This window comes from Streptomyces naganishii JCM 4654 (genome assembly GCF_014650575.1).
Taxonomy (GTDB): Bacteria; Actinomycetota; Actinomycetes; order Streptomycetales; family Streptomycetaceae; genus Streptomyces; species Streptomyces naganishii.
The window spans coordinates 1-57,671 of record NZ_BMVF01000006.1; the positions used below are offsets into that span (position 1 = coordinate 1).

Sequence of the window (57,671 nt, forward strand, 5' to 3'; positions counted from 1 at the left end):
CGCCGATGGTACTGCAGGGGGGACCCTGTGGGAGAGTAGGACACCGCCGAACAATCTTTGAAAGGGTTGGGCCCCGAACTTCGGTTCGCGGCCCAACCCTTTTCTTTTTGCCGTCACTTGACGTTCACGTCGCCCGGCCAGCATCCGCTCCATGGGTACTGCTGCCATGCTCAGGGCCGCCGGAGTCGGCGCCGGCGACGAGGTCGTCGTGCCGGCCTTCGGGAACGTCGAGCTCGCCGAGGCCGTCGTCCAGGTCGGCGCGATGCCGGTGTTCGCCGACATAGATCCCGTGACGTACTGTCTCGACGCCTCCTGCGTCGAAGCGGCCGTAACTCCCCGGACGGCCGCCGTCGTTGCCGTGCACCGGTTCGGCCGGACCGCCGATGTCGGCGCGCTGCGCGAGGCCGGGCAGCGGCACGGCCTGCTGGTGCTGGAACAGGGCGAGTCCGAGGCCCCGTAGGAGGAATCGGCCCAGCGCCGGGAGCGGGCGGCCTATCTGGACGGGAAGTTGAGGGGAGTGCGCACCCCGGACGGGGGCGACGGGCACACGTATCAGCAGTACGTGGTCCGGGTGCCCGGCAACGGCCGGCCGGACCGGGACGCCTTCGCACGGGCCTTGAGAGCCAAGGGAGTTGACTGCCGCGTGCCGGTGAAGACGCCCGTTCACCGGCTGCCGGAGTTCCGGCGGTGCCTGTCCCTCCCGGAGACCGAACGGGCCGCCGAGGAGACCCTGGCGCTGCCCGTGGACGCCTCGCTGACGCGGCGCGACATGCAGCGGATCGTCTCCGCGTGCAACGCGCTCGGTGGACCGATCGCGGTTGGGAGCACGACTGTGTTCGGGGTATGATCTGTTCCGTTGCCGAGGGGGGAACCCCGAAAAGGCGACAGGCCCCTATAGCTCAGTCGGCAGAGCGTCTCCATGGTAAGGAGAAGGTCAACGGTTCGATTCCGTTTGGGGGCTCAAGCAGAAAACCCCGCCCTTCCGGGCGGGGTTTTTCGTGTTTTCCGGGCCGGTGTCGGCGGTGTCACTGCTTCTGGATCTCCGGTACCCGCATCGCCAGGATCGCCATGTCGTCCGAGGGCGCGTCCGACGCGAAGCGCTCCACCGCGCGCATGATGCGTGCCGCCACCGCTCCCGCCGTCAGGCCGGTGCACGTGGTCAGGACGTCGGCGAGACCGTCGTCGCCGAGCATGCGGGTGCCCTCGCGGCGCTCGGTGACGCCGTCCGTGACGCACAGCAGCACGTCGCCCGGTTCCAGGGTGACCGTCTGCTCGTAGAGGTCGAGGTCCTCCATGACGCCGAGGAGCGGCTGGGGCTCGGCGGCGGGTTCGACCGTGCCGTCCTGGCGCAGGCGCAGCGGCAGCGGGTGGCCGGCGCACACCACCTTCAGGCGGGCGCTGCCGTCCTCCTGCGGCCACAACTCGCCGTACAGCAGGGTGAGGAAGCGGCTGCGGGCGCCCTCGTCGAGGATCGCGGAGTTGAGGCGCTCCAGCACGGCCGGGCCGCCGAAGCCCTCGCGGGCCAGCAGGCGCAGGGCGTGCCGGGCGAGGCCGGTGACGGCGGCGGCCTCGGGGCCGGTGCCGCAGACGTCGCCGATGGCGAAGCCGTAGGCTCCGTCGCGGATGGGGAAGAGGTCGTAGAAGTCGCCGCCGACCTCGTTGCCCTCGCCGGCCGCGCGGTAGATGACCTCGACCTCGACGCCGTCGATCTGGGGCAGCTCCGGCGGCAGCAGGCTGCGCTGGAGTGACTGGCTGATGGCCGTGCGCTCCGAGTAGAGGCGGGCGTTGTCCAGGGCGAGGGCGGCGCGGCGGCTCAGGTCCTCGGCGAGTTCCAGGATCTCCTGGCGGAAGTGCTCGTCGGTGGGCTTGCCGAGGGTCAGCATGCCGATCACGCGGTTGCGGGCGACCAGCGGCAGCACGACCGTCTCGCCGCCGACCGCGGCGGCCGTGGCGAGGGTCGGGCCGATGGTCGTACCGATCCGGTGGTGGGAGTCGCCCAGGCTGAGGCTGCGCATGGAGCTGCGCAGCGCCGCCTGGTGCGCGGCCTCGCCGGGGGCGGACCAGACGCGGGCGCCGGGGGTGGGCACCGGATCCGGCGGGGCGATCTTGGACAGGAGCGACTTGATGCCGTCGATCAGTTCCTCGTCCTCGTGCAGGACGTAGGAGAGGTAGGGCTCGGAGGCCTGGTCGGCGATGGTGTAGACGGCGCACCAGGTGGCCAGGGTCGGCACCGTCATCTGGGCCATCAGTGCCAGGGTCTGGTCGCGGTCGAGGGTGCCGGCCAGCAGGTCGGAGGCCTCGACGAGGAAACTGAGGGAGCCGCGGCGCAGCCGCTCCAGCTCGCCGAGGCGGGCGGACTCCACGGCGAGGGCGATGCGGTCGGCGGCGAACTGAAGGCGCAGCGCCTCTTCGTTGGAGTATCTGCCGGAGCCTTCCGCGGCGACGCCGAGGGAGCCGGTGAGGCGTCCTTCGACCTTGAGCGGGACGGTGACCACCGAGCGCATTCCGGTGCCGTTGAGCAGCGGCACCGCGCCGGGGGAGACGGTGAGGTCGTCGTGGACGGCGGGCATGCGGGCGGAGCCGTAGCGGCCGGGGCCGGCTTCGACGGGGACGCGGGCGAAGCGCTGGCGGGCGGAGGGCAGGCCGGTGGAGGCGCGGACCTCCAGTTCCGTCTCGTCGTCGGTGGCGAGGAGCAGGAAGGCGGCGTCGCCGTCGAGCATGTCGCGGGCGCGTTCGACGGTGCGCTGGAGCAGGCCGTCGAGGTCGTCGGGGGCCGGTGAGCCGATGAAGACCTCGAACGGGTCGGTGCTCGGGCCGTCGGAGGCGGTGCCCGCGTCGCCGCCGGCGGGGACGCGCAGGGGGCTCTGAAGAACGGCCCGTTCGTGGTCCCTCACGAGGAGGCAGACGGTTGACGGCTCGCCGCCGGTGTCGCGGACGCGCAGGTGGGAGGCGTAGACGGGGATGACGCGGCCGTGGGCGCCGCGGATGCCGTAGCTGCCCTCCCAGCGGGAGAGCCGGAGCGCCTCGGCGATGCCGGTGCCGGTGCCCGGGGTGTGCGGCCAGGCGGCGAGGTCGGTGAGGGGTTTGCCGGTGACCTGCTCGGCGGCGTAGCCGAACAGTTCCTCGGCGTCCTCGTTCCAGGCGGTGATGGCGCCGCCGTGGTCGATCTGGACGACGGCGACGCGGACCCGGCCGTCGGCGAGCGGGAGCAGGTCGGCGGGCAGGCAGGGGCCGGCGGCGCGGGTGCCGACGGGGCGTTCGGGCTGGTCGAGCTGGAACCAGACGTTCTTGTGGGTGGGCGTGTACTCCACGCCCCAGCGGGTGGCCAGGGCAGCGCACAACTGGAGGCCGCGGCCGCCCTCGCGGTCGGGGCTGCCCATGTTGACGGCGGCGCTCTGGACGGGGACCTCGCGCTCGGGGTAGCGGTCGGAGACCTCGATCCGCACCCCCTCGTCGCTGCGCAGGCACAGCACGTCCGCGGCCGTGCCGGCGTGCACGACGGCGTTGGTGACCAGTTCGCTGGTGAGGACCACGGCGTCGTCGACGATGTCGCCGAAGCCCCACCCCTGGAGGGTGTCGCGGACGAAGGAGCGGGCGGTCGCGACGGATCGCCCCAGGGGCTCGAAACTGGCGGCCGCGCGCGCGGTGATCACAGAACTCCTTGTCCGGTCGTCGACGTGGAAGCCCTCCTGGCCGGCCGGCTCGCGTCGCTGCTCCGGCAGGTGTGGGCCCTTCGGCCGTGGCTCCGGGGGCTGTCCCCCGGGGATCACTCCGGTGGTCATTGTGTGCGGCCGCCCTCCGATGCCCGCTCGTTCCCGTGCCACCGCCCAGGCCGGACGGACCGGCGTGGCTGGACAGCCGCATGCAAGGTTACTTACCTTCGCCGTCCGTGCGGATGCCGGTCAGCTTTGTTTCCGCCCGGAGGGTGTGCGGACGGTGTGCAAAGCTGCCGAACTGTTATGGCCTGGTTCGGCGGGGGTGAAACACTGGGCAAGCTTCTGGTGAAGGTCCGGGCAGGCTGAGTGTGTTCTTCGTACGCGGGGCAGCAACCCGTGGTGTGGCCTGATTGCATCGGGCCGCATGCGCAGCAACAGCCGGTACGTCGCACGAGTGGTACCGGAGCACAGCAGTAACGGTCGAGTCCTGCGGGAGGGACACAGTGGAGTCTGGCGCAGCGACGCGGGGCACGAAGACGCGCGCGAAGGGCGGACAGGCGCTGGACAGCCGGCGCAAACCGCGAGCCGGCGCCACCACCGCGGTGGACACGGCCGCCCTGAACCGGCTGCTGGCCGCTCTGGTGTCGATGCGCGACGGCAATTTCCGCAAGCGGCTCACGGTGTCCGGGGACGGCGTGATGTCGGAGATCGCGGCCGTGTTCAACGAGGTGGCGGACCGCAATCTGCACCTGACGGGCGAGTTGTCGCGCGTGCGGCGCATGGTGGGGCGTGAGGGGAAGCTCACCGAGCGGCTGGAGACGGGCGCCTGCGAGGGCTCCTGGGCGGCCGCGATCGACAACAGCAACGCGCTCGTCGACGATCTCGTACGGCCCGTCTCCGAGGTCGGGCGGGTACTGTCCGCGGTCGCCGAGGGCGATCTGTCGCCGCGCATGGAGCTGCGCACGCAGGTGGCCGAGGGGGCGGGGCATCCGCTGCGCGGTGAGTTCCTGAAGGTCGGGCGGACGGTGAACAACCTGGTCGACCAGTTGTCGACGTTCACCGACGAGGTCACGCGCGTGGCCAGCGAGGTGGGCACCCAGGGCAAGCTGGGCGGGCAGGCGCAGGTGCGCGGGATGTCGGGTTCGTGGAAGGACCTGACGGACTCGGTCAACACGATGGCGTACCGGCTGACCGCGCAGGTGCGGGACATCGCGCTGGTGACGACGGCGGTGGCCAAGGGCGATCTGTCGCGCAAGGTGACCGTGCACGTCGCGGGCGAGATGCTGGAGCTGAAGAACACCGTCAACACGATGGTCGACCAGCTCTCGGCGTTCTCCTCCGAGGTGACGCGGGTGGCTCGTGAGGTGGGCACGGACGGCATCCTGGGCGGCCAGGCGCATGTGCCGGGGGTGGACGGCACGTGGAAGGAGCTCACCGACTCGGTGAACCTGATGGCCGGCAACCTGACGGCCCAGGTACGCGGGATCGCGCAGGTGACGACCGCGGTGGCCAACGGTGATCTGTCGCAGAAGGTGACCGTGCCGGCGCGCGGCGAGGTCGCGCAGCTCGCCGAGACGATCAACCAGATGACCGAGACGCTGCGGATCTTCGCGGACGAGGTCACGCGCGTGGCCAACGAGGTCGGCGCGGAGGGGCGGCTCGGTGGGCAGGCGAACGTGCCGGGCGCGGCGGGCACGTGGAAGGACCTGACGGACTCCGTCAACACGGTGTTCCGCAATCTGACCACCCAGGTGAGGGACATCGCCGCGGTGACGACGGCGGTGGCCAGCGGTGATCTGTCGCAGAAGGTCACGGTGGACGTGGCCGGCGAGATGCTGGAGCTGAAGAACACCGTCAACGGCATGGTGGATCAGCTGTCGTCGTTCGGTGCCGAGGTGACGCGCGTGGCGCGGGAGATCGGCGTCGAGGGCGAGCTGGGCGGTCAGGCGCAGGTGGCGGGCGCGGCCGGTACGTGGAAGGACCTGACCGACTCGGTCAACACCGCGTTCCGCAACCTCACCGGTCAGGTGAGGAACATCGCACAGGTGACGACGGCGGTGGCCAACGGCGATCTGTCGCAGAAGGTCACGGTCGACGTCTCCGGCGAGATGCTCCAGCTGAAGAACACCGTGAACACGATGGTGGACCAGCTGTCGTCGTTCGCCGACCAGGTGACCCGGATGGCGCGGGACGTGGGCACGGAGGGCCGCCTGGGCGGTCAGGCGCGTGTGGACGGCGTGTCGGGCACGTGGAAGGAGCTGACGGACTCCGTCAACTTCATGGCGGGCAACCTCACCTCCCAGGTGCGGCAGATCGCCCAGGTGACGACGGCGGTGGCGCGCGGCGACCTGTCGCAGAAGATCGACGTGGACGCGCGCGGGGAGATCCTCGAGCTGAAGAACACCATCAACACGATGGTCGACCAGCTGTCCGCCTTCGCCGACCAGGTCACCAAGGTGGCGCGCGAGGTGGGCACGGAGGGGCGGCTGGGCGGTCAGGCGCAGGTGCCCGCGGTGGCCGGTGTGTGGCGAGACCTCACCGACTCGGTGAACGGCATGGCGGGCAACCTGACCTCGCAGGTGCGCAACATCGCGCAGGTGGCCACCGCGGTGGCGCGCGGCGACCTGTCGCAGAAGATCACCGTGGACGCGCGCGGGGAGATCCAGGAGCTCAAGAACACCCTGAACACGATGGTGGACCAGCTGTCGTCGTTCGCCCAGGAGGTCACGCGCGTGGCCCGAGAGGTGGGCACCGAGGGCATCCTGGGCGGCCAGGCCGAGGTGCAGGGGGTGGCGGGCACCTGGAAGGACCTCACCCAGTCGGTGAACTTCATGGCGAACAACCTGACCATCCAGGTGCGCAACATCGCCGAGGTCACCACGGCCGTCGCCAAGGGCGACCTGTCCAAGAAGATCACTGTTGACGCCAAGGGCGAGATCCTCGAGCTCGTCACGACGGTCAACACGATGGTTGACCAGCTGTCGTCGTTCGCGGAGCAGGTGACCCGCGTGGCCCGCGAGGTGGGCACGGAGGGCATCCTGGGCGGCCAGGCGCACGTTCCGGGCGTGGTCGGCATCTGGAAGGACCTCAGCGACAACGTCAACCTGATGGCCAACAACCTGACCATGCAGGTGCGCAACATCTCCCAGGTGGCCGCCGCGGTCGCCAACGGCGACCTGACGCGTACGGTGACGATCGAGGCGCGCGGCGAGGTCGCGCAGCTCGCGGACACCTTCAACACCATGGTCAAGACGCTGAGTTCGTTCGCGGACCAGGTCACCAAGGTGGCCCGTGAGGTGGGCACGGACGGGATCCTCGGCGGTCAGGCGTACGTCCCGGGCGTGGCCGGCACCTGGAAGGACCTCACCGAGTCGGTGAACCAGATGGCGTCCAACCTGACCGGCCAGGTGCGCAACATCGCCATGGTGACGACGGCCATCGCCAAGGGCGACTTGACGAAGAAGATCGACATTGACGCCCGCGGTGAGATCCTTGAACTCAAGACGACGATCAACACCATGGTCGACCAGCTGTCCAGCTTCGCCGAGGAGGTCACCCGCGTGGCCCGTGAGGTGGGCACCGAGGGGCAGCTCGGCGGGCAGGCGCGCGTGCGCGACGTCGACGGCACCTGGCGGGACCTGACCGAGTCGGTGAACGAGATGGCCGGGAACCTGACCCGGCAGGTGCGTGCCATCGCGCGCGTGGCGACCGCCGTGACCCGCGGCGACCTGAACCTGAAGATCGACGTCGACGCCTCCGGCGAGATCCAGGAACTCCAGGACTACATCAACAAGATGATCGCCAACCTGCGCGACACCACGATCGCCAACAAGGAGCAGGACTGGCTCAAGGGCAACCTCGCCCGCATCTCCGCCCTGATGCAGGGACGCCGGGACCTCCAGGACGTCGCCTCGCTGATCATGAGCGAGCTGACCCCGGTGGTCTCCGCGCAGCACGGCGCGTTCTTCGTGGCCCTTCAGCCGGTGGAGGGCCAGGAGCTCGGCGGGGAGAGCGAGGACGAGTACGAGCTGCGCATGCTGGGCTCGTACGGCTACTCGATGGGATCCATGCCGACGTCGTTCCGGCCCGGTGAGGCGCTGATCGGGACGGCCGCGCAGGAGAAGCGCACGATCCTGGTGGAGAACGCGCCCAGCGGCTACCTGAAGATCTCCTCCGGGCTCGGCGAGGCCCCGCCCGCGCAGGTGATCGTGCTGCCGGTGCTGTTCGAGGGCAAGGTGCTCGGCGTGATCGAGCTGGCGTCCTTCACGCCGTTCACGCAGATCCAGAAGGACTTCCTGAACCAGATCGCGGAGATGATCGCCACCAGCGTCAACACCATCTCCGTCAACACCAAGACCGAGCAGCTGCTGAAGCAGTCCCAGGAGCTGACCGAGCAACTCCGGCTCAGGTCGGAGGAGCTGGAGCAGCGGCAGAAGGCCCTTCAGGCGTCCAACGCCGAACTGGAGGAGAAGGCCGAGCTGCTGGCCCAGCAGAACCGGGACATCGAGGCGAAGAACTCCGAGATCGAGGAGGCCCGCCAGGTCCTGGAGGAGCGCGCCGAGCAGCTCGCGGTGTCCATGCGCTACCGCAGCGAGTTCCTGGCCAACATGTCGCACGAGCTGCGTACGCCGCTGAACTCCCTGCTGATCCTGGCCAAGTTGCTCGCCGACAACGCCGAGGGGAACCTCTCCCCGAAGCAGGTGGAGTTCGCCGAGACGATCCACGGCGCGGGCTCCGACCTGCTCCAGCTGATCAACGACATCCTGGACCTGTCGAAGGTCGAGGCGGGCAAGATGGACGTCTCCCCGACGCGCATCGCGCTCGTCCAGCTGATCGACTACGTGGAGGCGACCTTCCGGCCGCTGACCACCGAGAAGGGCCTGGACCTGTCGGTGCGGGTCTCGCCGGAGCTGCCGGCCACCCTGCACACCGACGAGCAGCGGCTGCTCCAGGTGCTGCGCAACCTGCTGTCCAACGCGGTGAAGTTCACCGACTCCGGATCGGTCGAGCTCGTCATCCGCCCTGCGCGGGACGACGTTCCCCAGGCGATCCGCGAGCAGTTGCTGGAGGCCGGCTCGCTGACCGACCCGGACGCGGACATGATCGCGTTCTCGGTCACCGACACCGGCATCGGCATCGCGGCCAGCAAGATGCGGGTGATCTTCGAGGCGTTCAAGCAGGCGGACGGCACCACCAGCCGCAAGTACGGCGGCACGGGGCTCGGGCTGTCCATCTCGCGGGAGATCGCGCAGTTGCTCGGCGGCGAGATCCACGCGCAGAGCGAGCCGGGGCGCGGCTCCACGTTCACGCTGTACCTGCCGCTGCACCCGGGCGAGCTGCCCCCGCAGGGCTACCAGCAGTCGGGTTCCGTCCTGGACGCCGACGAACTGGTCTCCTCCGAGCCGGACCTGCCGGAGCTGACCTCCGGCCGGATCGAGACACCGGCCGAGGTGAAGTCGTACCAGGAGACGCAGAACGGGGCCGCCGCGCTCTTCCGGCGCCGCCGCAGGGCCCTGCCGCCCGCGTCCTCCGCCTCCACCTCCACGTCCGCCTCCGCCGAGCAGCGGGCCGCGCAGCCGGGCCGGGCCGGGCAGGAGCAGTGGGCGCCCGACGAGGCGGACGTGCAGCAGGGGCACCGGGACGTCCGGTTCGGCGGCGAGAAGGTGCTCATCGTCGACGACGACATCCGCAACGTCTTCGCGCTGACCAGCGTCCTGGAGCAGCACGGCCTGTCGGTGCTGTACGCCGAGAACGGCCGGGAGGGCATCGAGGTCCTGGAGCAGCACGACGACGTGGCGGTGGTGCTGATGGACATCATGATGCCCGAGATGGACGGTTACGCGACGACGACGGCGATCCGGCGGATGCCCCAGTTCGCCGGACTGCCGATCATCGCGCTGACCGCGAAGGCGATGAAGGGCGACCGGGAGAAGGCGATCGAGTCGGGCGCCTCGGACTACGTGACCAAGCCGGTCGACCCCGATCACCTGCTGGGCGTGATGGAGCAGTGGATGCGGGAGCGGTGACGGCGGCCGCCTCCCGACGGTGGCGGGGCCGCCGTACTCCCGCCAGTGGCGAGGCCGCCGTACGGCGAAGGCGGACGGCCCCCGAAGCCGCTGACTCAGGGTGTGCGAAGCTGTGTAGAAGTGCGGGATTCGGGGAACCTTCTGGTCTCCCACCGCGTTTCTGCTACGTGCACAGTGACATCGCGGTGACAGGGTGTGGCGACGGGCGGGGTGCGGCTACGATGACCGGCACAAGGACGGACGGCGCCAGGGAGCCGTCCGCCGGGGCGGCACCCGCCGGTGCCCTCCCGGTTCCTGCGGACAGGGGTGGCCCCAAGCCGGGGCGAGGAGGGCGGGCCATGGTGCAGAAGGCCAAGATCCTCCTGGTCGATGACCGGCCGGAGAATCTGCTGGCGCTGGAGGCCATCCTCTCTGCGCTCGATCAGACGCTGGTGCGGGCATCGTCCGGGGAGGAAGCGCTCAAGGCGCTGCTCACGGACGACTTCGCGGTCATTCTGCTGGACGTCCAGATGCCGGGCATGGACGGGTTCGAGACAGCCGCGCACATCAAGCGGCGCGAGCGTACCCGCGACATCCCGATCATCTTCCTCACCGCGATCAACCACGGCCCGCACCACACCTTCCGGGGCTACGCGGCCGGCGCGGTGGACTACATCTCCAAGCCGTTCGACCCCTGGGTGCTGCGCGCCAAGGTCTCCGTCTTCGTCGATCTGTACATGAAGAACTGCCAGCTGAAGGAACAGGCGTCCCTGCTGCGGCTCCAGCTGGAGGGCGGCGGCAAGGGCGATGTGGCCGAGGGCAAGGAGTCGGTGGGTCTGCTCGCCGAGCTGTCCGCGCGCCTGGCGGCCGTCGAGGAGCAGGCCGAGGCCCTGTCCAAGCAGTTGGACGACGATTCGGCGGACGCGGCCGCGGTCGCCACCGCGGCCCACCTGGAGCGGAAGCTGACGGGTCTGCGGCGCGCGCTGGACGCGCTCGAGCCGGGCACCGGCAGCACCTCCTCCGTCTCTTCCCAGAGCTGAGCCAAGGGAGTTGACGCCCGGCGTGCCGGGCGCCGGGCACATGTGCGCGGTGACCGGCGGACGTCCGGCCCCTGGTGAGGAGGCGTCAGTTCACCGTGAACCGTGGCCACGACACGAACGGGTGAAGCCGTGGGCACACGTGTCCGCTGTCGTCTCCACCGGTAACCTCACACCTATGGCCTCACGTCCCTCCGCAGCCAAGAAGCAGCCCGCGAAGAAGGCGGCCGCTCCGGCGAGGAAGGCCGCTGCGAAAAAGGCACCCGCCAAGAAGGCGCCCGCCAGGAAGGCCGCGGCGAGCAAGCCCGCGCCCCGGCCCGCGCCCAACCCGACCGGGGGCGTGTACCGGCTCGTGCGCGCCCTCTGGCTCGGTCTCGCCCACGCCGTCGGCGCCGTGTTCCGCGGCATAGGACAGGGCGCCAGGAACCTCGACCCCGCCCACCGCAAGGACGGCGTCGCCCTGCTGCTGCTCGCCGTCGCCCTGATCGTCGCCGCCGGCACCTGGGCCGATCTGCGCGGCCCGGTCGGCGACCTCGTCGAGATCCTGGTGACCGGGGCCTTCGGCCGGCTGGACCTGCTCGTGCCGATCCTGCTCGCGGTCATCGCCGTGCGCTTCATCCGCCACCCGGAGAAGCCCGAGGCCAACGGACGCATCGTCATCGGCCTGTCCGCGCTCGTCGTCGGCGTGCTCGGCCAGGTCCACATCGCCTGCGGCTCGCCCGCCCGCAGCGAGGGCATGCAGGCCATAAGGGACGCCGGCGGCCTCATCGGCTGGGGCGCGGCGACCCCGCTGACGTACGCCATGGGTGAGGTCCTCGCCGTACCGCTGCTGGTGCTGCTGACGGTGTTCGGCCTGCTCGTCGTCACGGCCACCCCGGTCAACGCCATCCCGCAGCGGCTCAGACTGCTCGGCGTCAAGCTCGGCCTGCTGCCCGACCCGAAGGACGACGAGTTCGCCGAGTACACCGAGTACACCGAGGACGACGAGCGCTACGACGACCAGTGGCGCGAGGCGCTGCCCGCCCGCCCGCGCGGGCGCCGCGGCGGCAGCGGCCAGGACTACGACCCCGACGCCGCCGAGCAGGAGGCCCTCTCCAAGCGGCGCGGCCGGCCCCGGCGCTCCGCCGTGCCCCAGCCCGACATGGAGCGGCAGCCGGACGCCGTGGACGTCGCGGCCGCTGCCGCCGCCGCGCTCGACGGCGCGGTCCTGCACGGCATGCCCCCCTCGCCGATCGTCGCCGACCTCACCCAGGGCGTCGCCACCGGCGACCGCGAGCGCACCAGCCCGACGCCCGTACCGGCCGCCCGGCCCGGCCAGGACAGCGCCGCGGCGCAGCCCGGCGAGGACAGCCCCGCGGCAGGGACGAAGGCACAGGCGCCGGCCGGACGCCCCCGGGCGGAGCAGCCCGCCGGGGTCCCCGACCTCACCAAGACCCCGCCGCCCGAGACCCGCGACCTGCCGCCGCGCGCCGAACAGCTCCAGCTCTCCGGCGACATCACCTACGCCCTGCCCTCCCTCGACCTGCTCGAGCGGGGCGGCCCCGGCAAGGCGCGCAGCGCCGCCAACGACGCCATCGTCGACTCGCTCACCAACGTCTTCACCGAGTTCAAGGTCGACGCCCGGGTCACCGGCTTCACGCGCGGGCCGACGGTCACCCGCTACGAGGTCGAGCTCGGCCCCGCCGTCAAGGTCGAGCGGATCACCGCGCTGACCAAGAACATCGCCTACGCCGTGGCCAGCCCCGACGTGCGGATCATCAGCCCGATCCCCGGCAAGTCCGCGGTCGGCATCGAGATCCCCAACACCGACCGGGAGATGGTCAACCTCGGCGACGTGCTGCGCCTTGCGGACGCGGCCGAGGACGACCACCCGATGCTGGTCGCGCTCGGCAAGGACGTCGAGGGCGGCTACGTGATGGCCAACATCGCGAAGATGCCGCACGTCCTGGTCGCCGGCGCCACCGGCTCCGGCAAGTCGTCCTGCATCAACTGCCTGATCACCTCGATCATGATGCGGGCGACCCCGGAGGACGTGCGCATGGTGCTCGTCGACCCCAAGCGCGTGGAGCTGACCGCGTACGAGGGCATCCCGCACCTGATCACGCCGATCATCACCAACCCCAAGCGGGCCGCCGAGGCGCTGCAGTGGGTCGTGCGCGAGATGGACCTGCGCTACGACGACCTGGCCGCCTACGGCTTCCGCCACATCGACGACTTCAACGAGGCCGTCCGGAGCGGCAAGGTGAAGGCGCCCGAGGGCAGCGAGCGCGAGCTCCAGCCCTACCCCTACCTGCTGGTGATCGTGGACGAGCTCGCCGACCTGATGATGGTCGCGCCGCGCGACGTGGAGGACGCGATCGTGCGCATCACCCAGCTCGCCCGCGCGGCCGGCATCCACCTGGTGCTCGCCACGCAGCGGCCCTCGGTCGACGTCGTCACCGGCCTGATCAAGGCCAACGTGCCCTCCCGGCTGGCGTTCGCCACCTCCTCGCTCGCCGACAGCCGCGTCATCCTGGACCAGCCGGGCGCCGAGAAGCTGATCGGCAAGGGCGACGGGCTCTTCCTGCCGATGGGCGCGAGCAAGCCGACCCGTATGCAGGGCGCCTTCGTGACGGAGGCGGAGGTCGCGGCGGTCGTCCGGCACTGCAAGGACCAGATGACGCCGGTCTTCCGCGACGACGTCACCGTGGGCAGCAAGCAGAAGAAGGAGATCGACGAGGACATCGGCGACGACCTCGACCTGCTGTGCCAGGCGGCCGAGCTGGTCGTCTCCACGCAGTTCGGCTCGACGTCCATGCTCCAGCGCAAGTTGCGCGTGGGCTTCGCCAAGGCCGGCCGGCTCATGGACCTCATGGAGTCGCGCAACATCGTCGGGCCCAGCGAGGGCTCCAAGGCGCGCGACGTGCTGGTGAAACCCGACGAGCTGGACGGCGTGCTGGCCGTCATCCGGGGCGAGTCGGAGGGATAGCCGAATCCGGCAGGGATGCCCGCCGGGTGCGAGGGGTAGCAGCAACAGGACGTGGTGTCCGGGCGGAGGCGGTTGCCGCGGACGGGCGGGCGCACCGTGATCCACCCGTTAGCGAGCGGCGAGCAACCGTTTCCCTTGGGCATACGTCAAGTTGAGCGAGAGGAACGGTGCGCGTCCCGCCATGGGCCGCGCACCTGTCCCACCATCGGATTGTCCGGCCATTCCGATGGCGTACAAAGTCCCACCGCCGGGTCGCTCCACCCTCTGGCACCCCCCTAGACTGAACGTCCAGCACAGGCGGCAACACGCTCGAAAGGCGCCCCCGTGTCCATCGGCAACTCCCCTGAAGACGAGCGTCCGTTCGAAGACGTATCCGACGTATCCGAGGAAGTCCGCCCCTCCGTCGGCACCGCCCTGCGCCAAGCGCGGATCGCCGCCGGGCTGACCGTCGACGACGTCAGCACCGCCACCCGGGTCCGCATCGCCATCGTGCACGCCATCGAGGCCGACGACTTCGCCCCCTGCGGCGGTGACGTCTACGCCCGCGGGCACATCAGGACCCTCGCCAAGGCGGTCCACGTCGACCCCGCCCCGCTGCTCGCGCAGTACGACGCCGCGCACGGCGGCCGCCCCGCCCCCACCCCCGCCGCCCCCCTGTTCGAGGCCGAACGCATCCGCCCCGAGCGGCGCGGGCCCAACTGGACCGCGGCCATGGTCGCCGCGATCGTCGTGGTCGTCGGCTTCGTCGGCTTCACCGCCGTCAAGGGCGGCAGCGGCGACAGCGACGGCAAGACCCAGGTCGCCGAGGGCTCCACGGCCACCACCAGCGCCCCCGCCAAGCCCACGCCCAAGAGCAGCAAGCCCGCCGACCAGAAGCCCGCGCCCTCCGACAGCGCCATCGCCGCCGCGCCCCAGGACAAGGTGACGGTCCAGGTCAGCGCCGCGAACGGACGCAGCTGGATCTCCGCCAAGGACCACAACGGCCGGATGCTCTTCGACGGGCTGCTCAAGAAGGGCGAGTCCAAGACCTTCCAGGACAGCACCAAGATCAACCTCATCCTGGGTGACGCCGGGGCCATCCAGCTCTACGTCAACGGCAAGAAGATCGAGGACCAGTTCCAGCCGGGCGCCGTGGAACGCCTCACGTACACCAAGGGCGACCCGCAGGTCGGATAGGGCCCCGAGCAGGCACGCGACCAGGGGTTGGCCGGGAACCGGCCAACCCCTTCGACATGGGGTGTCACAGAGACAAAGTAGTCTTGAGCCCATGCCTGAACGCCGTACCGTCGCACTCGTCACTCTCGGCTGCGCCCGTAACGAGGTGGACTCGGAGGAGCTCGCAGGCCGTTTGGAGGCGGACGGCTGGCAGCTCGTGGAGGACGCCGCGGACGCGGACGTCGCCGTGGTCAACACCTGTGGCTTCGTGGAAGCCGCCAAGAAGGACTCCGTCGACGCCCTCCTAGAGGCCAACGACCTCAAGGACCACGGCAGAACCCAGGCCGTGGTCGCGGTCGGCTGCATGGCCGAGCGATACGGCAAGGAGCTCGCCGAGGCCCTCCCCGAGGCCGACGGCGTGCTCGGCTTCGACGACTACGCCGACATCTCCGACCGCCTCCAGACCATCCTGAGCGGCGGGGTCCACGCCTCGCACACCCCGCGCGACCGCCGCAAGCTGCTCCCGATCAGCCCGGCCCAGCGCCAGGACGCCGGCACGGAGGTCGCCATCCCCGGGCACGGCCCGGCCGACCTCCCCGAGGGCGTCGCCCCCGCCTCCGGGCCGCGCGCACCCCTGCGCCGCCGCCTGGACGGCTCCCCGGTCGCCTCGGTCAAGCTCGCCTCCGGCTGCGACCGGCGCTGCTCCTTCTGCGCCATCCCCTCCTTCCGCGGCTCCTTCATCTCCCGCCGCCCGAGCGACGTGCTGAACGAGACGCGCTGGCTGGCCGAGCAGGGCGTCAAGGAGATCATGCTGGTCTCCGAGAACAACACCTCCTACGGCAAGGACCTCGGCGACATCCGCCTGCTGGAGTCCCTGCTGCCGGAGCTCGCCGAGGTCGACGGCATCGAGCGGATCCGCGTCAGCTACCTCCAGCCGGCCGAGATGCGCCCCGGGCTCATCGACGTCCTCACCTCCACCCCCAAGGTCGCGCCCTACTTCGACCTCTCCTTCCAGCACTCCGCGCCCGGCGTGCTGCGCGCCATGCGCCGCTTCGGCGACACCGACCGCTTCCTGGAGCTGCTGGACACCATCCGCTCCAAGGCGCCCGAGGCCGGCGTGCGCTCCAACTTCATCGTCGGCTTCCCCGGCGAGTCCGAGTCCGACCTGGCCGAGCTGGAGCGCTTCCTGAACTCGGCCCGGCTGGACGCCATCGGCGTCTTCGGCTACTCCGACGAGGAGGGCACCGAAGCCGCGACGTACGACGGCAAGCTGGACGAGGACGTCGTCGCCGAGCGGCTCGCCCGGGTTTCCCGGCTCGCCGAGGAACTCGTCTCCCAGCGGGCCGAGGAGCGCGTCGGTCAGACCGTGCGCGTGCTGGTGGAGTCCATGGACGCCGAGGAGGGCGCCCTGGGCCGGGCCGCACACCAGGCGCCGGAGACGGACGGCCAGGTGCTGCTGACGAGCGGCGAGGGCCTGGCCCCGGGCCGTATCGTCGAGGCGAAGGTGGTCGGTACGGAGGGTGTCGACCTGGTGGCCGAGCCGCTGCCCGGCTCGCTCGCAGGGCATGAGGAGGCAGGCAGATGACCGGAGTCCCGGCATCCGCGGGCGGCTCCTCCGGCGCGCAGGGGGCGGCCGCGGGGCCGGCCTCGGGCCGCGGCGGCACGGGTGGGGCCCCGGGCGCCGAGGGCGATCCGGGCACTTCCGGTGCCGGCGGGGTTTCCGGCGCCGCAGGGGCTTCAGGTGTCGGCGGGGTTTCCGGCGTGGCAGGGGCTCCTGGTGCCGGCGGGGTTTCCGGCGTGGCAGGGGCTTCCGGTGGCGGCGGGGTTTCCGGCGGGGCGGGGGCTTCCGGTGGCGGCGGCGCTTCGGGCGGTTCCGGTGAGGGCGCGGTTTCCGGCGGTACCGGTGGTTCCGGTGCCGCGGGGCCGGCCCGGGGCGGGAAGATCGCGGCGGCGGCCGTCAACCAGGCCAGCGTGTGGAACGTCGCCAATCTGCTGACCATGCTCCGGCTGCTGCTGGTGCCCGGCTTCGTCGCCCTGATGCTGGCCGACGGCGGATACGACCCGGCGTGGCGCTCGCTCGCCTGGGCGGCCTTCGCCATCGCCATGATCACCGACCTGTTCGACGGCCACCTCGCGCGGACCTACAACCTCGTCACCGACTTCGGGAAGATCGCCGACCCCATCGCCGACAAGGCGATCATGGGCGCGGCGCTGATCTGTCTCTCCGGCCTGGGCGACCTCCCCTGGTGGGTGACCGCGGTGATCCTCGGCCGGGAACTGGGGATCACCCTCCTTCGTTTCCTGGTCATCCGCTACGGCGTGATCCCCGCGAGCCGGGGCGGCAAGCTCAAGACCCTCACCCAGGGCGTGGCCGTGGGGATGTACGTCCTCGCGCTGACGGGCTGGCTCGCCAGCCTGCGGTTCTGGGTGATGGGCGCGGCCGTCGTCCTGACGGTGGTGACCGGGCTCGACTACGTGAGGCAGGCCATCGTGCTGCGCAGGCGGGGAATCGCCGAGCGCCGCGCTGCGTTGGAGGAGTCGCAAGGGTGAGTTCACCGGGTTCGCCGAGCTCTTCGGCCGCCGAGGTCGTGGCGCTACTCACGGTGAGGGGCGAGACGGTCGCCGTGGCCGAGTCGCTGACCGGCGGCCTGGTCGCCGCGGAGATCACCTCGGTACCCGGGGCCTCCAAGGTCTTCCGGGGTTCGGTCACCGCCTACGCCACCGAGCTCAAGCACGAGCTGCTGGGTGTGGACGCCACCCTGCTGGCCGAGCGGGGAGCGGTGGATCCGCAGGTCGCGGCCGAGATGGCGGCCGGGGTGCGCAAGGCCCTGGGCGCCGACTGGGGCATCGCGACCACCGGGGTCGCCGGCCCCGACCCCCAGGACGGACAGCCCGTCGGCACGGTCTTCGTGGCCGTGGACGGGCCCCCCACGACAGAGCCCGGCGCCGCCCTTGGCGGGAAAACGGCCGCGCTGCGGTTGAACGGCGGCCGGGCGGAAATTCGTATGGAGAGTGTACGGAGCGTACTCGCACTGCTTCTGGAGCGGATTGCGGGCGAACAGACCGGGAATGAGCGGGCACAGGATACGGAACGGAACGGGGGGTTTTGATGTTTGCAGCCCAGAGTGAACACGACATCGCTCCCCGCACGGCCGCGGCGCGAGGCGGTACGGTGGGGCGTGAAGGATGCGGCTACGCGGTCCGAGGAGGGAGCCACCGATGATTCTGCTCCGTCGCCTGCTGGGTGACGTGCTGCGTCGGCAGCGCCAACGCCAGGGCCGTACTCTGCGCGAAGTCTCCTCGTCCGCCCGAGTCTCGCTCGGCTATCTATCCGAGGTGGAGCGGGGGCAGAAGGAGGCTTCCTCCGAGCTGCTCTCCGCGATCTGCGACGCGCTGGACGTACGGATGTCCGAGCTCATGCGGGAAGTGAGCGACGAGCTCGCCCTCGCCGAGCTGGCCCAGTCCGCTGCGGCCACCGATTCCGTCCCCACGCCGGTTCGCCCGATGCTGGGTTCCGTGTCGGTGACCGGAGTGCCACCGGAACGGGTGACCATCAAGGCGCCCGCCGAAGCTGTGGACGTGGTCGCCGCGTGACCTGTCACGCCTGCGCGTGAGCTGACGCATACGTCGAAAGGCCCCGGCCGGGGCTTCTTCCGGGAAACTGGAGGAGCCCGGCCGGGGCCTTCGTGCTGCCCCGCGTTTGCCGCGCCCGGGCGGGGCGGTGAAGGTGGAGGCCGGGTGCGCCGGTGCGTGCTCCGGTGCGCCCTCCGCGGGCAAGGACGGCCTTTGCGGCTTCGGGCTAGCTTTTCGGGCTGGAGGTGGGCGCGTGGGTACGACGGCGGGGCCTGCGGTGCGCTGGGGACTGGCTCTGGGACTGGCCGCGGTCTGGTGGTGGGCGGTGGTGCGGCTGGTGCTCTCGGACGACGCGGGGCTGCTGGAGGGGGCCGTCGCGGCCGGCGGCTGGGGGCTGAGCCTGCTGCCCGTGCACTGCGTGCCGGAGGCCGTCGCGAAGGAGGACCGGTCCGCGAAGAGGGCCTCGGCCGAACTGCCGGAGCCGGACTGGCGGGCCGAGCCGTCGGAGCCGACGCAGTCGTCCGAGCCGGCGCAGTCGTCCGAGCCGGCGGGGTCGTCCGGCCTGTCGGAGCCGGGTGCCCTGGACGAGGCCGGTGGGTGGCCCTACGGGGGCTCCGGTGGAGCGGGCGGGGCGCTGTCCCCGGAGTCCGGTGGCCGGCCGTTCGGGGCTACCAGGGCATCGCGACCCCGCCGTTCGGACGGAGGATCTGGCCCGTCGTGAAGGACGACGCGCCGGACGCGAGGTACAGCACGGCGTGGGCGACGTCGTCGGGCTCCCCGACCCGGCCGAGCGGTGCCATCCGCGCCATCAGCGCCTCGGTGTGCGCCTGGTCCCTGCCGTCGTGGCGGTCCGTCATGGGTGTGCGGATCCAGCCCGGCGCGACGGCGTTGACGCGGATGCCGTACGGCCCCATCTCGGTCGCCAGCGTCCTCGTCAGCTGCACGACCGCCGCCTTGGCCGCGCCGTAGCAGAGCAGCCCGGCCGCGCCGGTGTCCACGGCGCCCGAGGCCATGGTCACGATGCTGCCCCTCGTGCCGTGCGCGAGCATCAGCCGGGCCGCCTCCTGGCAGGCGTGCAGTACGCCCTTGAAGTTGACGTTCAGCACCCGGTCGAGATCCTCGTCGGTGGTCTCCAGGACGGGGCTGCTGTGCATGATCCCGGCGATCGCCGCCATCACGTCCAGTTGCCCGCACGACTCGACGGCGAGCCTGAGCCGCGCCCGGTCGGTCACGTCCAGGGGATGGGCGAGCGCGGTGCCGCCCCGCTTCTCGGCGAGGGCGGCCGTCTCGTGCAGGCCCTGCGCGTCGAGGTCGGCGCAGTGCACGGTGGCCCCCGCCTCGGCGAGCAGGAGGGCGGTGGCCCGGCCGATGCCCCCGGCGGCGCCGGTGACGAAAGCGGTGCGTCCGGTGAGGTCGTACGCCTTGACGGGCATACAGCGACCGTACGAGTGTTTCTGACGGATCGTCAATTAGGGGTACGGTAATAGCGCTCCCGCCACCTCTGCGGGGAGCCCGGCGCGGGCGCGGGGCCGGTCTGGCAGGTGGGGCACCAGTAGGTGGGGCGCTCCTGCGAGCCGTCGCCCTGGTCGGCCACGCGGACGGAGGTGCCGCAGCGCAGACAGGGGCGAGGCGCGCGGCCGTAGACGAAGAGGTCGTGGCCGCGCAGGCCGGTGGTCCGGCGCACCTGGCGGTCCCGGTTGGCCTCCAGGAGCCGCTTGGCTAGCCCGGGCAGCCTGGCGGCGCGGTCGGCGGGCAGCGCGCCCACGGGCAGCCATGGGGTCACACCGAGCAGGAAGCACAGCTCGCTCTTGTACACGTTGCCGATTCCGGCGAGGTTGCGCTGGTCGAGCAGGGCCTCGCCGAGCTCGCGGGCCGGGTCGGCGAGGAGGTTGGCCAGCGCCGGTTCGGGGTCCCAGTCGGGGCCGAGGAGATCGGGGCCGAGATGGCCGACGGCCCGGTCCTCGTGCGGGGTGCGGAGCAGTTCGAGCACGGGGAGGCGGTAGCCGACGGCGGAATGGTCCGCGTTGGCGAGTACGACCCGGATCTGGTGGGCGGGCCCGCCCCTCCAGCGTTCGCCGGTGCCGTAGACCTTCCAGGCGCCCTCCATGCGCAGGTGGGTGTGGAGCGTCAGGTCGCCCTCGACGCGGGTGAGCAGGTGCTTGCCGCGGGAGATCGTGTCGAGGACCCTGCGGCCGGAGAGGTCGACCGTGGCGTACTTCGGCACCCGGAAGTCGCTCCGGGTCAGCACCGTGCCCGCGAGGGCGGTGTGCAACCGCCTCGCGGCCTGCCAGACCGTGTCGCCTTCGGGCATGGGTCAAGGGTGACACGACCTCGCGGGCGCATGCCGTCGGGCGGCTGGTCAGGCCCGCAGGCGCAGCCCGCGCGGGGTCGCGACGAAACCCGCTCCTTCCAGAAGAGTGCCGATGGGGGAGGTCAGGGCTTGGGCGCCGTTGACGCGCTCCACCGTGACCGTGCCGAGGGAACCCGCTCGGGCTGCTTGGGCGAGCGCCTCGGCCGCGGCTCTCAGCCGGGGGTCGTCGGCGGCCGCGCCCTCGGGATCGGCGGGCCAGGCCAGCAATGTCTTGCCGCCGCGCTCCATGTAGAGCGTCAGCTCACCGTCCACGAGCACCACCAGGGAGCCCGCCTTCCGCCCCGGCTTGTGCCCGGCGCCGGTCGGCGGCTCGGGCCACGGCAGGGCCGCGCCGTAGGCGTTGGCGGGGTCGGCGGCGGCGAGCACCACCGCCCGGGAGTCGGCGGCAGGGGCGCGTCCACGGCGGTCGCCGAAGGCCTGACCGGCGCCCGTTCCGTACGGCAGCGCCTGCCTGCCTCCGCGGGGGCCGCCCTGGCCCGGCCCGGCGAGGTCGCGCGGGGAGACGTAGTCACCCGGGGCGGGAGGGGGCGGGCCGGCGTCGAGCCAGTCGAACTCACCACCGAGGTCGGGAAAGGCGAACTCGTCCGCCGGAGGCGGACCGCCGGGGGCCCCGAAACGGTCGGGACCGGCGCCCCTGGAACCGTCGGGCCCGGCGGCCCCGAAGGCGTGCGGGTCGGCACCGCCGAATCCCGCGCCGGGCAGCCCCTCGCCCCGCTCGCGCGCGTTCGCCACCGCTCGCAGGCGGTCGACCGCTCCGTCCATGGCGAACTGGGCCGCGCCCAGGCCCTCCACCACATAGCCCCGCCGGGCCTGGCCGCTGTCCTCGAAGGCGGACAGGATCCGGTAGACCGCGGAGAAACCGCCCTCGACCCCTTCCGCCGCCACCGCGCCCCTGGTGACCACGCCGTGCCGGTCGAGCAGGGTGCGGGCGAGCGCGTGGGCGCGCACGGTGGGGTCGCCCTCGCGGCCGGGCAGCAGGGACCAGCGTCCGGCGACGGTCGGCGGCCCGTTGCGGGAGGCGGTGCGTGCGGCGGCCGTCAGCGAACCGTAACGCCCGCGTGGGACCGCCCTCTTGGCCCGGTGGGCCGTGGACCCCGCAGTGCGGCCCGAGCCCAGCAGGGAACGCATCGGGGTCAGCGTGTCGTTGGTGAGCCTGCCGGACCAGGCCAGGTCCCAGATGGCGTCGGCCAGTTGGGGATCGGTGGCCTCCGGGTGCGTGGTCGCCCGCACCTGATCGGCGATCTGACGGAAGAACAGGCCGTAACCGCCGGACAGCGCGTCGAGGACCGACTGGTGCAGGGCCGTCAGCTCCAGCGGGTGCGGGGGCGGCAGCAGCACCGGGGCCGCGTCCGCCAGGTACAGGGAGACCCAGCCGTCCTTGCCGGGCAGGGCACCCGCGCCCGCCCACACGACCTCGCCGGCCGCGGTGAGTTCGTCCAGCATCGACGCGCCGTAGTCGGCCACGCGGGACGGCAGGACCAGCTTCTCCAGGGCCGACGCGGGCACGGACGCGCCCTGCAACTGCTCGACGGCGCGCAGCAGTCCGTCGACGCCGCGCAGGCCGTGCCCCTTGCCGATGTGCTGCCACTGGGGCAGGAACTGGGCGAGCGCGGGCGGCGGCACCGGCTCCAGCTCGTGCCGCAGCGCGGCCAGCGAGCGGCGGCGCAGCCGACGCAGCACCGTCGCGTCGCACCACTCCTGCCCGATGCCCGCCGGGTGGAACTCGCCCTGCACCACCCGCCCGCTCGCGGCGAGCCGTTGCAGCGCGCCGTCCGTGACCGCCACGCCCAGACCGAAGCGGGCCGCCGCCGTGGCCGAGGTGAACGGGCCGTGGGTGCGGGCGTAGCGGGCCAGGAGGTCGCCCAGCGGGTCCTTCACGGGCTCGGTGAAGGCCTCCGGGACGCCCACCGGCAGAGCGGTGCCCAGGGCGTCGCGCAGCCGGCCCGCGTCCTCGATCGCGGCCCAGTGGTCGGCGCCGGCGATGCGCACCCGGATGGCCCGGCGGGCCCGGGCCAGTTCCTCCGCCCAGCCGGCCTCCGCGCCCCGCTCCACCAGCTCGGCGTCGGTCAGCGGGCCGAGCAGGCGCAGCACGTCGGCGACGCCTTCGGCGTCCTTGACGCGGCGGTCCTCGGTCAGCCACTGCAACTCCCGCTCCAGCTCGAGCAGCACCTCGGCGTCCAGCAGTTCGCGCAGCTCCGCCTGGCCCAGCAGCTCGGCCAGCAGCCGCGAGTCCAGGGACAGGGCGGCGGCCCGCCGCTCGGCGAGGGGGGAGTCGCCCTCGTACAGGAACTGTGCGACGTATCCGAAGAGGAGCGAGCGCGCGAAGGGCGACGGCTCGGGTGTGGTCACCTCGACCAGGCGCACCTTGCGGGACTCGATGTCGCCCATCAGCTCGACCAGCCCGGGCACGTCGAAGACGTCCTGGAGGCACTCCCGGACCGCCTCGAGGACGATCGGGAACGAACCGAACTCGCTCGCCACCTGGAGCAGTTGGGCCGCGCGCTGGCGCTGCTGCCAGAGCGGGGTGCGCCTGCCGGGGTTGCGGCGGGGCAGCAGCAGCGCGCGGGCGGCGCACTCGCGGAAGCGGGAGGCGAACAGGGCCGAGCCGCCGACCTGGTCCGTGACCACCTGGTCGACCTCGCCCTTGTCGAAGGCGACGTCCGCCGCGCCCACCGGCGCCTGCTCGGCGTCGTACTCCGAGCCGGCCCGCGCGGGTTCCTGGTCGAGGAGGTCGAGGGCCATCAGGTCCGCGTCGGGCAGGCGGAGCACGATGCCGTCGTCGGCGTGCATCACCTGCGCGTCCATGCCGTACCGCTCGGACAGGCGGGCGCCGAGCGCCAGCGCCCACGGGGCGTGCACCTGGGCGCCGAAGGGGGAGTGCACCACCACCCGCCAGTCACCCAGTTCGTCGCGGAAGCGCTCCACGACGATCGTCCGGTCGTCGGGGATGTGACCGCAGGCCTCGCGCTGCTCCGCCAGGTACGACAGGACGTTGTCCGCGGCCCACGCGTCGAGGCCGGCCGCGAGGAGCCTGAGCCGGGCGTCGTCCGCGGGCAGGGAGCCCACCTCGCGCAGGAACGCGCCCACCGCGCGGCCCAGCTCCAGTGGGCGGCCCAGCTGGTCGCCCTTCCAGAACGGCAGTCGGCCCGGCACCCCCGGCGCGGGCGAGACCAGCACGCGGTCCCGCGTGATGTCCTCGATGCGCCAGGAGCTCGTGCCCAGCGTGAACACGTCGCCCACCCGGGACTCGTAGACCATCTCCTCGTCCAGCTCGCCCACCCGGCCGCCGCCCTTCTTGGGGTCGGAGCCGGCGAGGAAGACCCCGAACAGGCCGCGGTCGGGAATCGTGCCCCCGGAGGTGACGGCGAGGCGCTGCGCGCCCGGCCGGCCGGTGACCGTGCCCGTCACGCGGTCCCACACCACGCGCGGGCGCAGCTCCGCGAAGGCGTCGGAGGGGTAGCGGCCGGCGAGCATGTCGAGCACGGCCGTGAACGCCGACTCGGGCAGGGACGCGAACGGCGCGGCCCGCCGGACCGCCGCGAGCAGGTCGTCGACCTGCCAGGTGTCCATGGCCGTCATCGCCACGAGCTGCTGGGCGAGGACGTCCAGCGGGTTGGCGGGCACCTTCAGGGACTCGATGGCGCCCGAGCGCATCCGCTCGGTGACCACCGCCGCCTGGACGAGGTCGCCGCGGTACTTGGGGAAGACCACGCCGGTGGAGACCGCGCCGACCTGGTGTCCCGCACGGCCGACCCGCTGCAGGCCCGAGGCGACGGACGGCGGGGACTCCACCTGAACGACCAGGTCCACCGCCCCCATGTCGATGCCCAGCTCCAGGCTGGAGGTGGCGACCACCGCGGGCAGCCGGCCCGCCTTCAGGTCCTCCTCCACCAAAGCGCGCTGCTCCTTGGACACCGAGCCGTGGTGGGCGCGGGCGATCACCGCGGGCGCGCCGTGCGCCGCGCCGGAGCCGCCCATCAGCTCGGCCGGAGAGTGGTGCTCGTCCAGGGACTCGCCGGTCGCCCGCTCGTAGGCGATCTCGTTGAGCCGGTTGCACAGGCGCTCGGCCAGCCGGCGCGAGTTGGCGAACACGATCGTGGAGCGGTGCGCCTGCACCAGGTCGGTGATCCGCTCCTCGACGTGCGGCCAGATCGAGGGGCGCTCCGCGCCGTCGTTGCCCTCGGCGACCGGGGAACCGCCGAGCTCGCCCAGGTCCTCCACCGGCACGACCACCGACAGGTCGAACTCCTTGCCCGACTCCGGCTGGACGATCTCCACCTTGCGGCGCGGCGAGAGATAGCGAGCGATCTCGTCGACGGGGCGGACGGTCGCCGACAGCCCGATGCGGCGGGCGGGCCTGGGCAGCAGTTCGTCCAGCCGCTCCAGGGACAGCGCCAGATGCGCGCCGCGCTTGGTGCCCGCCACCGCGTGCACCTCGTCCAGGATCACCGTCTCCACACCGGTCAGCGCGTCGCGCGTGGCAGACGTCAGCATCAGGAACAGCGACTCGGGGGTGGTGATCAGGATGTCCGGCGGGCGGGTGGACAGGGCACGGCGCTCGGCGGCCGGGGTGTCGCCGGAGCGGATGCCCACCCTGACCTCCGGCTCGGGCAGGCCGAGGCGGACCGACTCCTGGCGGATGCCGGTGAGCGGGCTGCGCAAGTTTCGCTCCACGTCCACGGCGAGCGCCTTGAGCGGCGAGACGTACAGCACCCGGCAGCGCTTCCTGGGGTCGGCCGGGGGCGGGGCCGAGGCGAGCTGGTCGAGCGCGGCGAGGAAGGCGGCCAGCGTCTTGCCCGAGCCGGTGGGCGCCACCACCAGCACGTCGGAGCCCTCGCCGATGGCCCGCCACGCGCCCGCCTGGGCGGCGGTGGGCGCGGAGAAGGCCCCCGCGAACCAGCCGCGGGTGGCGGGGGAGAAGCCGTTGAGGGCTCCGTGTGCGTCGCTGACCATGCGTCCATCCTGCACCCGGGCACTGACAACCGCCGTGGCCTGCGCGTTTCGCGTCGGCGGCCGGTCGGTGCGTCATCGCGCCGCGGGTTCGGGCGGCAGAATTGAGCCATGGCGGGATCGGGCGTGGAGCGCGCACGGCACTGGCAGTACGAGGAACTGCCCGGTGTCGACCTGCTCCGTGCCCGGTACGTCCGCAAGGAGTTCGTGCGCCACACCCACGAGCACTTCGTGATCGCAGCCATCGCCGAGGGCGTCGAGGTCTTCCACCACAGCGGCGCCGACCAGTACGCGGGCCCCGGCGCGCTAGCCCTGGTCAACCCCGACACCCCGCACACCGGGCGGGCCGGTGTGCCCGAGGGCTGGCGGTACGGCGCGGTGTACCCGGCGCCGGAACTGGTGGCCGAGATCGCCGCGGAGACCACGGGCCTGCGCGGGACGCCGGGATTCGTCAGTCCGGTGCTGGACGACCCCTACGCCGCCCGTCTCGTGCACCAGGTGCTGCGGGCCGCCGACGAGGGCAACGCGCTGGCCGCCGACACGCTCCTGCGGGTCGCCGTGACCCGGCTGCTGCGGCTGAACGGCGGGCCGCTGCCGCAGCGCGAGGTGCGCACGGCGGGCAGCCGGATCGCGGCACGCGCGCGTGCCGTCCTGGAGGAGAGCATGGCCGGGCCGCCGTCCCTGGAGCGGCTCGCGGCCGACCTCGGGACGAGCCCGTTCGCGCTGCTGCGCGCCTTCCGGGACGCCTACGGAATGCCACCGCACGCCTGGCTGACCGACGCGCGGGTGCGGCGGGCCAGGCGGCTGCTGGACGCCGGCACCGTGCCCGCCGAGGCCGCCGTCGCCGTGGGGTTCACCGACCAGTCCCACCTGAGCCGGCACTTCTCCCGCATCGTGGGCGTGCCGCCGGGTGCCTACCGGCGCGAGCGCAAGAACGTACAAGACGACCGGTCCCGGCTCCTCCTACCGTCCGGGGTGTGGCAGAACAGACAGCGCACCCAGACACCGCCCGCGAGCCCGCTGGAGCGGCAGCCGACGGCGGGAAGCCGGACTCCGCCGTCGTCCGGGACGCACTAGGCGTCGGCGTCGCCGTAGGACTGTCGGGATTCGCCTTCGGGGTGACCTCGGCGGGCAGCGGCCTCACCCTGCTGCAGACCTGCGTGCTCAGCCTCCTGGTGTTCACGGGCGCCTCCCAGTTCGCGCTCGTCGGCGCGCTCGCGGCCGGAGGCAATCCGTTCACCGCGGCCGCGGGCGCCTTCTTCCTGGGCGTGCGCAACGCGTTCTACGGACTGCGCCTTTCGCAGGTACTGGCCCTCCCGCGCGGGATACGGCCGCTCGCCGCGCAGTGGGTCATCGACGAGACCACCGCGGTGACGCTCGCCCAGCCCACGCGCCGCAGCGCCCGCATCGGCTTCACCGTCACCGGGCTCACCCTCTACGTGCTGTGGAACCTCACCACACTCCTCGGCGCGCTGGGCGCCAAGGCGCTGGGGGACACCGGCGCGTGGGGCCTGGACGCGGCCGGGCCCGCCGTGTTCCTCGCGCTGCTGGCGCCCATGCTGAAGACCACCACCGAGCGGGCCGTCGCCGCCCTCGCCGTGCTCCTCGGGCTCGGCCTGCTGCCCCTGCTGCCCGCCGGTGTGCCGGTGCTGGCGGCCGCGCTGGCCGCCCCGGCCGTGCTCTGCCTGGAGGGCCGCCGCCGTGCGAACGACGCCCGTGAAGATGCCCGTGAAGATGCCCGTGACGATGCCCGTGACGTCGTACGAGACGACGTACGAGAGGAAGACCGTTGAACATCTGGATCGCCGTCGCGGTGACCGCCCTCGGCTGCTACGCCGTCAAGCTCGCCGGGCTGCTGGTGCCAGCGGGCGCACTGGAGCGGCCGCTGGTGAAGCGGCTGGCGGCGCTGCTGCCCGTCGCCCTGCTCGCCGCCCTCACCGCGCAGCAGACGTTCGCCGACGGTCACACGCTCGTCCTGGACGCCCGGGCGGCCGGCCTGGCGGCCGCCGCCGTGGCGCTGGTGCTGCGGGCGCCGTTCCTGCTCGTGGTCGCGGCCGCCGTGCTGGTGACGGCGGCCGTGCGGGCCATGGGCGGCTGAGCGCGGGGCGCACGCCGGCGCCCAGCCGGTACTCACGACGTGAGGTGGCCCGCGGTCAGCCGATGGCGCGGCCGTGGGCCCTGAGGGTGCGCAGCGCCTCGATCGTCACCATGGGGCGCGCCTCCAGCGCGGTGCCCGGGGCCCACTGGCGCCATGTGACCGGCCAGCCGCCGTCCCTCTGCTGCCGCCCCGCCAGGAAGTCCAGGGAGCGGTCCATCTCCTCCTGCGTGAACCACGCGCGCGCGAGGGACTCGGGCGTCCGCGCGTAGTCGTGCGGGAAGTGGTGCTCCCCAGGGGCGTAGCCGGGCGCGACCGGCCAGGACTCGAGGCCGCCGGGGTCCAGGACCGCCAGGCGCTGGGCGCGCACCAGGTGGCCGAGCCGCTCGGCGGCCGCCCGCGCGCGCGGGCGGTCGGGCGCGGAGTCCAGGAAGGCGACGGCGGCCTCGATCTCGTACGGGTGGGACGACTCCAGCGCCTCGATCCGCTGCCAGCAGTAGTCCGTCGCCCGGAACAGCCACGCGTGCCACACCTCGTTGCGGTGCAGCAGCCCGACCACCGGCCCGGTGGCCAGCAGGTCGCTCGGCGGGTCGTCCACGACAGGGATGAACGGGGCCGCCGGATAACCGCGCTGGCCGGGATGGACGGCCGGCAGCGCACCGTCCGGGGTGGACACCGAGGTCAGATAGCGGCACACGCGCTCCACCCGCTGCCCGGCGCAGCGCCCGACGGAGTCCAGGACGTGCAGCGCGCGTGCGGTGTGCAGCGGCTGGCTGACGGGGCCCCGCAGGTCGGGCTCCAGCGCGTGGCCGTACCCGCCGTCCTCGTTTCGGTAGGCGTCCAGCGCGGTCTCCACCGGGTCGGCGGAGCCGTTCAGGAAGTGGTGCGCGAACAGCCGCTGCTCCAGCACGCGCGCGGTGAGCCACACGAAGTGCTCGGCGCGGAAGAGCGGGGAGGACGCCTGCGGCGGCGGAGGAGGGAGTGCGGAAGCTCCTGTCTCGGGCATGCGTCAGACCGTAGGGCGCGAAGCAGTCCCGGCAGGCGGACCTGGTCAGGGGTCACCCGCAGGGGCGGGATACTGGGGTCATGCGGTTGACGGTCTTCTGGGAGCGGATGGCGGAGCACTTCGGCACGGGGTACGCCGACACCTTCGCGCGCGACCACGTGATGTCGGAGCTCGGCGGGCGCACGGTGCACGAGGCGCTGGCGGCCGGCTGGGAGGCCAAGGACGTGTGGCGCGTGGTCTGCCAGGTCATGAACGTCCCGGGGGAGAGGCGCTGACCGGCGGCGAGGCCCCTGGGCCGGTGCCCGGCTGTCGGTGGCGTGGGCGAGACTTGCACCGTGGCACCCACTGACGAGACCGGGCAGACGGCCCCGCAAGCACCCCCGTTCGATACGCCGCCGCCCCGGTCCCCGGCCGAGGGCCCGGCCGGGCCGGGCGCCCGCATGCCGCGCTGGCTGCCCCGGGCCATGGTGCTCGCGCTCGGCCTCGTCGCCTCCTTCCAGTTCGGCAGCTGGGCCTTCCACCAGCTGACCGGGCTGCTGATCAACGTCCTCATCGCGTTCTTCCTGGCCCTGGCCATCGAGCCCGCGGTCAGCCGCATGGCCGCGCGCGGGATGCGCCGGGGACTGGCCACCTTCCTGGTGTTCCTGGGCCTGACGATCGCCGTGGCCGGGTTCGTCACCCTGCTCGGCTCGATGCTCGCCGGGCAGATCATCAAGATGGTCGAGGGCTTCCCCGACTACCTCGACTCCGTCATCAACTGGATCAACACCACCTTCCACACCGAGCTCAGACGGGTGGACGTGCGGGAGGGCCTGCTCCACTCCGACTGGCTGCGCAGATACGCGCAGAACAGCGCGGCGGGCGTGCTCGACGTCTCCGCGCAGGTGCTCGGCGGGCTGTTCCAGATGCTGACGGTCGGGCTGTTCTCGTTCTACTTCGCCGCCGACGGGCCCCGGCTGCGCCGCACCGTCTGCTCCGTGCTGCCGCCGGCCCGCCAGACCGAGGTGCTGCGCGCGTGGGAGATCGCCGTCGACAAGACCGGCGGCTATCTGTACTCGCGCGGTCTGATGGCGCTTGTCTCCGGGGTCGCCCACTACGTCCTGCTGCAGGCCCTGGGCGTGCCGTACGCGCCCGTGCTGGGCGTCTGGGTGGGGCTGGTCTCGCAGTTCATCCCCACCATCGGCACCTACCTCGCGGGTGCGCTGCCGATGCTCATCGCGTTCACCGTCGACCCGTGGTACGCGCTCTGGGTGCTGGTCTTCGTCGTGATCTACCAGCAGTTCGAGAACTACATGCTCCAGCCCAAGCTGACGGCGAAGACCGTCGACATCCACCCCGCGGTCGCCTTCGGGTCGGTCATCGCGGGCACCGCCCTGCTCGGCGCGGTCGGCGCGCTGATCGCCATTCCCGCGGTCGCCACCCTCCAGGCGTTCCTCGGGGCGTACGTGAAGCGGTACGCGGTCACGGACGACCCCCGCGTCCACGGTCACCGTAGACGGGTCCCGGCCCCGGGCGGCCTGCTCTCCCGCGCGGGGCGGCTGTGGACGGCGCCGCGGCAGCGGACGGCGGCCGACGGGGCCGGGAACGAACCGGCGGCGGAGGACGGGTCCACGGGAGAACGGCCCGGCGTTTAGGGCGCGGTGCGCGGCTCAGTACATGAGGGCGGCCCACACGCCCGCGCCGGCGACGACGGCGGCGTAGGCGAGGACCGCGCCGGTGACGATCCGCCGCCGGACCGCCTCGCTCCAGGAGGTGCGGGAGAGCAGCCAGGCCAGCGCGGGCAGCACCAGCACCGCGTGCAGACTCACCCCGTGCAGCGGCTTGAGCGGGGCCGTCGAGTGGTACGCCGCCTGCTGGTGGCCCGTGCGGGTCAGCACCACACCGCGCGCGATCATCGCGGCGCCGGACGCCAGGGCGACGAGCAGGACGGCGAACCCGGCGCGCACCGCGAGCGCCATGCCCGCCGGCCCGGCCGGCCGGTGCCGGAAGGACGCGACCGCGAACACGGTCAGGACCACCACGAGCACCCCGCCGCCCGCCGCCAGCGTCATCGACACCGCCGTGTCGAAGGGCGTCTCCATGTCCAGGTGCGAGGGCACCCCGCGCCACGCCTGAAGCGTGATGCCGCCGACCTCGACCGCGCAGTCGGCGGCGAACACCCCGAGCAGCAGGGCGCGCGTCCGCTCCCCGAGCCGCACGTACGACGTGACCCAGGTGACCGCGACCAGCGTCACCCCGAAGGACAGCCCGAAGGTGACCGGCTTGCGCCAGGAGACGGGCCCGTACCACGGTCCGCCGTCCACAGCGAACACCACCAGGTGCGCGAGACCCGCAAGGACCAGCAGAAGGCCGGTCGCCAGGCACAGCCGTTCGACGGGGCGCAGGGCGAGGGCGCGCGCCGGCAGGGCCGGCGGGCGGCGCGCGGGCATCGTGGAGAGATCCATGGGGCAAGCCTCGCGAGGGTGGCCCGGCCGGTCGTCGTCCGGGCGGAGACAGCCGGCGTACCCCGGGCGGAGTAGGAGGACCGGGACCCGCCGGGCGCCGGCGGCTGATCCCTCCAGTGCCGCGTGGTGTGCTTGACACGGAAATCGAACATCTATTCTTATAGGAGCTCCGGCAGGGCTCAACCGCGGGGATTTCGCCCAGTTTTGATGGGGTAAGTCCCCGAGTTATCCACAGGCCGGACGGACGTCGAGGCGCATTGTCAGTGGCAGGCGTTAGCGTCTTTGGCGTGAAGCGATCGACTCAAGCAAACCGGGTGGAACCCATGGCAGGCACCGACCGCGAGAAGGCACTCGACGCCGCGCTCGCACAGATTGAACGGCAATTCGGCAAGGGCGCGGTCATGCGCATGGGCGAGCGCTCGAAGGAGCCCATCGAGGTCATCCCGACCGGGTCGACCGCGCTCGACGTCGCCCTCGGCGTCGGCGGCCTGCCGCGCGGCCGCGTCGTCGAGATCTACGGCCCGGAGTCCTCCGGCAAGACGACCCTGACCCTGCACGCCGTGGCGAACGCGCAGAAGGCCGGCGGCCAGGTGGCCTTCGTGGACGCGGAGCACGCCCTCGACCCCGAGTACGCGCGCAAGCTCGGCGTCGACATCGACAACCTGATCCTGTCCCAGCCGGACAACGGCGAGCAGGCGCTGGAGATCGTGGACATGCTGGTCCGCTCCGGCGCGCTCGACCTCATCGTGATCGACTCGGTCGCCGCGCTCGTCCCGCGCGCGGAGATCGAGGGCGAGATGGGCGACAGTCACGTGGGTCTGCAGGCCCGCCTGATGAGCCAGGCCCTCCGCAAGATCACCAGCGCGCTCAACCAGTCGAAGACCACCGCGATCTTCATCAACCAGCTGCGCGAGAAGATCGGCGTGATGTTCGGCTCCCCGGAGACCACGACCGGTGGCCGGGCCCTGAAGTTCTACGCCTCGGTGCGCATCGACATCCGCCGCATCGAGACCCTGAAGGACGGCACGGAGGCGGTCGGCAACCGCACCCGCTGCAAGGTCGTCAAGAACAAGGTCGCCCCGCCCTTCAAGCAGGCCGAGTTCGACATCCTCTACGGCCAGGGCATCAGCCGCGAGGGCGGCCTGATCGACATGGGCGTGGAGCACGGCTTCGTGCGCAAGGCCGGCGCCTGGTACACGTACGAGGGCGACCAGCTCGGCCAGGGCAAGGAGAACGCGCGCAACTTCCTCAAGGACAACCCCGACCTGGCCAACGAGATCGAGAAGAAGATCAAGGAGAAGCTGGGCGTCGGCGTGCGGCCCGCCGAGCCGGCCGCCGAGCCGGGTGCGGACGCCGCCGTCCCGGCCACCGCGGACGACGCCAAGGCGGCGCCGGCGGCTGTCAAGGCCACCAAGCCCAAGGCCGCCGCTGCCAAGAGCTGACCCGTGACGCGACGAACCGACTGGGCCGGATACGAGTACGGGGATGGGTACGCCGCCTCCGGTGCCCCACGGGGGAGGGGCACCGCGGGCGACCCCGCCACCGGACCGGTCGCGGGCGACGAGCACGCGTACGGGGACGGCGGGCGGCGCGGCCTTCGCGGGCGCGGCCCGGCCCGGCGGCCTCGCACGGCCGGCGGACCGAACGCTGAGGACGCTCCCTTCGCGGAAGACCCGTTCGCGGAGGGTCCCTTCGTGGAGGACCCGTTCACGGAGGATCCGTTCCGGGCCGACGCCTTGGCGGAGGAGGCCTTCGGGGGCGAGTCCTTCGCGGAGGGCGAGCCGTCCGGTGGGTACGACGGGGAACGGCCGGCCCGCGGGCGGGGGCGCGGTGCAGGCCGGCCGCGTGGCGCCGGCGGGGCGGATTCCGGTGGCGCGGGTACGGGTGGCGCTCGCCGAGGCGGTTCGCGTGACGGCGGACCGTACGGCGGGCGAGGGCGTCGTCGGCGGCCCTCCGCCGAGGCGTCCACCGAAAACGGGGGCACCTCCTCCTTGTCGAGGGCCGAGCGGGGGGAGTCTCCGGGGGACCCGGTGGAGCGGGCGCGCGCGATCTGCCTGCGCCTGCTCACCGGGACCCCGCGCACTCGCAAGCAGCTCGCGGACGCCCTGCGCAAGCGGGAGATCCCGGACGAGGCGGCCGAGGAGGTGCTGTCGCGGTTCGAGGAGGTCGGGCTGATCGACGACGGCGCGTTCGCGGACGCCTGGGTGGAGTCCCGGCACCACGGACGCGGCCTGGCCCGGCGCGCACTCGCCCGGGAGCTGCGGACCAAGGGCGTCGACGCGGCGCTCATCGACGAGGCGGTCGGTCAGCTCGACCCCGAGCAGGAGGAGGCCACCGCGCGCGAACTCGTCGCCCGCAAGCTGCGCTCCACCCGCGGACTCGACCGCGACAAGCGGATACGCCGGCTCGCCGGCATGCTCGCCCGCAAGGGCTACTCCGAGGGCCTCGCCCTGCGGGTGGTCCGCCAGGCACTGGAGGAGGAGGGCGAGGACACGGACTTCCTGACGGACGGACAGTTCTGAGGAGGCGTCCGCGGCGGGCGCCGGGCAGGGTGCAGCGGGCGCCGGGCAGGGCGCGGCGGGCAGGAGGCCCGGGGCGCCCTACGAGACCACCGGCAGTCCCGCCTCCCGCCAGGCCTGGAAGCCTCCCACCAGATCGGTCGCCCGGTGCAGCCCCAGCTGGTGCAGGGAGACGGCCGCCAGACTCGACGCGTAGCCCTCGTTGCAGATGACCACGACGCGCAGGTCGTGACCGGTGGCCTCGGGGATGCGGTGGCTGCCCAGCGGGTCCAGCCGCCACTCCAGTTCGTTGCGCTCGATGACGAGGGCGCCCGGGACCAGGCCGTCGCGGTCGCGCAGCGCGGCGTACCGGATGTCCACCAGCAGGGCCTCGCCGGCCCGGGCGACGGCGTGCGCCTCGTGGGCGTCGACGCGTTCGTAGCCCTGCCGCGCCCGTTCCAGCAGTTCGTCGATTCCGGCCGTCGGTCGTTTCTCGCTCACTGCCAGTCCTCCGGGTGCTCGACCTGCTCCAGGCGCAGCGTCCGGCCGGTGCGGCTGTAGCGGCGGATCCTGGGCAGCGGTGGGTAGTAGGCGTGCACGGACACCGCGTGCCCGTCGGCGGACTCGTTGAACACCTCGTGGACGTGATGCCGGCCGAAGGCGCGGCCCCGGCCGGCCGGCAGCCGTCGCGAGCGGTCCACGTCGTCGGTGAGTTCGAGGGTCTTCCAGCCGTCGGTGGGCAGCCGGGCGGCGAGCGAGTTCTCCGTCAGCTCGCCGGAGGCCGTGAAGAAGGCGCCCACCGAGTCGGCGTGGTCGTGCCAGCCGGTGCCGGTGCCGGGCGGCCAGCCGATCAGCCAGGCCTCACTGCCGCCCGGACCCTCCAGCCGCACCCAGGTGCGGCCCTCCGGGTCGAGCGGGAGGGAGGCGATCAGCTCGGCGTCGGCCGCGACGCGCCGGACGAACTCGAGCAGTTCGGCCTGCGCCGGGCCCGGACGAGGGGGCGGGGACACGGCGGCAGAGGAGACAGAGGTCGAGACAGACACGTACACCGTCCTGAGGGAACGTTCGCGAAGCGCGCGCGACGGCACAGGCCGATGGACATCGACACCGACATCGGCAGGGGCGGGCGGCACGCGCCGGGAAAGGGGGAATGAACGCGGGTTCAGCAGGACGGACGACACACGCAGCCCGCATAGCGGACGAGGTCCATGTGGACCCTCCGCCACAGGCGCACATCGGTGTCGGTCACGATCGGGAGTACACCATGGCCGTACGGGCCGGTCAACTCACCGTCACCATGTGGACCCCGGGGTGACGGCGAGTCGCCGGGCCGCGGTGCCGGACGGTCAGCGCGCCCCCGCCTCCGCACCCGCCTCGGCCCGCGTCCCGGACGGCAGCGGGCCGCCCAGCGTGGCCTCGGCCGCCGCGTAGAGGTCGGCCGGGCGCACCCCGCTCAGCGCGGTGACCAGGTGCCCGTCGGGCCGAACCAGGAGCACGGTGTGGGGAGCAGCGCCCGGGTAGCTCTCGGCGACGAGCAGTTCGGCGGGGTGGGGCAGGGCGGTCACGGCGGCGGCCAGCCGGGGCATGATCCCGGCGCTCACCCAGTGCCGGCGCTCCCACACCACCGTGCCCGGCGCCACCAGCACCACCAGCAGCGCACCGCGGCCCAGCCGGTCGCGCAGCGGCACGAAGGAGCCGTCCTCCGCGGTCACCACCACGTCGGCGACCGGCGCGCCGGCCGGCGTGTCCACGGGCGCCTCGGTGTCGAAGCGCGGTGGTGCGAGCGGCGAGCCGGCGTACGACCCCGGCGTGCCCAGCGTTCCGCGCCCCAGGTGACCGTCCATCAGCAGCGCGTCGTGCCCGCGCGAGGACCCGGGGACGTACGACCGCAGTCCGCCGCCACGCACCAGCGGCAGCACCTGGTCGGCGGCGCGCAGCCGGGCGGCGACGGCGGCGCGCCGCTCGGACTGGTAGCTGTCGAGGAGCGCCTCGTGGGGCCCGTGGTGCCAGTTCAGCGCGAGCTTCCAGGCGAGGTTGTCGGCGTCCCTGAGCCCCTCGTCCAGGCCCTGGGTGCCGAACGCGCCCATCAGGTGCGCCGCGTCCCCGGCGAGGAAGACCCGTCCGGCGCGCCAGCGGCGGGCGAGCCGGTGGTGGACCGTGTGGACGCCGGTGTCCAGGAGTTCGTACGTCGGTGAGGTCTCGCCGGTCCAGCCGGTGAGCGTCTCCCTGATGCGGGCGACGAGCAGTTCGGGGGTGACCAGGTCCTTGCCGGGCGGGAGCAGCCAGTCGAGCCGCCAGACGCCGCCGGGCAGCGGGCGGGCGGCGATCTCACCGGCCGAGGGGCCGGTCGTCCGCCACGGGGGCAGCCGGTGGAGGAACGCTTCGGCGGGGCGGGGGAGTTCCGTGCGCAGCGCGGCGACCGCGTGCCGTTCGACGGCGGTGCGGCCGGGGAAGCGGATGTCCTGGAGCTTGCGCACGGTCGAGCGGGGACCGTCGCATCCGACCAGGTGACTTCCGCGCCACCACGTGCCGTTGGGGCCGCGGGTGTGCGCGGTGACGCCCGTGGGCTCCTGCTCTATGGTGTCGAGCCGGCTGTCGGTGGCCAGTTCGACCAGCGGCTCGCGGGCGACGGCCGCGCGCAGGGCGCCGGTCAGGACGTGCTGGGCGATGTGCAGCGGCGCGGCTCCGGCGGCCTCCGCGTTACCGGCGACGCCGGGGGCGGCCCCGGCCCCGCTGCGGGCCCCGGATGCGATGCGTGCCCCGGATGCGATGCGTGCCCCGGACACGGCCGCGGTCCCGGCCCCGTTCCCGGTCTCGTCGAAGAAGACCTCGCCCGTCACCTGCTTGCGCCGCATCGACCGCCAGCCGCTCCAGCGCAGCCCGGCCTGCCCGAGCGGCGCCCCGGCCAGCCGTTCCACCAGGGCGGCGGTGTCCTCGCGCAGGACGACACTGCGGGCGGCGCGGGGCGCGTCCTGGCCCCGCGTCTCGTCCAGGACCACGCACGGCACCTCCTGACGCGCCAGCGCCAGGGCGAGCGTGAGCCCGACGGGCCCCGCTCCGACGACGATCACCGGGTCCACGGCGATGTCCTCACGGACAGACGTGAACAAACGGTTGGAGCAGGGTGCACGATCACAGAACGTATGCAACCCATTGCCGCAGCCCGCGTCAAGCGACAGGGGCGGTGGCGATCACTCCACTGCCCCCGTGTCACATCCGACGGCCTACTCCCCGTCAGACGACGGTGCCGGCGGACTCGGTTCCGCCCACCGCGGCCGGCGCCAGTACCGCCCCCGTGGACTTCTTCCCGCGCCGCAGCCGCTGCTCCAGCCAGCTCGCGAAGCTGGTGAGGCTGAAGTTGAGCACCACGTAGATCACCGCGACGACGGTGAAGCTGGCGATGACGTTCGCGCCGTAGTACGAGCTCATGGGGGAGACCGCCGCCAGCAGTTCGGGGAAGGTGAGGATCGCGCCGCCGAGGGCCGTGTCCTTCACGATCACCACCAACTGGCTGACGATCGCCGGGAGCATCGCGGTGACCGCCTGCGGCAGCAGGATCGAGGTCATGGTCTGGGTCTTGCGCAGACCGATGGCGTGGGCGGCCTCCGTCTGCCCCTTGGGCAGGGCCAGGATCCCGGCCCGGACGATCTCCGCCAGCACCGAGGCGTTGTAGAGCACCAGTCCGGTGACCACCGCGTACAGCGGGCGGTCGTCCGAGGTGACGTTGCTGTACTGGGCGAACAGGGCGTTGCCGAAGATCATCAGGATGAGCACGGGGATGGCGCGGAAGAACTCCACGACCACGGCGGCCGGCACCCGGATCCAGGCGTGGTCGGAGAGCCGGGCTATGCCGAAGACGGCGCCGAGCGGCAGCGCGATGACCATGGACAGGGCGGCGGCGATCAGCGTGTTCTTCAGGCCGGGCAGGATGTACGTGGTCCATGCCTCGGAGCCGACGAACGGCTTCCACTTCTCCCAGTCCAGCTGCCCCTTGTCGTCGAGGCTCTTGTAGACCCACCACAGCAGTGCCGCGAGGGCGACGAGGAACACGACCGTGTAGAGGACGTTGCGCCGCTTGGCCCTCGGCCCCTGAGCGTCGTAGAGCACGGAGGTCATCGCTTCACCGCCACCTTCTTGCCCACCCAGCCGAGGATCAGGCCGGTCGGGAGGGTCAGACACACGAAGCCGAACGCGAAGACCGCCGAGATCAGCAGGAGTTCCGCCTCGTTCTCGATCATCTTCTTCATCAGCAGGGCCGCCTCGGCCACGCCGATGGCGGCGGCCACCGTGGTGTTCTTGGTGAGCGCGATCAGGACGTTGGTGAGCGGGCCGACCACGGAACGGAACGCCTGCGGCAGCACCACCAGGGTCAGCACCTGGGTGAAGCTCAGCCCGAGCGCGCGGGCCGCCTCCGCCTGGCCGACCGGCACGGTGTTGATGCCGGAGCGGATCGCCTCGCAGACGAAGGCCGAGGTGTAGGCGACCAGGCCGAGGACCGCGAGCCGGAAGTTGATGGTGTCGAAGGCCTGCGCACCGAGGTTGATGTTGAGGGTCTGGCTCAGCCCCAGCGAGGCGAACAGGATGATCACCGTCAGCGGGATGTTCCGCACGACGTTGACGTACACCGTGCCGAAGCCGCGCATGAGGGGCACCGGGCCGACGCGCATGGCGGCCAGCAGGGTGCCCCAGACCAGGGAGCCGGCGGCCGAGAGCAGCGTGAGCTGCACGGTCACCCAGAAGGCCCCCAGCAGGTCGTAACCTTCAAGAAAGTCGAACACGATCTCCCGTGCTTCCGCGTGTGGACGGGCCCCGGGTGCGCCACCCCCCGTGGGTGGCGCACCCGTCGGGCGCTGACTCAGCTCTTGACGTCGCCGATCTTCGGCGCGGGCTCGTTCTTGTAGCCGGCGGGGCCGAAGTTGGCGGCCACGGCCTTCTGCCACGAGCCGTCCGCGACCATCTCCTCCAGAGCCTTGTTGATCTTGGCCTTGAGGTCGCTGCCCTTCTTGACGCCGATGCCGTAGTTCTCGTTGGTCATCTTGAAGCCGCCCAGCTTGAACTTGCCCTTGAACTGGGCCTGGGAGGCGTAACCGGCGAGGATCGAGTCGTCGGTGGTCAGAGCGTCGATGGCCTTGTTCTGCAGACCGCTCAGGCAGGCCGAGTACGTCGGGTACTGCTGGAGGTTGGCCTTGGGCGCCAGCTTGTCGTGCACGTTCTGCGCCGAGGTCGAGCCGGTGACCGAGCAGAGCTTCTTGTTGTTCAGGTCGGACGGCGACTTGATGGAGGTCTCGTCGGCGCGGAGCAGGACGTCCTGGTGGGCGAGCAGGTAGGGGCCGGCGAAGTCGACCTTCTTCTCGCGCTCCGGGGTGATCGAGTACGTGGCGGCGATGAACTCGACGTCACCGCGCTGCAGCATCGTCTCGCGGTCGGCGCTCTTGGACTCCTTCCACTCGATCTGGTCCTCGTTGTAACCGAGCTTCTTGGCCACGTACTTGGCCACGTCCACGTCGAAGCCGGAGTAGCCCTGCGGCGTCTTCTGGCCGAGGCCCGGCTGGTCGAACTTGATGCCGATGGCGATCTTCTTGCCGCCGCCCGACGCCCCCCCGTCCTTCTTGTCGTTCGACCCGCACGCGGTCGCCGACAGTGCGAGGGCGAGGACGACGGCCGAGGCGGCGGTGACCTTGCGGAGCTTCATGTGAACTTCCTTTGGATGCGGAGAAGGTGAGGAGCCGCCGTGACGGCGGAGCGGCACGGTCGCGGGGCCGGTGGCGTGGGACGGCGCCGGCGGGCCGCCGGGTCAGTGGTGCAGGATCTTCGACAGGAAGTCCTTGGCCCGGTCGCTGCGCGGGTTGCTGAAGAACTGCTCCGGCGCGGCCTGTTCGACGATGCGCCCGTCGGCCATGAAGACCACCCGGTTCGCGGCCGAACGGGCGAATCCCATCTCGTGGGTGACGACGATCATCGTCATGCCGTCCCGGGCCAGCTGCTGCATGACCTCCAGGACCTCGTTGATCATCTCGGGGTCGAGGGCGGAGGTCGGCTCGTCGAAGAGCATGACCTTGGGGTCCATGGCCAGCGCCCGGGCGATCGCCACGCGCTGCTGCTGGCCGCCGGAGAGCTGTGCGGGGTACTTGTCGGCCTGCGCGCCCACACCGACCCGGTCGAGCAGCGCGCGGGCCCGCTCCTCGGCCTTCTTCTTGTCCGTGCGGCGGACCTTCACCTGGCCCAGCGTGACGTTCTCGAGCACCGTCTTGTGCGCGAAGAGGTTGAAGGACTGGAAGACCATGCCGACGTCGGCGCGCAGCCGGGCCAGCTCCCTGCCCTCATGGGGCAGCGGTCCGCCGTCGATCGTGATCGTGCCCGAGTCGATGGTCTCCAGGCGGTTGATGGTGCGGCACAGGGTGGACTTCCCGGACCCGGAGGGCCCGATGACCACGACGACCTCGCCACGGGAGATCGTCAGGTCGATGTCCTGGAGCACGTGCAACGCGCCGAAGTGCTTGTTGACGCTCTTCAGGACGACCAGATCGTCGCTCGAGGCCACGTCCTCCTTGGCCACCGATACTTCGGTCATCGCTTACAGGCTCCGTCCTCCTCGGGTTTCGGTGGACCATAGCCATGCCCCGCGACCAGCGTCATTACATCTGAGGGAGATCTGAGCATCACGATCCGGTAGCGGCCGGACACATGCGGTAGTGAGCCCGCGCGGGATGCGTACCGGCTGGGTAACGACCGGCGGCACGCAACCGGAACCCTCTTGACGGCGTCCTCGTCCATCGGCGTGACTGCCTTGGTGCACGCGCGCGTGCACGCGTGCTGTACACACGGTGACCATACGGCGGGACAACAGGAGGGGGCCGGGATGCGACTGCTCCTCGTCGAGGACGACAACCATGTGGCCGCCGCCCTGTCCGCGGTGCTGGCCCGGCACGGCTTCGACGTCACGCACGCCCGCAGCGGCGAGGAGGCCCTGCAGGCGCTCGTCCCGGAGAGCGACGGCTTCGGCGTGGTCCTGCTCGACCTCGGCCTGCCCGACCAGGACGGCTACGAGGTCTGCGGCAAGATCCGCAAGCGCACCAGCACCCCGGTGATCATGGTGACCGCCCGCTCCGACGTGCGCTCCCGCATCCACGGCCTCAACCTCGGCGCCGACGACTACGTGGTCAAGCCCTACGACACCGGCGAGCTGCTCGCCCGTATCCACGCCGTCAGCCGCCGCACCGTCCACGAGGACGCGGCCGGCGGCCAGGACGGCGACGGCGCGCTGCGCCTCGGGTCCGTCCACATCGAACTGCCCACCCGGCAGGTGAGCGTGGACGGCTGTGTCGTCCAGCTCACCCGCAAGGAGTTCGACCTCCTCGCGCTGCTCGCCCAGCGCCCCGGCGTGGTCTTCCGCCGCGAGCAGATCATCAGCGAGGTGTGGCGCACGAGCTGGGAGGGCACCGGGCGCACCCTGGAGGTCCATGTGGCCTCCCTGCGCTCCAAGTTGCGCATGCCGGCCCTGATCGAGACCGTGCGCGGCGTCGGCTACCGCCTCGTCGCCCCGGCCGCGTAGCGGGGACGGGGACGGGCACGGGTGCGCACACGTCTGCTGCCGCTGCTCATCGTCCTGATGGCGGCCGTACTGCTCGCGCTCGGCGTCCCGCTCGCCGTCAGCGTGGCCCAGGCGCAGCAGCAGAAAGTCGTCGTCGACCGGATCGACGACACGGCGCGCTTCGCGGCCCTGGCCCAGTTCGTCACCGACCGCCCCACCGGCTCCCGCCTGACCGTCCCGGACGAGCGACTGGAGACCCTCAGCCGCGAACTCGCCAGCTACTACGAGGTCTACGGCATCCGGGCCGGCGTCTTCTACCGCAGCGGCGCCCCCATGGCCAACGCGCCCGCCGACTGGTCCCTGCCCGCGGCCGGCGAGGTCCGGGAGGCGTTCGGCGAGGCGCTGCTCAGCCGGCGCAGCCACGACCCGCAGCAGGTGTGGCCCTGGCAGCGGGACCGGCTCGTCGTGGCCTCGCCGGTCATCCGCGACGGTGACGTCGTCGCCGTCGTCGTCACCGACTCCCCCACGGGGCAGATGCGTTCGACGATCCTGCAGGGCTGGCTGGTCATAGGCGCCGGGGAGATCGCCGCGATGCTGCTCTCCGTCGGCGCCGCCCTGCGGCTGACGGGCTGGGTGCTCAGACCGGTACGGGTCCTGGACGCCACCACGCACGACATCGCGACCGGACGCCTGAAGTCCCGGGTCGCGCCGTCCGGCGGGCCGCCGGAACTGCGCAGGCTCGCCCGCTCGTTCAACGAGATGGCCGACCACGTCGAGGACGTGCTGGAACAGCAGCGGGCCTTCGTCGCCGACGCCTCCCACCAATTGCGCAACCCGCTCGCCGCGCTGCTGCTGCGCATCGAACTGCTCGCCCTCGAACTGCCCGAGGGCAACGAGGAGATCGCCTCGGTCCGCACCGAGGGCAAGCGCCTGGCCCAGGTCCTGGACGACCTGCTCGGCCTGGCGCTCGCCGAGCACGCCGAGGCCGACCTGCGGCTCATCGACGTGGGGGAGCTGGCGGCCGAGCGGGTGGCCGCCTGGGCGCCGGCCGCCGAGGCCGAGGGCGTGCGGCTGGTCGGCGACTGCCCGGCCACCACGGCCTGGGCCGACCCGGTGGCGCTGTCCTCGGCGCTGGACGCGGTGATCGACAACGCGGTGAAGTTCACGCCGCGGGGCGAGTGCGTCGAGGTGCGGGTCAGCGGCAGCGGCGGCACCTCCACGGTCGTGGTCAGCGATCACGGGCCCGGCCTCACCGACGAGGAACTGGCGCGCGTCGGCGACCGCTTCTGGCGCAGCGGACGCCACCAGAACATCAAGGGCTCCGGCCTCGGCCTGTCCATCTCGCGGGCCCTCCTCGCGGCGGGCGGCGGCTCCATCTCGTACGACCACCACCGCGACGAGGAGCCGCGCGGGCTGAGGGTGACGGTGCGGGTGCCCCGGTCGGGCCCGGAGCCGGCGTAGGCACCGCGGGGCGGCCGGAGCGGGCTCCCGCGCGGGCTACGGCTTGACCGAGCGGTAGTAGCGCCGGGCGCCCTCGTGGAGGATCAGCGGGTCGGTGTAGATGGCGGTGCGCAGGTCCACGAGCTGGGCGGAGTGGACGTGGGCGCCGATGCGGTCGCGGCTCTTGATGACCGCGCGGGTGACCCACTCGGTGAGCCGGGGATCCATGTCCTCGCGGGTCATCAGCAGGTTGGACACCGCGATCGTGGGCACCGTCTCGCCGTGCTGGATGCCCGGGTACGCCGACTCCGGCATGTTGGTGGCCCGGTAGTAGCGCGTGGCGCCGCCCTCGGCGTGCAGCTTGGACACCAGGTCCGCCTCGATGGGCACGAAACGGAACGCGAACGTCGACGCGAGCTGCTTGAGCCCGTCCGTGGGCAGCCCGCCCGACCAGAAGAACGCGTCGATCGCGCCCTGGCGCAGCCGGCCAGGACCGGTGTCGATGCCGTCCGCCGCGGGCCGGACGTCCTTGGCCGGGTCGATTCCGGCCGCCTTCAGGACGCGCTCGGCGATCAGCCGCACACCCGACTCCGGCGGGCCGATCGCCACCCGCTTGCCCCGCAGGTCGGAGACCGACTTGATGGACGAACCGCGCGCCACGACGAGCTGCACGTAGTCGTCGTAGAGACGGGCCACGCCCCGGAGCCGGCCGGCTCCGGGACCGTTGTCCAGTTCGTACGTCTCCACCGCGTCCGCCGCCGCGATGGTGAAGTCGGCCTTGCCCGTCGCCACGCGCGAGACGTTCTCCTGCGAGCCGTCGCTGGTCATGAGCCGCACCTTCAGGCCGGGCATGTCCTTGGCGAACGCGGTGCGCAGCCGTACGCCGTACTCCTGGTAGACGCCCCGCAGGGTGCCGGTGCTGAAGGTGATCGTCCCGGCGGGGGGCTGCTCGCCGAGCGGCAGCAGCCACCACAGCAGCAGCCCGAGGACCACGGCTCCGACGGCCGAGCCCCGCAGGGCTCGGCGCCTGCCGAGCCTGCCGATCGCGGGGAGCACCTTGGACATGCCCGCGATCCTGCCAGTCACGACACGCTACTGGCCAGGGCGGGGTGCCGACGGGAGGGGAAGCGCCGGGCGGCGGGGCGGTTTCAGGGCAGGGCGGCACCGGGCGGCGGGGACGGTGTCCGGGCAGGGCCGCACCGGTCGGCGGGGGCGACCGGCGGGACGGCCGGCAGCCGCGCCGTGCTGTCGGTGGGCGCGGTTAGAGTCGCCGTATGAGCACCTCGCCCGCCGCGTTCGTCCGTGAGTTCCACCGCGCCTTCGGGCTGGCCGCCCGCAGTACCCCCGCCGAGGTGCCGGCCGAACTGGCGGCCCACCGCGGGCAGTTGCTCGCCGAGGAGGCGGCCGAGGCCGCCGAGGTGTCGGTGAGCGGCCCGCTGGACCGGCTCGCACACGAACTCGCGGACGTGGTCTACGTGGCGTACGGCACCGCCCTGGTGCACGGCATCGACCTCGACGAGGTGATCGCCGAGATCCACCGCGCCAACATGACCAAGCTCGGCCCCGACGGCCGGGTCGCCCGCCGCGCCGACGGCAAGGTCCTCAAGGGCGCCCACTACCGCGCCCCCGACATCGCCTCCGTACTGCGCCGCCAGGGCTGGCAGCCGCGCGAGGAGGCGCAGAGTGACTGACGCGCCTACGCCCGCGCCGCCTCCGTTGCCGCCCTGGCCGCGTCCGGCGCAGTGGGGCGGGCACAGCGCAGGGCAAGTACGAGCGTGAGCGCGCACAGCGTGGCCGCGTCCTTGAACGCCCTGCGGGTCGACGGGTCCAGGTGCGGGAAGGCGAAGCCCGTGACCTGGGGGACCAGCGCCGCCCAGAACCACGGTGAGCGGGCCGCCGGGTCCGCCTCCAGCGCGCCCGCGACCAGCAGCGGCACCACGACCACCAGGTAGTGCTCGTAGGAGGGGCGGGACACGAGGTAGGAGGCGAGCATCAGCATCGCCGCCGTCTCGGCGAGGCGCGCCGGGCCCGGGTCGGCGCGCCGCCAGCGTCGCCAGGCGCACAGCACGCCGGCCGCCGCCGCGGCCAGGGCCACCGCCTCGGCCAGGAGTGGCGGCACGCCCAGCCGGGGCAGCACCGCGGGCAGGGAGCAGTCGAACGGCCGCATCAGCGCGTCGCCGCCCTTGAGAAGAAAGGGCAGTGTGCGGGTGAAGAACCCGCCCGGGTCCGGCATGATCAGCGCCGCGCCCACGGACAGCACCACGGGCAGCGCCACCGTCCAGGCCAGCGCCCGCCACCGCCGGGCCAGGACGAGCAGCAGCACCACCGGCAGCAGCAGGGGCTTGACCGCCACGGAGATGCCCAGGACCACCCCGGCGGCGGTCCAGCGTCCGTGGTCCGCGAGCAGCAGCGCCAGGGGCAGGGCGAGCGCGCCGACCGCTGTCCAGTTGCCGAGGTTGATCAGATCGCCCACCGGCGCCCAGAACAGCACCAGACCCAGCAGGCCCAGCACCGCGAACCGGCTGCGCGCCGGCACGCCGAACAGGCGCACCGCGCACCACCACCCGCCCGCGATACAACCCACGCACACCACGGGCGCCGCCACCCGCAGTACCGGCGCCGGCAGCAGGGCCTGCGCGGCGGCGAACGGAACGGCGCTCGGCAGATACAGGAACCGCCGGTCGGCGTACGGGGCGCCGCCGTGCAGCCAGACCTGACCGGCGTGCACCACGAAGGCGTTGTCCATGCCTCCCTGCGCGAAGGCCACGGCCACGCGCGCGACGCGGGCCAGCAGGACGCCCGCCAGGACCAGCACGGGCACCGGACCGGCCGGCCGCAGCAGCCAGGCGCGCAGCGCCGGCGCCGGGGAGGCCTGCGGCGCGGGCGCCCGCAGGGCGTCAGGAAGCTGCATCACACGTACTGACCGGGAGCATCACACGCACCTGTCCGGGAGGGGGCCACTGGGGCGGGACGGCGCTGCCACAGGGGCACGCCCGTGCGCCCCATTTTGGGACAGTCATCCCTATATCTGGGTAAATGGTGGGTCGTGTCGCACCCGTATACCCGCAAAGCCTGGCCGCGCCCGCAGCCGCAGCCCGACAGCCGCAGTCGCAGCCACACCGGCAACTCACCGCCGCAGAAGGCAATCCGGGCGTATCCGTGACGTGGGGGTGAGCCGTACAGTAAAGATGACTCATCAGGCCAAGTCGGGATGGCGAGGGGTTGCGGGTGGGGGACGACCTCGAGACGCTGGTGCGCCTGAGCGCGGTGTGCCTCGAGGACGGGTCCGGACAGCAGCGCGGCAGCGGCTTCTTCGTGGCGCCCGGCCGGGTGCTCACCTCCGCCTCCGTGCTCCACCGCTTCGGCAACGCCGAGGTGTTCGTCCGGCGCGAGGGCCGACCCCCGTACCCCGCAGGCGTGTTGTGGAGCCGCCCCGCCGCCCCCGTGCTGGGCCTGGACGCGATGCCGCTGCCCGACCTGGCCGTTCTCATGGTCCCCGGGGCCGCCTCCGAACGGCATCCGTGCGTCTGGCTGGGAGACGCCCCCGGCGAGGGCGCCGTGCTCGCCGACGGGTACGTGTCCGGGCGGCCCGCCGCGCCGCGGTTACGGGGCGACATCAGCGGCGTGCGCACCGAGCCGGACGGCAGACTCGTCGAGTGCCGCGCCCCGGCGCCCCCGGCGGAACTCGCCGGCGGACCGCTGCTCAGTTCGGACACGGGACGGGTCGTGGGCGTCGTCAAGACGGACCGGGCCGGCCAGGGCGACGGCGTGCTCCTCGCCTCCGCGGTCTCGATGCTGCGCGACGGACTGCCCGACATCTGGGCCATGAACCAGTCCTTCCAGCGCACCGACCGGCGCTGGCAGCAGGCCATGCACCCGGAATCCTCCGTCCGCGACCCACTCGCGGCCGCCCGCCAGGTGCTCCAGGACACCCTGCGCACGGTCGAGGCCCGCACCTGGAGCCTGCCGCCCCTGCAGAGCCGCGCCGATCTCCACCAGAACGTGTGGGTGCGCCGGGTTCCGCAGTCCAGCACCCACCGCGTCACCCGGGGCCCCTCGCAGTCCGCCGCCCCCGAGCGCTTCCACTGGGACCCCACCCGTGCCACCGCCCGCGTCACCGTCGTGCGCGGTCTTCCCGGCTACGGCAAGTCCTGGCTGCTGGCGTACCACGCGGAGACCCTCGCCCGGGAGGCGCTCGACTCGCTCGACGAGGGCACCGACCCCGACCGGCTGCGGGTGCCCTTGCTGGCGGACTGCGCCGCCCTCGGGTACCACCTGGCGCGGGAGCCCTCGGCGGACGCGGTGATCACCGCCCTGATCCGCGCGGCCCGCGGCACGGGCGCCGGCCCGGCCGCCGGCGACCGCGACCTCTTCGTCCGCGAAGTCCTCGAACAGGGGCGGGCGGTGATCTGCCTGGACGCCGTCGACGAAGTGCCCAAGGCCTTCCGGCCCCGGGTGCAGAAGGCGCTGCGGCTCCTCGCCGCCGGCACCAACCTCGCCGCCGGGAACAACAACCTCGTGATCAGCACCCGGCACTCCTCCCTCGCGCTGCTCGAGGAGGTGTCCCCCTCGGAACGGGTGGACGTCGAGACCCTCGGGTTCACCTCCCGGGAGGCGTCCCGGTTCATCGGCGTGTGGCTGGCCCACGACCCCTCGCGCCGCGTGCCCCTGGACCGCGCGCTGAGCAGCAGTGACTCGCTGAGCGCCGTCGCCTCCGTGCCCCTGCTGCTGTCGTTCCTGTGCCGGCTCGCCGACGAACCGGAACGGAAGTCGTCGTTCCCCGCGTCCAGGGCGCAGGTGTGCGAGGAGGTCGTCAAGAGCCTGCTGTCCGGGCGCTGGCGCAGCTTCCGGCGCAACGCCCGCGACCCCGAAGCGCCGCCCGACCCGGTCCGCCGCCTGCGGGCCCTCTCGCACGCCTTCGGGACGATGCTGGACGGCTGGCGGTCCACCATGGAGAGCGTGTCGCGCGCCCGGCTCGGGGAACTGCTCGCCGCCCATCCGGACGCCGCCCAGCTGCGCGCCGCGGCCGTGGCACGCTGGGAGGCCTGGCAGCGGGCCGGCGAGGCCGAACCGGCACCGCCGCCGCCCGACCCGGTGATCTGGGAGTTCACCTTCGACGGACTGCTCGTCGACGACGAGGCGGAGGGCGGCGAGCCGGCCGTCAAGGCCCTGCACTCGGCGCTGCGCGACTTCCTGCTGGCCACCTATGTCGCCGGCCTGGACGAGTCCGCCCGGCGCGAGGCGCTGGAACGGCACCGCTATTTCGACGCCGACTGGCAGGAGATCTTCGTCCTGGCCGCCTCCCTCATGGACGAGTCCGACACACTCGTCACGGACATCCTCGACCCGCCGAAGGACCCCTGGTTCACCCAGGCCTCCTTCGCCGCCCGTTGCGTGGCGGAGTGCGGTCACCGCGTCTCCACGGACACCGCGAACCGGCTGCTCGGCGTGCTCATGGACGACACCGCGAGCCCGCGGCTCTCCGACACCCGGCGCCGCGTGGCCGCCTTCGGCCAACTGGTGCGGGCGGACGTGGCGCCCGCCGTGGAGCGGGCCGTCGCGGCCTCCGAAGCCTCCGAGGAGGAGGACGCCCCTGCGACCGGTCCGGAGAACATGACGGCCGCCGGCCAGGCGTCCCCACAGGACGCCCGGCGAGAGGTGCGCCTGGAGGCGATCGTCGCGCTCGCCGAGCTCGGCCACCCGGTGGGCGTCGAGCGCGCGCGGCACCTGCTCTCGCCCTCCGTACCGCAGCAGGCCCGTCAGCGGCTGATCACGGCACTGGCCGCCACCGGGTCGCCCGACGCCGTCGAGCGCGTGCTCGGCCACCTGCTCGAGGCCGGCAGCAACACCGATCTGGAGGGCTTCATCGCGGCCCTCAAGCCGAGTTCGCGGCCGCTGCTCGACGCGGCGCACCGGCTGCTGCTGTGGCGCGGGCTCAAGGAAGGGGCCGGCCAGGCGCTCGGCGCCGCCCTCATGGAGTGCGGGGAGGACGGCACCGGCATCGTGCGGACCGTGGCCGGCAAGGTCACCACGGGCTGGCCGCTGCGCAGCAGGCTCTACGCGCTGCTCATCAACGCCGGCACGGAGGGCGCCGCCGAGGAGGCCGTGGAGCACCTGTCCCATCCGACGCTGCGCGCGGTCGACAAGTCGTACGTGGTGGAGGCGCTGATCGGGCAGGGTATGAACGACGCGCTCACCTCGGCGGCGTCCCTGATGGTGGACGGGACCGTCCCCTGGCGCCGCCGGCAGGAGCTCGCCCGCGCCGTCTGCGCCTCGGGCCCCGCCGGCCTCGGTCTGGTCCGCAGACAGTGCGAGCACAGCCAGCAACCCGACGTCGTCATGCCGCACCTGCTCACCCTGGCCGCCGTGCGCGACCCCGAGGGGAGCGTTCTCGCCAGGAACTACTGCGACAACGAGGGCGTGGCCGCCGAGTGGCGGGGCGCCCTGTGCCAGGCGTTGCTGGACGCCCAGCCCTCGGATGTGGAGACCGACGTCGCCGTCCGCCTGATCGCCGGCGGCGGGCTCACGAGCGCCGAGCAGCGGCTCGGGCTCGTGACCGCGCTGGCGCGCGCCGGTTCGGAGCGGACCGCGGAAGCGCTGGACGCGGTCCTGGACCAGGACATGGAGCTGGACGACGCCAACTGGCCGCAGGCGGCCCGGCTGCTGGCGGCGGCGAGCGAGCCGGGCCGCAAGGCGCTGATGTCCGTCGTGACCGGCGACCGGCGCCCCTGGCGGCTGCGGGTGGAAAGCGTTCTCGCCCTGGCCGCGACCAGTGAGGAGGCCGGCCGCGTGGCCGTCGAGAAACTCGGCGTCCAGGGCGTGCCCCCGCTGTGGCGCGGCAGGCTCGTCTTCGGCCTCTGCTCGGCCGGCAGCGCCGCCTACGTCGGCGAACTGGCCGACTCGCTCGGGGACAAGCTCGGCGCCTACGAGGTCTTCCACCGGTTCATGCAGGGCCCCAACGCCTCACTGGAGAAGCACTTCCTGCGTCACTACGACGCCCTGTGCGCGGCGATGGAGCAGTTGCCGCGCCGCGGCGCCCGCATCCGGTGGAACGACGAGATGCTCACCTCCCTCGGGCTCACCTGGGAGACCGACGAGGAGCGGCGCTCCCTGCTCACCTGGAGCTACGGCCAGGTCGAGTACCGCGTGGGCAAGGCCCTGCACCGCCTCATGCTCCCCGACCAGAGCAACGCCTTCAGCGCGGCCATCGACGACTCGGACGAGAACGGCGCCTACTACTGGCTGGCGTCCAACTTCCCCGAGTACCAGGAGTTCGTGCTCGACGAGCTGAACAACCTCAAGGACGACCTCCGCTCCGGCCGCCTCACCCCGCCCGCCTCCTCACGGGACGGCGGCGCGGCCACTCCGACGATGCGCTTCCTGCAGTACGTGACCCGGGCCCTCGCCGAGCTGCCGGTGGTGGAGCCGGGCGCCCCGCGCGAGCCGTACTTCCGGCATCTGCGCGCGCACGAGAAGCTGCTGCTGCGCGAGGAGGCGACCCGCCTGCTGGACCTGGCGTGCGCCCTCGGCCCGCGGTGGCCGCTGTACCCGGGCCAGCTGTTCACCGTCCTGCACAGCCGCTCCGAGGGGATCGACGCCACGGAGAGGCTCTCCGGCGACCGCCGCCTGCACCTGGACCTCCTCAACGCCCTCTACGGCCGCGGCGACTTCAAGGCCCTGTACCTGTGCGCCTCCTTCGGCGTCCAGTGCTTCGGCGCCGCCGCCCCGGCCCACTTCTACGCCGCCTTGGGCGCCGAGGGCATCGGGCAACATGATCACGCGGTGCGGCTGATGGGCCTCTCGGGCACGTACGCGCAGGGCGGCCAGGTGGACGAGGGACTGCGGACCATCGGGGAGTGCGGCGAGCGGCACCGCTGGGAGCCGGGCGCCGTACAGGACCTCATGGACGCGCTCAAGGAGGGTGGGCGGGAAGAGGGCCGCGACGGCGGCGGCTGAGTGGCCCGGGCCGCCGCCGCGGGGGACGGAACCGGGGGCGGGGCGGGGTGCCGCGCGGACCGCCTACCCTGGAGCGCATGACCAGCAGCAGCGACCGGAGCCCCGCGGTGGATGTGCGAAACCCCAGGAGTTATGAGATCCGCACCTACGGGTGCCAGATGAACGTCCACGACTCCGAGCGGCTGGCCGGCCTGCTCGAGGACGCGGGGTACGTGCGCGCGCCCGAGGGCTCGGACGGCGACGCCGACGTCGTCGTCTTCAACACCTGCGCGGTACGGGAGAACGCCGACAACCGGCTCTACGGCAACCTCGGCCACCTGGCCCCGAAGAAGGCGAAGCGGCCCGGGATGCAGATCGCGGTCGGCGGCTGCCTGGCCCAGAAGGACCGGGACACCATCGTGAAGAGGGCGCCCTGGGTGGACGTCGTCTTCGGCACGCACAACATCGGCAAGCTGCCCGTCCTGCTGGAGCGCGCCCGCGTGCAGGAGGAGGCGCAGGTCGAGATCGCCGAGTCGCTGGAGGCGTTCCCCTCGACGCTGCCCACGCGCCGCGAGAGCGCCTACGCGGCCTGGGTCTCCATCTCCGTCGGCTGCAACAACACCTGCACCTTCTGCATCGTGCCCGCCCTGCGCGGCAAGGAGAAGGACCGCCGCCCCGGCGACATCCTCGCCGAGGTCGAGGCCCTGGTCGGCGAGGGCGTCAGTGAGATCACGCTGCTCGGCCAGAACGTCAACGCCTACGGCTCCGACATCGGCGACCGGGAGGCGTTCAGCAAGCTGCTGCGGGCCTGCGGGACCATCGAGGGCCTGGAGCGCGTCCGCTTCACCTCGCCGCACCCGCGCGACTTCACCGACGACGTGATCGCGGCGATGGCCGAGACCCCGAACGTGATGCCGCAGCTGCACATGCCGCTTCAGTCCGGCTCGGACACCGTCCTGAAGGCGATGCGCCGCTCCTACCGGCAGGACCGCTACCTCGGGATCATCGAGAAGGTGCGCGCCGCGATTCCGCACGCGGCGATCACCACCGACATCATCGTGGGCTTCCCCGGCGAGACCGAGGAGGACTTCGAGCAGACGCTGCACGTGGTGCGCGAGGCGCGGTTCGCGCAGGCGTTCACCTTCCAGTACTCCAAGCGGCCCGGCACGCCCGCCGCGACCATGGACGGCCAGATCCCCAAGGAGGTCGTCCAGGAGCGCTACGAGCGGCTCGTCGCCCTCCAGGAGGAGATCTCCTGGGAGGAGAACAAGAAGCAGGTCGGCCGCACCCTGGAGCTGATGGTCGCCGAGGGCGAGGGACGCAAGGACGGCAGCACCCACCGTCTGTCCGGCCGGGCCCCCGACAACCGCCTGGTCCACTTCACCAAGCCCGAGCAGGAGGTCCGCCCCGGCGACGTGGTCACCGTCGAGGTCACCTACGCCGCCCCGCACCACCTCCTCGCCGAGGGAGCGGTGCTCGCGGTGCGCCGTACGCGCGCGGGCGACGCCTGGGAGAAGCGCGAAGCCGCCGAGGCGGCCAAGCCGGCCGGTGTCATGCTCGGCCTCCCGAAGATCGGCGTCCCGGCCCCCATGCCGGCGCCGGCCGGCAGCGGCTGCGGCTGCGACTGACCCGCCGGGGGCCGGCCCCGGCGGACAGCGGCAGCGGCTGGGCAGTGGCAGTGGCGGCTGGGCAGTGGCCGTGGCGGCCGGGCTGGGGCACCCCGCCCGGCACCGGCCCGGCCCGTGCGGCGGTCCGGTGCGCGGGGCTACGCTGCCGATCATGCTTGTTGCCGCCGCAGTCTGCCCCTGCCCGCCGCTGCTCGTACCCGAGGTCGCCGCGGGCGCCGCGCCCGAGCTGGAGGAGGCGCGGGCCGCGTGCACGGACGCGCTGGGGGTCCTCGCGGCCTCCCGGCCCGATCTGCTCGTGGCCGTCGGCGCCGGCGAACGGCCCGGGCGGGTGGCCTACCCGGAGGGCAGCCGGGGCTCGTTCCGCGGCTTCGGGGTGCCTCTGGACGTACGGCTGGGCGGGGGCGCGGACGCCCCCGGGCCGGAGGGCGGACTGCCCGCCCCGCTCGCCGTCGGCGCGTGGCTGCTGGGGCGGACCGGCTGGTCCGACGCCCCGGTCGAGGGGCTGGCCGTCGGCGCGGCGACGGCGCCCGAGGAGTGCGCGGCGACCGGGCGGGACCTGGCCGCGCGGTCCGGGCGCGTGGCGCTGCTGGTGATGGGCGACGGCAGCGCGTGCCGGTCGCTCAAGGCGCCGGGGTACCTCGACGAGCGGGCCGAGCCCTTCGACGCCGAGGCGGCACGCGCTCTCGGCGCGGCGGACCTGACGGGGCTGGCGGCGCTCGACGCCCGGCTCGCCGGTGAGCTGAAGGCGTCCGGCCGGGCCCCGTGGCAGGTGCTCGCGGGCGCCGCCGAGGGGGCCGGCCTCTCCGGCGCGCTGCTGTACGACGACGCGCCGTACGGCGTGGGGTACCTGGTGGCCACCTGGTCCTGAGGGGCGGGTGACACGGCGGACGGCCGGGAGAGCGCCGGCCCAGAAGTCTGGGCTCGCTCTCCCGGCCGTCCGCCGCGCCTGCGCCGTGCTCAGGAGGTGGGCGGCGGCCCCTGCGGAGGCGCCGGCGTGCCGGTGCCACCAGGCGAGGCGCCCGTACCGGGGCCTGTCCCCGTAGCCGGGCCCGTGCTCGTACCCGGGCCCGGGCCCCTGCTCGCGTCCCGGCCCGCACCGCCGCCGCTGTGGGCGAGCCGGTCCATGGCGTGCTTGGCCTTGCCGGTGCCCGCGTGGATCTTGTCGCTGTACTTGCCCTTGGTCTTCTCGTCGACCAGCTTCGCGGCCCGGTCGAGACCGTGCCCGATCGAGCCCCCGTGCCGCTGCGCGAGGTCCGCCACCTTGTCCTTGGCCGGACCGATCCTGGCCTTCATGTTGTCCAGCAGACCCATGCTTCACCCTCCTGGCGGACCGTCACGTGCGGGCGCCCTCGCCGGCCTCCTGCCCAGCCGTCTCGTCCGCGGACTGCTGCTTGGGAATGTCCACGCCGTCGGCGCCGGGACTCCCGGCCGCCCCGGCATCCGTGACGGGTTCCGCGGCGTCCTCCGTGCCGGCCTCGGCGGTGCCGGACGCCGTCTCGGAGGCCGGGGTGCCCGGCTCCCCTTCCGCGGCCACGGCCACCTCGGAATCCAGCGTCACCACGTCCCCCTGCTCCTCGGCGGCCGACGCCTCCTCAGCAACGCTCGCCTCCGCAGCCTTCGACCTCCGGAAAAGTCGCGTAAAAACGCCCATATCAACTCCATACGTTACTCGTGCGGGCGAGATCCCGCGTGAACCGGCGCGACCGCTCGCGGCGCCCGGACCACGGTCTGCCGGAATCCGGCCGTGGGAACCTCCCAACGGGCAACGACCCGGGCCGTGTGCCGTCACGTAACTCGTTCGAGGCACCGGCGCGGGGTTTGCGAGACTGGTGCGGTGAGCAGCGCAGCCCCCGCCCCCCGCGTCATCGCCGTCGTCGGCCCCACCGCGGCCGGAAAGTCCGATCTCGGCGTCTTCCTGGCCCAGCGTCTCGGCGGGGAGGTCGTCAACGCCGACTCCATGCAGCTCTACCGGGGGATGGACATCGGCACCGCCAAGCTGACGCCCGAGGAGCGCGCGGGGGTGCCGCACCACCTGCTGGACATCTGGGACGTCTCGGTCACCGCGTCCGTCGCCGAGTACCAGCGGCTCGCCCGGGAACGGATCGACGCGCTGCTCGCCGAGGGGCGCTGGCCGGTCCTCGTCGGCGGCTCCGGGCTGTACGTCCGCGGGGCCGTCGACAACCTAGAGTTTCCCGGCACCGATCCCGAGGTGCGCGCCAGGCTGGAGGAGGAGCTCACCCTGCGCGGTCCCGGCGCGCTGCACGCCCGTCTGGCCGCCGCCGACCCCGAGGCCGCCCGGGCCATCCTGCCCGGCAACGGGCGCCGTATCGTCCGGGCCCTCGAGGTGATCGAGATCACCGGCCGGCCCTTCACGGCCAACCTCCCCGGTCACGACTCCGTCTACGACACCGTCCAGATCGGCGTCGACGTGGCGCGCCCGGAGCTCGACGAGCGCATCGCGCGCCGGGTCGACCGCATGTGGGAGGCGGGCCTGGTGGACGAGGTGCGCGCGCTGGAGGCGCAGGGGCTGCGCGAGGGGCGCACGGCCTCGCGCGCGCTCGGCTACCAGCAGGTGCTCGCGGCGCTCGCGGGGGAGTGCACGCTGGAAGAGGCGCGCGCGGAGACCGTGCGCGCCACCAAACGCTTCGCCCGCCGTCAGGACTCATGGTTCCGGCGCGATCCGCGTGTGCACTGGCTGAGCGGTGCTGCGGCGGATGTCACAGAACTTCCGCACCTGGCGCTGGCGTTGGTCGAACGACCGGTTACAGCCTGATCACGTGATGGCATCGGGACGCCCAGGCCGTCTTCCGGGCCTCCGGCGCCGTGCCATCATCGAGCTTCGATCGACCAGTGGAGTCCTAGTTGGGAGGGCGCGTGGCGATGGAGGCCGGCCCTCGCGACACCGCAGCGGACACCGAGCGTGTCATCGTGCAGCACACGGGCGCGGGCACCGACGTGGACACGAGCACGGGTAGCGAAATGGGCCCGAGCACGGGTGCCGACTTGGGCCCGAGCACGGGTGCCGGCATGGGCCCGGCCGCGGACCTGGCCGCCGGCCAGGACGCCGACCCGGGCGCCGTCACCGACCCGGACGAGGGCACGCTGAGCCCGGACGGCCCCGACGAGACCCCGGACGGCGTGACCGCGGACGGCCCGGCGCCCGAGGAGATGTTCCCCGGCCCCGAGGTGGAGGTCGAGCTGCGCCCGCAGCGGCGCCTGCGCATCTGGCAGCTCGCGCCCATCGTGGGCCTCGCCGCCGTGGGATCACTGATGTTCGCCTTCCCGCTCGCCTTCGACGGCGACAGCGGTGCCGTGATCGCCATGCTGGGCCTGCTGATCTGCCTCTGCGCGGCCGGCTGGGGCATGATGGCCGCCCGCCGCGTCGGCTACACCTGGCCGGGCGTGCCGCCCCGCGGCTCCGGGCGCCGCGCCGACTGGCGGATGATCGGCGTCTACGTCCTCCTCTGCGTCCTGGTCGTCGTCCTCGCCGTCTGGCGGGTCGCCCGCCTCCGCTAGGGCACCCGGGGGCGCCGTCCGTCCACCGGTCGTCCCGCGCGGGACGACGACGGGCGTGACCGCGAGCCTGTCGTAGGCACCCCGTACGATCGAGGCATGAGCACGCGCATCGCCTTCCTCAAGGGCCACGGCACGGAGAACGACTTCGTGATCATCCCGGACCCGGAGAACGCCGTCGAGCTGTCCCCGGCCGCCGTCGCCGCCCTGTGCGACCGCCGCGCGGGCATCGGCGGCGACGGTGTGCTGCACGTCGTGCGGTCGGCCGCGCACCCGGAGGCCCGCGCGATGGCCGCCGAGGCGGAGTGGTTCATGGACTACCGCAACGGCGACGGCTCGGTCGCCGAGATGTGCGGCAACGGCACACGCGTGTTCGCCCGCTACCTCCAGCGCGCCGGGTACACCGGAGAGGGCGACCTCGCGATCGCCACGCGCGGGGGCGTGAAGAGCGTGCACATCGCCAAGGACGGCGACATCACCGTGGGCATGGGCAGGGCCCGGCTGCCCGAGGGCGACGTCACGGTCGGCGTCGGCGACCGCACCTGGCCCGCGCGGAACGTGAACATGGGCAACCCGCACGCGGTGGCCTTCGTGAACGACCTCGCGCACGCCGGCGACCTGCTCTCGGCCCCCCTGGTCGGCCCGCCGTCCGCCTACCCGGACGGGGTCAACGTCGAGTTCGTCGTCGACCGGGGCCCCGGCCACGTCGCCCTGCGCGTGCACGAGCGCGGCTCGGGCGAGACCCGCTCGTGCGGCACGGGCGCGTGCGCCGTCGCCGTGGCCGCCGCCCGGCGCGATGGCGCGGAGCCCGCGCTCACCGGTACGCCCGCGACCTACCGGGTGGACGTGCCCGGCGGCACCCTGGTCATCACCGAGCGGCCGGACGGCGAGATCGAGATGACCGGCCCGGCGGTGATCGTCGCCGAGGGCGAGATCGACACCGAGTGGCTGGAAAGCGCCGCTCGCTGAATCCCCGGCGGCTGACGTTTCGTGAGGTCCCGCGCGGGTGCACCGGTGCGATTCCATGTCCCCTGAGCGGGTGTGTATGGGAATCGTCGGCTGACCATCCGTCAGGTGACCGGAAAACGTAAACCTCGAAACGGTCGCTCGATTGGGTGATCCGTTTCACGCTCACCGAGAGGCGGTCTGGCGGAGGTGCTGGGGTCGGTAGCATCAAGCACCGGCCCGGACGGGGGATCCGACGCCAACCCCTGAGCCGCGTACGCCCTGGGGCACCCCGTCCGCCGGTCGACGCAGCCGGAGGTGCCCATGAGTGCGGATGCCACGAATCCCGCCGCCCCGGGACCGGTGGCGCCCACGGCGGCACGCCGCAGGACCCGCCCGCGGATCGACCTGCGCCGCCTCGGCCGCGCCGCGCTCCTCGGGCCCGCCGCCCGCGACCGGCTGCCGGACGCCATCGGCCACGTGGCGGAGGCCCACCGCGCCCACCACCCCGACGCCGACCTCGAACCCCTGCGCAGGGCCTACGTCCTGGCCGAGTCCTCGCACCGCGGCCAGATGCGCAAGAGCGGCGAGCCGTACATCACGCACCCCCTCGCCGTGACCCTGATCCTCGCCGAACTCGGCGCCGAGACCACGACGTTGACCGCCTCGCTGCTCCACGACACCGTGGAGGACACCGACGTGACGTTGGATCAGGTCCGCGAGCAGTTCGGCGAGGAGGTGCGCTACCTCGTCGACGGCGTCACCAAGCTGGAGAAGGTCGACTACGGCGCCGCCGCCGAGCCCGAGACCTTCCGCAAGATGCTCGTGGCCACCGGCAACGACGTCCGCGTGATGTCGATCAAACTCGCCGACCGGCTGCACAACATGCGCACCCTCGGCGTCATGCGCCCGGAGAAACAG

44 protein-coding genes, 1 tRNA gene and 1 pseudogene (1 of these 46 running past the window's edge) are annotated in these 57,671 nt (G+C 72.7%); 28 read left to right on the forward strand and 18 right to left on the reverse strand.

Annotation, left to right across the window (positions count from 1 at the left end):
* Window positions 1–166: 166 nt before the first annotated feature.
* A pseudogene (locus tag IE217_RS12400) lies at window positions 167–847 on the forward strand (DegT/DnrJ/EryC1/StrS family aminotransferase).
* A 41-nt stretch (window positions 848–888) separates the two neighbouring features.
* A tRNA-Thr gene (locus tag IE217_RS12405) sits at window positions 889–961 on the forward strand.
* Window positions 962–1,025: 64 nt separating this feature from the next.
* On the opposite strand, the gene IE217_RS12410 is transcribed toward IE217_RS12405, so the two are convergent.
* Window positions 1,026–3,782 (reverse strand): SpoIIE family protein phosphatase, encoded by a 2,757-nt coding sequence (locus tag IE217_RS12410; RefSeq protein WP_190177881.1) that lies wholly within the window; start codon window positions 3,780–3,782, stop codon window positions 1,026–1,028.
* Between the two features lie 377 nt (window positions 3,783–4,159).
* On the opposite strand from IE217_RS12410, the gene IE217_RS12415 reads away from it, so the two are divergent.
* The 9 genes from IE217_RS12415 to IE217_RS12455 all read left to right on the forward strand — a co-directional run bounded on the left by IE217_RS12415 (window position 4,160) and on the right by IE217_RS12455 (window position 19,115).
* Entirely contained in the window at window positions 4,160–9,682 is a 5,523-nt protein-coding gene (locus tag IE217_RS12415) for a HAMP domain-containing protein (RefSeq protein WP_190177882.1), read from the forward strand.
* Window positions 9,683–10,020: 338 nt separating this feature from the next.
* On the forward strand, window positions 10,021–10,701 hold the full coding sequence (locus IE217_RS12420) for a response regulator (protein ID WP_190177883.1): 681 nt from the start codon (window positions 10,021–10,023) through the stop codon (window positions 10,699–10,701).
* Window positions 10,702–10,876: 175 nt separating this feature from the next.
* Entirely contained in the window at window positions 10,877–13,666 is a 2,790-nt protein-coding gene (locus IE217_RS12425) for a DNA translocase FtsK (RefSeq protein WP_190177884.1), read from the forward strand.
* 324 nt (window positions 13,667–13,990) lie between these two features.
* Window positions 13,991–14,842, forward strand: coding sequence for a helix-turn-helix domain-containing protein (locus tag IE217_RS12430; protein ID WP_190177885.1), 852 nt, complete (start codon window positions 13,991–13,993; stop codon window positions 14,840–14,842).
* 91 nt (window positions 14,843–14,933) lie between these two features.
* Window positions 14,934–16,406 (forward strand): 30S ribosomal protein S12 methylthiotransferase RimO, encoded by a 1,473-nt coding sequence (gene rimO, locus IE217_RS12435; RefSeq protein WP_190177886.1) that lies wholly within the window; start codon window positions 14,934–14,936, stop codon window positions 16,404–16,406.
* Window positions 16,403–17,371 (forward strand): CDP-diacylglycerol--glycerol-3-phosphate 3-phosphatidyltransferase, encoded by a 969-nt coding sequence (gene pgsA / locus IE217_RS12440; RefSeq protein WP_373298004.1) that lies wholly within the window; start codon window positions 16,403–16,405, stop codon window positions 17,369–17,371. The genes rimO and pgsA overlap by 4 nt, the downstream gene beginning before the upstream one ends.
* Complete coding sequence (locus IE217_RS12445; RefSeq protein ID WP_190177888.1) at window positions 17,368–17,931, forward strand: CinA family protein; 564 nt, start codon at window positions 17,368–17,370, stop codon at window positions 17,929–17,931. The genes pgsA and IE217_RS12445 overlap by 4 nt, the downstream gene beginning before the upstream one ends.
* Before the next feature lie 109 nt (window positions 17,932–18,040).
* Entirely contained in the window at window positions 18,041–18,415 is a 375-nt protein-coding gene (locus tag IE217_RS12450) for a helix-turn-helix domain-containing protein (protein WP_189704952.1), read from the forward strand.
* Window positions 18,416–18,647: 232 nt separating this feature from the next.
* Window positions 18,648–19,115, forward strand: a complete 468-nt coding sequence (locus IE217_RS12455) for a hypothetical protein (protein WP_190177889.1) — start codon at window positions 18,648–18,650, stop codon at window positions 19,113–19,115.
* Here IE217_RS12455 and IE217_RS12460 read toward each other — a convergent pair.
* Genes IE217_RS12460 through IE217_RS12470 form a run of 3 tightly spaced genes read right to left on the reverse strand, consistent with a single transcriptional unit; the run spans window position 19,063 to window position 25,718 of the window.
* Window positions 19,063–19,827: an SDR family NAD(P)-dependent oxidoreductase gene (locus tag IE217_RS12460; protein WP_190177890.1), complete on the reverse strand. Its 765-nt coding sequence runs from the start codon at window positions 19,825–19,827 to the stop codon at window positions 19,063–19,065. The two genes, IE217_RS12455 and IE217_RS12460, sit on opposite strands and share 53 nt — an antisense overlap.
* A 32-nt stretch (window positions 19,828–19,859) precedes the next feature.
* A complete protein-coding gene (locus IE217_RS12465; protein ID WP_190177891.1) occupies window positions 19,860–20,705 on the reverse strand; it encodes an Fpg/Nei family DNA glycosylase in 846 nt (281 codons plus the stop codon).
* A 48-nt stretch (window positions 20,706–20,753) separates the two neighbouring features.
* The gene (locus tag IE217_RS12470; RefSeq protein ID WP_190177892.1) at window positions 20,754–25,718 is read right to left on the reverse strand and encodes an ATP-dependent helicase; all 4,965 of its coding nucleotides are present in this window, start codon (window positions 25,716–25,718) and stop codon (window positions 20,754–20,756) included.
* Window positions 25,719–25,826: 108 nt separating this feature from the next.
* Here IE217_RS12470 and IE217_RS12475 point away from each other — a divergent pair, with 108 nt between their 5' ends.
* Genes IE217_RS12475 through IE217_RS12485 form a run of 3 tightly spaced genes read left to right on the forward strand, consistent with a single transcriptional unit; the run spans window position 25,827 to window position 27,813 of the window.
* Window positions 25,827–26,792 carry an AraC family transcriptional regulator gene (locus IE217_RS12475; RefSeq protein WP_190177893.1) on the forward strand — a complete coding sequence of 322 codons (966 nt, stop codon included), beginning with the start codon at window positions 25,827–25,829 and terminating at the stop codon, window positions 26,790–26,792.
* Window positions 26,693–27,508 carry an AzlC family ABC transporter permease gene (locus IE217_RS12480; protein ID WP_190177894.1) on the forward strand — a complete coding sequence of 272 codons (816 nt, stop codon included), beginning with the start codon at window positions 26,693–26,695 and terminating at the stop codon, window positions 27,506–27,508. Before IE217_RS12475 ends, IE217_RS12480 begins: the two co-directional genes overlap by 100 nt.
* Window positions 27,505–27,813 (forward strand): AzlD domain-containing protein, encoded by a 309-nt coding sequence (locus tag IE217_RS12485; RefSeq protein WP_190177895.1) that lies wholly within the window; start codon window positions 27,505–27,507, stop codon window positions 27,811–27,813. The genes IE217_RS12480 and IE217_RS12485 overlap by 4 nt, the downstream gene beginning before the upstream one ends.
* A gap of 55 nt (window positions 27,814–27,868) precedes the next feature.
* Here IE217_RS12485 and IE217_RS12490 read toward each other — a convergent pair whose 3' ends face one another.
* Entirely contained in the window at window positions 27,869–28,816 is a 948-nt protein-coding gene (locus tag IE217_RS12490) for a hypothetical protein (protein WP_190177896.1), read from the reverse strand.
* Between the two features lie 80 nt (window positions 28,817–28,896).
* Between IE217_RS12490 and IE217_RS12495 the strand changes: the two genes are divergently transcribed.
* Window positions 28,897–29,091 (forward strand): DUF3046 domain-containing protein, encoded by a 195-nt coding sequence (locus tag IE217_RS12495; protein ID WP_190177897.1) that lies wholly within the window; start codon window positions 28,897–28,899, stop codon window positions 29,089–29,091.
* 60 nt (window positions 29,092–29,151) lie between these two features.
* Window positions 29,152–30,450, forward strand: a complete 1,299-nt coding sequence (locus IE217_RS12500; protein ID WP_190177898.1) for an AI-2E family transporter — start codon at window positions 29,152–29,154, stop codon at window positions 30,448–30,450.
* A 15-nt stretch (window positions 30,451–30,465) separates the two neighbouring features.
* Here IE217_RS12500 and IE217_RS12505 read toward each other — a convergent pair whose 3' ends face one another.
* A complete protein-coding gene (locus IE217_RS12505) occupies window positions 30,466–31,260 on the reverse strand; it encodes a hypothetical protein (protein ID WP_190177899.1) in 795 nt (264 codons plus the stop codon).
* A 323-nt stretch (window positions 31,261–31,583) separates the two neighbouring features.
* Between IE217_RS12505 and recA the strand changes: the two genes are divergently transcribed.
* Together recA and recX are read left to right on the forward strand one after the other, a co-directional pair.
* Complete coding sequence (gene recA / locus IE217_RS12510; RefSeq protein WP_190177900.1) at window positions 31,584–32,702, forward strand: recombinase RecA; 1,119 nt, start codon at window positions 31,584–31,586, stop codon at window positions 32,700–32,702.
* A 294-nt stretch (window positions 32,703–32,996) separates the two neighbouring features.
* Window positions 32,997–33,782 carry a recombination regulator RecX gene (recX, locus tag IE217_RS12515; protein ID WP_229865291.1) on the forward strand — a complete coding sequence of 262 codons (786 nt, stop codon included), beginning with the start codon at window positions 32,997–32,999 and terminating at the stop codon, window positions 33,780–33,782.
* 78 nt (window positions 33,783–33,860) lie between these two features.
* Here the strand turns inward: recX and IE217_RS12520 are convergent, their stop codons facing one another.
* The 8 genes from IE217_RS12520 to IE217_RS12550 all read right to left on the reverse strand — a co-directional run bounded on the left by IE217_RS12520 (window position 33,861) and on the right by IE217_RS12550 (window position 40,329).
* The gene (locus IE217_RS12520; protein WP_373298016.1) at window positions 33,861–34,265 is read right to left on the reverse strand and encodes a rhodanese-like domain-containing protein; all 405 of its coding nucleotides are present in this window, start codon (window positions 34,263–34,265) and stop codon (window positions 33,861–33,863) included.
* A complete protein-coding gene (locus IE217_RS12525) occupies window positions 34,256–34,801 on the reverse strand; it encodes a cupin domain-containing protein (protein ID WP_373298005.1) in 546 nt (181 codons plus the stop codon). The genes IE217_RS12520 and IE217_RS12525 overlap by 10 nt, the downstream gene beginning before the upstream one ends.
* 119 nt (window positions 34,802–34,920) lie before the next feature.
* On the reverse strand, window positions 34,921–35,127 hold the full coding sequence (locus tag IE217_RS35370; protein WP_373298006.1) for a putative leader peptide: 207 nt from the start codon (window positions 35,125–35,127) through the stop codon (window positions 34,921–34,923).
* Entirely contained in the window at window positions 35,105–36,838 is a 1,734-nt protein-coding gene (locus IE217_RS12530; RefSeq protein WP_190178197.1) for an FAD-dependent monooxygenase, read from the reverse strand. Before IE217_RS12530 ends, IE217_RS35370 begins: the two co-directional genes overlap by 23 nt.
* Before the next feature lie 154 nt (window positions 36,839–36,992).
* Window positions 36,993–37,874 carry an amino acid ABC transporter permease gene (locus IE217_RS12535; protein ID WP_190177904.1) on the reverse strand — a complete coding sequence of 294 codons (882 nt, stop codon included), beginning with the start codon at window positions 37,872–37,874 and terminating at the stop codon, window positions 36,993–36,995.
* Window positions 37,871–38,536, reverse strand: coding sequence for an amino acid ABC transporter permease (locus IE217_RS12540; RefSeq protein ID WP_190177905.1), 666 nt, complete (start codon window positions 38,534–38,536; stop codon window positions 37,871–37,873). Before IE217_RS12540 ends, IE217_RS12535 begins: the two co-directional genes overlap by 4 nt.
* Window positions 38,537–38,613: 77 nt before the next feature.
* Window positions 38,614–39,450 (reverse strand): glutamate ABC transporter substrate-binding protein, encoded by an 837-nt coding sequence (locus IE217_RS12545; RefSeq protein ID WP_190177906.1) that lies wholly within the window; start codon window positions 39,448–39,450, stop codon window positions 38,614–38,616.
* Window positions 39,451–39,552: 102 nt separating this feature from the next.
* Complete coding sequence (locus IE217_RS12550; protein WP_190177907.1) at window positions 39,553–40,329, reverse strand: amino acid ABC transporter ATP-binding protein; 777 nt, start codon at window positions 40,327–40,329, stop codon at window positions 39,553–39,555.
* Window positions 40,330–40,617: 288 nt separating this feature from the next.
* Between IE217_RS12550 and IE217_RS12555 the strand changes: the two genes are divergently transcribed.
* Together IE217_RS12555 and IE217_RS12560 are read left to right on the forward strand one after the other, a co-directional pair.
* On the forward strand, window positions 40,618–41,310 hold the full coding sequence (locus IE217_RS12555; RefSeq protein WP_190177908.1) for a response regulator transcription factor: 693 nt from the start codon (window positions 40,618–40,620) through the stop codon (window positions 41,308–41,310).
* 21 nt (window positions 41,311–41,331) lie between these two features.
* Complete coding sequence (locus IE217_RS12560; protein ID WP_190177909.1) at window positions 41,332–42,750, forward strand: sensor histidine kinase; 1,419 nt, start codon at window positions 41,332–41,334, stop codon at window positions 42,748–42,750.
* 36 nt (window positions 42,751–42,786) lie between these two features.
* Here IE217_RS12560 and IE217_RS12565 read toward each other — a convergent pair whose 3' ends face one another.
* Window positions 42,787–43,794: a TAXI family TRAP transporter solute-binding subunit gene (locus tag IE217_RS12565; RefSeq protein ID WP_190177910.1), complete on the reverse strand. Its 1,008-nt coding sequence runs from the start codon at window positions 43,792–43,794 to the stop codon at window positions 42,787–42,789.
* A 209-nt stretch (window positions 43,795–44,003) separates the two neighbouring features.
* Here IE217_RS12565 and IE217_RS12570 point away from each other — a divergent pair, with 209 nt between their 5' ends.
* The gene (locus IE217_RS12570; protein WP_190177911.1) at window positions 44,004–44,420 is read left to right on the forward strand and encodes a pyrophosphohydrolase domain-containing protein; all 417 of its coding nucleotides are present in this window, start codon (window positions 44,004–44,006) and stop codon (window positions 44,418–44,420) included.
* A gap of 5 nt (window positions 44,421–44,425) precedes the next feature.
* Here the strand turns inward: IE217_RS12570 and IE217_RS12575 are convergent, their stop codons facing one another.
* Window positions 44,426–45,640 carry a glycosyltransferase 87 family protein gene (locus tag IE217_RS12575; RefSeq protein WP_190177912.1) on the reverse strand — a complete coding sequence of 405 codons (1,215 nt, stop codon included), beginning with the start codon at window positions 45,638–45,640 and terminating at the stop codon, window positions 44,426–44,428.
* Window positions 45,641–45,957: 317 nt separating this feature from the next.
* Here IE217_RS12575 and IE217_RS12580 point away from each other — a divergent pair, with 317 nt between their 5' ends.
* From IE217_RS12580 to IE217_RS12590, 3 genes are all read left to right on the forward strand, one after another.
* Window positions 45,958–50,685 (forward strand): DUF5663 domain-containing protein, encoded by a 4,728-nt coding sequence (locus tag IE217_RS12580; protein ID WP_190177913.1) that lies wholly within the window; start codon window positions 45,958–45,960, stop codon window positions 50,683–50,685.
* 77 nt (window positions 50,686–50,762) lie between these two features.
* Window positions 50,763–52,292 (forward strand): tRNA (N6-isopentenyl adenosine(37)-C2)-methylthiotransferase MiaB, encoded by a 1,530-nt coding sequence (gene miaB / locus IE217_RS12585; RefSeq protein ID WP_190177914.1) that lies wholly within the window; start codon window positions 50,763–50,765, stop codon window positions 52,290–52,292.
* Between the two features lie 151 nt (window positions 52,293–52,443).
* The gene (locus IE217_RS12590) at window positions 52,444–53,160 is read left to right on the forward strand and encodes a class III extradiol dioxygenase subunit B-like domain-containing protein (protein WP_190177915.1); all 717 of its coding nucleotides are present in this window, start codon (window positions 52,444–52,446) and stop codon (window positions 53,158–53,160) included.
* Window positions 53,161–53,249: 89 nt separating this feature from the next.
* On the opposite strand, the gene IE217_RS12595 is transcribed toward IE217_RS12590, so the two are convergent.
* Together IE217_RS12595 and IE217_RS12600 are read right to left on the reverse strand one after the other, a co-directional pair.
* The gene (locus IE217_RS12595; RefSeq protein WP_190177916.1) at window positions 53,250–53,603 is read right to left on the reverse strand and encodes an antitoxin; all 354 of its coding nucleotides are present in this window, start codon (window positions 53,601–53,603) and stop codon (window positions 53,250–53,252) included.
* Window positions 53,604–53,625: 22 nt separating this feature from the next.
* Complete coding sequence (locus tag IE217_RS12600; RefSeq protein ID WP_308432723.1) at window positions 53,626–53,853, reverse strand: hypothetical protein; 228 nt, start codon at window positions 53,851–53,853, stop codon at window positions 53,626–53,628.
* A gap of 273 nt (window positions 53,854–54,126) precedes the next feature.
* On the opposite strand from IE217_RS12600, the gene miaA reads away from it, so the two are divergent.
* From miaA to IE217_RS12620, 4 genes are all read left to right on the forward strand, one after another.
* The gene (miaA, locus tag IE217_RS12605; protein ID WP_190177918.1) at window positions 54,127–55,065 is read left to right on the forward strand and encodes a tRNA (adenosine(37)-N6)-dimethylallyltransferase MiaA; all 939 of its coding nucleotides are present in this window, start codon (window positions 54,127–54,129) and stop codon (window positions 55,063–55,065) included.
* A gap of 254 nt (window positions 55,066–55,319) precedes the next feature.
* A complete protein-coding gene (locus IE217_RS12610; RefSeq protein ID WP_229865292.1) occupies window positions 55,320–55,808 on the forward strand; it encodes a hypothetical protein in 489 nt (162 codons plus the stop codon).
* A gap of 96 nt (window positions 55,809–55,904) precedes the next feature.
* Entirely contained in the window at window positions 55,905–56,774 is an 870-nt protein-coding gene (gene dapF / locus IE217_RS12615; protein WP_190177920.1) for a diaminopimelate epimerase, read from the forward strand.
* 300 nt (window positions 56,775–57,074) lie between these two features.
* On the forward strand, window positions 57,075–57,671 hold the beginning of the coding sequence (locus tag IE217_RS12620) for a RelA/SpoT family protein (RefSeq protein ID WP_190177921.1). It continues 1,602 nt past the right edge of the window; the window shows 597 of its 2,199 coding nt (coding positions 1–597); the start codon lies at window positions 57,075–57,077; its stop codon lies off the right edge, out of view.

Coding starts and splice junctions, on each gene's coding strand:
- IE217_RS12410 (WP_190177881.1), bottom strand. CDS start 3,782: ATGACCACCGGAGTGATCCCCGGGGGACAGCCCCCGGAGCCACGGCCG.
- IE217_RS12420 (WP_190177883.1), top strand. CDS start 10,021: ATGGTGCAGAAGGCCAAGATCCTCCTGGTCGATGACCGGCCGGAGAAT.
- IE217_RS12425 (WP_190177884.1), top strand. CDS start 10,877: ATGGCCTCACGTCCCTCCGCAGCCAAGAAGCAGCCCGCGAAGAAGGCG.
- rimO (WP_190177886.1), top strand. CDS start 14,934: ATGCCTGAACGCCGTACCGTCGCACTCGTCACTCTCGGCTGCGCCCGT.
- pgsA (WP_373298004.1), top strand. CDS start 16,403: ATGACCGGAGTCCCGGCATCCGCGGGCGGCTCCTCCGGCGCGCAGGGG.
- IE217_RS12450 (WP_189704952.1), top strand. CDS start 18,041: ATGATTCTGCTCCGTCGCCTGCTGGGTGACGTGCTGCGTCGGCAGCGC.
- IE217_RS12460 (WP_190177890.1), bottom strand. CDS start 19,827: ATGCCCGTCAAGGCGTACGACCTCACCGGACGCACCGCTTTCGTCACC.
- IE217_RS12465 (WP_190177891.1), bottom strand. CDS start 20,705: ATGCCCGAAGGCGACACGGTCTGGCAGGCCGCGAGGCGGTTGCACACC.
- IE217_RS12470 (WP_190177892.1), bottom strand. CDS start 25,718: ATGGTCAGCGACGCACACGGAGCCCTCAACGGCTTCTCCCCCGCCACC.
- IE217_RS12475 (WP_190177893.1), top strand. CDS start 25,827: ATGGCGGGATCGGGCGTGGAGCGCGCACGGCACTGGCAGTACGAGGAA.
- IE217_RS12490 (WP_190177896.1), bottom strand. CDS start 28,816: ATGCCCGAGACAGGAGCTTCCGCACTCCCTCCTCCGCCGCCGCAGGCG.
- IE217_RS12495 (WP_190177897.1), top strand. CDS start 28,897: ATGCGGTTGACGGTCTTCTGGGAGCGGATGGCGGAGCACTTCGGCACG.
- IE217_RS12505 (WP_190177899.1), bottom strand. CDS start 31,260: ATGGATCTCTCCACGATGCCCGCGCGCCGCCCGCCGGCCCTGCCGGCG.
- recA (WP_190177900.1), top strand. CDS start 31,584: ATGGCAGGCACCGACCGCGAGAAGGCACTCGACGCCGCGCTCGCACAG.
- IE217_RS12535 (WP_190177904.1), bottom strand. CDS start 37,874: ATGACCTCCGTGCTCTACGACGCTCAGGGGCCGAGGGCCAAGCGGCGC.
- IE217_RS12545 (WP_190177906.1), bottom strand. CDS start 39,450: ATGAAGCTCCGCAAGGTCACCGCCGCCTCGGCCGTCGTCCTCGCCCTC.
- IE217_RS12550 (WP_190177907.1), bottom strand. CDS start 40,329: ATGACCGAAGTATCGGTGGCCAAGGAGGACGTGGCCTCGAGCGACGAT.
- IE217_RS12555 (WP_190177908.1), top strand. CDS start 40,618: ATGCGACTGCTCCTCGTCGAGGACGACAACCATGTGGCCGCCGCCCTG.
- IE217_RS12565 (WP_190177910.1), bottom strand. CDS start 43,794: ATGTCCAAGGTGCTCCCCGCGATCGGCAGGCTCGGCAGGCGCCGAGCC.
- IE217_RS12570 (WP_190177911.1), top strand. CDS start 44,004: ATGAGCACCTCGCCCGCCGCGTTCGTCCGTGAGTTCCACCGCGCCTTC.
- IE217_RS12575 (WP_190177912.1), bottom strand. CDS start 45,640: ATGCAGCTTCCTGACGCCCTGCGGGCGCCCGCGCCGCAGGCCTCCCCG.
- miaB (WP_190177914.1), top strand. CDS start 50,763: ATGACCAGCAGCAGCGACCGGAGCCCCGCGGTGGATGTGCGAAACCCC.
- IE217_RS12590 (WP_190177915.1), top strand. CDS start 52,444: ATGCTTGTTGCCGCCGCAGTCTGCCCCTGCCCGCCGCTGCTCGTACCC.
- IE217_RS12595 (WP_190177916.1), bottom strand. CDS start 53,603: ATGGGTCTGCTGGACAACATGAAGGCCAGGATCGGTCCGGCCAAGGAC.
- IE217_RS12610 (WP_229865292.1), top strand. CDS start 55,320: ATGGGCCCGGCCGCGGACCTGGCCGCCGGCCAGGACGCCGACCCGGGC.
- dapF (WP_190177920.1), top strand. CDS start 55,905: ATGAGCACGCGCATCGCCTTCCTCAAGGGCCACGGCACGGAGAACGAC.